The 57671-nt window shown below is 65.5% G+C and carries 46 protein-coding genes, 1 tRNA gene and 1 pseudogene (2 of these 48 cut by a window edge); 14 read left to right on the forward strand and 34 right to left on the reverse strand.

Annotation, left to right across the window (positions count from 1 at the left end; all coding sequences use genetic code 11):
- Positions 1-1108, reverse strand: partial view of a sensor histidine kinase gene (locus AC1DOP_RS12980; protein ID WP_477251584.1) — the 5' portion only. 116 nt of this gene lie to the left of the window's left edge; only the first 1108 of its 1224 coding nucleotides appear in the window; the start codon lies at positions 1106-1108; its stop codon lies beyond the left edge, outside the window.
- Positions 1109-1266: 158 nt separating this feature from the next.
- Positions 1267-1947, reverse strand: a complete 681-nt coding sequence (trmB, locus tag AC1DOP_RS12985; RefSeq protein ID WP_442122883.1) for a tRNA (guanosine(46)-N7)-methyltransferase TrmB — start codon at positions 1945-1947, stop codon at positions 1267-1269.
- Between the two features lie 147 nt (positions 1948-2094).
- Between trmB and AC1DOP_RS12990 the strand changes: the two genes are divergently transcribed.
- Positions 2095-3225 (forward strand): succinylglutamate desuccinylase/aspartoacylase family protein, encoded by a 1131-nt coding sequence (locus AC1DOP_RS12990; RefSeq protein ID WP_477251586.1) that lies wholly within the window; start codon positions 2095-2097, stop codon positions 3223-3225.
- A gap of 63 nt (positions 3226-3288) precedes the next feature.
- Here AC1DOP_RS12990 and AC1DOP_RS12995 read toward each other — a convergent pair whose 3' ends face one another.
- The 5 genes and pseudogenes from AC1DOP_RS12995 to AC1DOP_RS13015 form a co-directional block, all read right to left on the reverse strand.
- Entirely contained in the window at positions 3289-6000 is a 2712-nt protein-coding gene (locus AC1DOP_RS12995; RefSeq protein WP_477251588.1) for a bifunctional diguanylate cyclase/phosphodiesterase, read from the reverse strand.
- Between the two features lie 43 nt (positions 6001-6043).
- Positions 6044-8104 (reverse strand): hybrid sensor histidine kinase/response regulator, encoded by a 2061-nt coding sequence (locus AC1DOP_RS13000; protein ID WP_477251590.1) that lies wholly within the window; start codon positions 8102-8104, stop codon positions 6044-6046.
- 96 nt (positions 8105-8200) lie between these two features.
- A tRNA-Gly gene (locus AC1DOP_RS13005) sits at positions 8201-8274 on the reverse strand.
- Positions 8275-8362: 88 nt separating this feature from the next.
- Positions 8363-9286, reverse strand: a pseudogene (locus AC1DOP_RS13010) (IS5 family transposase).
- Positions 9287-9417: 131 nt separating this feature from the next.
- Complete coding sequence (locus AC1DOP_RS13015; protein ID WP_477251592.1) at positions 9418-10368, reverse strand: PEP-CTERM sorting domain-containing protein; 951 nt, start codon at positions 10366-10368, stop codon at positions 9418-9420.
- A 668-nt stretch (positions 10369-11036) separates the two neighbouring features.
- On the opposite strand from AC1DOP_RS13015, the gene epsC reads away from it, so the two are divergent.
- The gene (gene epsC, locus AC1DOP_RS13020) at positions 11037-11969 is read left to right on the forward strand and encodes a serine O-acetyltransferase EpsC (RefSeq protein ID WP_477251594.1); all 933 of its coding nucleotides are present in this window, start codon (positions 11037-11039) and stop codon (positions 11967-11969) included.
- A 3-nt stretch (positions 11970-11972) separates the two neighbouring features.
- Here the strand turns inward: epsC and AC1DOP_RS13025 are convergent, their stop codons facing one another.
- The 3 genes from AC1DOP_RS13025 to AC1DOP_RS13035 all read right to left on the reverse strand — a co-directional run bounded on the left by AC1DOP_RS13025 (position 11973) and on the right by AC1DOP_RS13035 (position 15827).
- On the reverse strand, positions 11973-12992 hold the full coding sequence (locus AC1DOP_RS13025) for a TraB/GumN family protein (protein WP_477251596.1): 1020 nt from the start codon (positions 12990-12992) through the stop codon (positions 11973-11975).
- Between the two features lie 94 nt (positions 12993-13086).
- Positions 13087-14601 carry a UdgX family uracil-DNA binding protein gene (locus tag AC1DOP_RS13030; RefSeq protein ID WP_477251598.1) on the reverse strand — a complete coding sequence of 505 codons (1515 nt, stop codon included), beginning with the start codon at positions 14599-14601 and terminating at the stop codon, positions 13087-13089.
- Entirely contained in the window at positions 14598-15827 is a 1230-nt protein-coding gene (locus AC1DOP_RS13035) for a putative DNA modification/repair radical SAM protein (RefSeq protein WP_477251600.1), read from the reverse strand. The genes AC1DOP_RS13030 and AC1DOP_RS13035 overlap by 4 nt, the downstream gene beginning before the upstream one ends.
- Positions 15828-15981: 154 nt before the next feature.
- Between AC1DOP_RS13035 and AC1DOP_RS13040 the strand changes: the two genes are divergently transcribed.
- Positions 15982-16782, forward strand: a complete 801-nt coding sequence (locus AC1DOP_RS13040) for an alpha/beta fold hydrolase (RefSeq protein WP_477251602.1) — start codon at positions 15982-15984, stop codon at positions 16780-16782.
- Between the two features lie 4 nt (positions 16783-16786).
- Here AC1DOP_RS13040 and AC1DOP_RS13045 read toward each other — a convergent pair whose 3' ends face one another.
- The 15 genes from AC1DOP_RS13045 to AC1DOP_RS13115 all read right to left on the reverse strand — a co-directional run bounded on the left by AC1DOP_RS13045 (position 16787) and on the right by AC1DOP_RS13115 (position 37221).
- On the reverse strand, positions 16787-19573 hold the full coding sequence (locus AC1DOP_RS13045; protein WP_477251604.1) for a M16 family metallopeptidase: 2787 nt from the start codon (positions 19571-19573) through the stop codon (positions 16787-16789).
- A 57-nt stretch (positions 19574-19630) separates the two neighbouring features.
- The gene (locus tag AC1DOP_RS13050) at positions 19631-21166 is read right to left on the reverse strand and encodes an SEL1-like repeat protein (RefSeq protein ID WP_477251606.1); all 1536 of its coding nucleotides are present in this window, start codon (positions 21164-21166) and stop codon (positions 19631-19633) included.
- A 15-nt stretch (positions 21167-21181) separates the two neighbouring features.
- Positions 21182-23419, reverse strand: a complete 2238-nt coding sequence (locus tag AC1DOP_RS13055; protein ID WP_442122817.1) for a putative bifunctional diguanylate cyclase/phosphodiesterase — start codon at positions 23417-23419, stop codon at positions 21182-21184.
- A gap of 7 nt (positions 23420-23426) precedes the next feature.
- Positions 23427-25544 (reverse strand): HDOD domain-containing protein, encoded by a 2118-nt coding sequence (locus tag AC1DOP_RS13060; RefSeq protein WP_442122882.1) that lies wholly within the window; start codon positions 25542-25544, stop codon positions 23427-23429.
- A gap of 362 nt (positions 25545-25906) precedes the next feature.
- Positions 25907-27181, reverse strand: coding sequence for a multidrug effflux MFS transporter (locus AC1DOP_RS13065; RefSeq protein WP_477251608.1), 1275 nt, complete (start codon positions 27179-27181; stop codon positions 25907-25909).
- Between the two features lie 3 nt (positions 27182-27184).
- Positions 27185-28408: a THUMP domain-containing class I SAM-dependent RNA methyltransferase gene (locus AC1DOP_RS13070; RefSeq protein ID WP_477251610.1), complete on the reverse strand. Its 1224-nt coding sequence runs from the start codon at positions 28406-28408 to the stop codon at positions 27185-27187.
- A 231-nt stretch (positions 28409-28639) separates the two neighbouring features.
- Positions 28640-29242, reverse strand: a complete 603-nt coding sequence (locus AC1DOP_RS13075) for a DsbA family protein (protein ID WP_477251612.1) — start codon at positions 29240-29242, stop codon at positions 28640-28642.
- A gap of 9 nt (positions 29243-29251) precedes the next feature.
- Positions 29252-29665, reverse strand: coding sequence for a CopD family protein (locus tag AC1DOP_RS13080; protein ID WP_442122813.1), 414 nt, complete (start codon positions 29663-29665; stop codon positions 29252-29254).
- Positions 29666-29710: 45 nt separating this feature from the next.
- The gene (locus AC1DOP_RS13085; RefSeq protein ID WP_477251615.1) at positions 29711-30976 is read right to left on the reverse strand and encodes a glutamate-5-semialdehyde dehydrogenase; all 1266 of its coding nucleotides are present in this window, start codon (positions 30974-30976) and stop codon (positions 29711-29713) included.
- 44 nt (positions 30977-31020) lie between these two features.
- Positions 31021-32034, reverse strand: coding sequence for a DNA polymerase III subunit delta (holA, locus tag AC1DOP_RS13090; RefSeq protein ID WP_442122811.1), 1014 nt, complete (start codon positions 32032-32034; stop codon positions 31021-31023).
- 12 nt (positions 32035-32046) lie between these two features.
- The gene (locus AC1DOP_RS13095) at positions 32047-32571 is read right to left on the reverse strand and encodes an LPS-assembly lipoprotein LptE (RefSeq protein ID WP_477251617.1); all 525 of its coding nucleotides are present in this window, start codon (positions 32569-32571) and stop codon (positions 32047-32049) included.
- Between the two features lie 3 nt (positions 32572-32574).
- The gene (gene leuS, locus AC1DOP_RS13100) at positions 32575-35232 is read right to left on the reverse strand and encodes a leucine--tRNA ligase (RefSeq protein WP_477251619.1); all 2658 of its coding nucleotides are present in this window, start codon (positions 35230-35232) and stop codon (positions 32575-32577) included.
- A 75-nt stretch (positions 35233-35307) separates the two neighbouring features.
- Entirely contained in the window at positions 35308-35634 is a 327-nt protein-coding gene (locus AC1DOP_RS13105; RefSeq protein ID WP_230026254.1) for a barstar family protein, read from the reverse strand.
- A 151-nt stretch (positions 35635-35785) separates the two neighbouring features.
- On the reverse strand, positions 35786-36598 hold the full coding sequence (gene dapB, locus AC1DOP_RS13110; protein ID WP_442122808.1) for a 4-hydroxy-tetrahydrodipicolinate reductase: 813 nt from the start codon (positions 36596-36598) through the stop codon (positions 35786-35788).
- Between the two features lie 5 nt (positions 36599-36603).
- Complete coding sequence (locus AC1DOP_RS13115; RefSeq protein ID WP_442122807.1) at positions 36604-37221, reverse strand: outer membrane protein assembly factor BamE; 618 nt, start codon at positions 37219-37221, stop codon at positions 36604-36606.
- A gap of 90 nt (positions 37222-37311) precedes the next feature.
- Between AC1DOP_RS13115 and fur the strand changes: the two genes are divergently transcribed.
- A complete protein-coding gene (gene fur / locus AC1DOP_RS13120; protein ID WP_230026249.1) occupies positions 37312-37743 on the forward strand; it encodes a ferric iron uptake transcriptional regulator in 432 nt (143 codons plus the stop codon).
- A 68-nt stretch (positions 37744-37811) separates the two neighbouring features.
- On the opposite strand, the gene AC1DOP_RS13125 is transcribed toward fur, so the two are convergent.
- The 3 genes from AC1DOP_RS13125 to AC1DOP_RS13135 form a co-directional block, all read right to left on the reverse strand.
- Positions 37812-38678 carry an alpha/beta fold hydrolase gene (locus tag AC1DOP_RS13125; protein WP_442122806.1) on the reverse strand — a complete coding sequence of 289 codons (867 nt, stop codon included), beginning with the start codon at positions 38676-38678 and terminating at the stop codon, positions 37812-37814.
- A gap of 82 nt (positions 38679-38760) precedes the next feature.
- Positions 38761-39774 (reverse strand): heat-inducible transcriptional repressor HrcA, encoded by a 1014-nt coding sequence (hrcA, locus tag AC1DOP_RS13130; RefSeq protein ID WP_442122805.1) that lies wholly within the window; start codon positions 39772-39774, stop codon positions 38761-38763.
- 60 nt (positions 39775-39834) lie between these two features.
- Complete coding sequence (locus AC1DOP_RS13135; RefSeq protein WP_442122804.1) at positions 39835-40548, reverse strand: HAD family hydrolase; 714 nt, start codon at positions 40546-40548, stop codon at positions 39835-39837.
- 195 nt (positions 40549-40743) lie between these two features.
- Here AC1DOP_RS13135 and AC1DOP_RS13140 point away from each other — a divergent pair, with 195 nt between their 5' ends.
- Together AC1DOP_RS13140 and AC1DOP_RS13145 are read left to right on the forward strand one after the other, a co-directional pair.
- Positions 40744-41352 (forward strand): hypothetical protein, encoded by a 609-nt coding sequence (locus AC1DOP_RS13140; protein WP_477251624.1) that lies wholly within the window; start codon positions 40744-40746, stop codon positions 41350-41352.
- A 22-nt stretch (positions 41353-41374) separates the two neighbouring features.
- Positions 41375-42070: a hypothetical protein gene (locus tag AC1DOP_RS13145; protein WP_477251626.1), complete on the forward strand. Its 696-nt coding sequence runs from the start codon at positions 41375-41377 to the stop codon at positions 42068-42070.
- A 223-nt stretch (positions 42071-42293) separates the two neighbouring features.
- On the opposite strand, the gene AC1DOP_RS13150 is transcribed toward AC1DOP_RS13145, so the two are convergent.
- Entirely contained in the window at positions 42294-42488 is a 195-nt protein-coding gene (locus AC1DOP_RS13150; protein WP_442122801.1) for a hypothetical protein, read from the reverse strand.
- A 248-nt stretch (positions 42489-42736) separates the two neighbouring features.
- On the opposite strand from AC1DOP_RS13150, the gene AC1DOP_RS13155 reads away from it, so the two are divergent.
- Positions 42737-43549 carry a DUF6851 domain-containing protein gene (locus AC1DOP_RS13155; RefSeq protein WP_477251628.1) on the forward strand — a complete coding sequence of 271 codons (813 nt, stop codon included), beginning with the start codon at positions 42737-42739 and terminating at the stop codon, positions 43547-43549.
- Here AC1DOP_RS13155 and rsmA read toward each other — a convergent pair.
- The 4 genes from rsmA to AC1DOP_RS13175 are packed head-to-tail and all read right to left on the reverse strand — an operon-like array spanning position 43544 to position 49163.
- Positions 43544-44332 carry a 16S rRNA (adenine(1518)-N(6)/adenine(1519)-N(6))-dimethyltransferase RsmA gene (gene rsmA / locus AC1DOP_RS13160; protein WP_477251630.1) on the reverse strand — a complete coding sequence of 263 codons (789 nt, stop codon included), beginning with the start codon at positions 44330-44332 and terminating at the stop codon, positions 43544-43546. The two genes, AC1DOP_RS13155 and rsmA, sit on opposite strands and share 6 nt — an antisense overlap.
- 7 nt (positions 44333-44339) lie before the next feature.
- Positions 44340-45383, reverse strand: a complete 1044-nt coding sequence (gene pdxA / locus AC1DOP_RS13165) for a 4-hydroxythreonine-4-phosphate dehydrogenase PdxA (RefSeq protein ID WP_477251632.1) — start codon at positions 45381-45383, stop codon at positions 44340-44342.
- 3 nt (positions 45384-45386) lie between these two features.
- A complete protein-coding gene (locus AC1DOP_RS13170) occupies positions 45387-46820 on the reverse strand; it encodes a peptidylprolyl isomerase (RefSeq protein ID WP_477251634.1) in 1434 nt (477 codons plus the stop codon).
- A 51-nt stretch (positions 46821-46871) separates the two neighbouring features.
- A complete protein-coding gene (locus AC1DOP_RS13175; RefSeq protein WP_477251636.1) occupies positions 46872-49163 on the reverse strand; it encodes an LPS-assembly protein LptD in 2292 nt (763 codons plus the stop codon).
- A 95-nt stretch (positions 49164-49258) separates the two neighbouring features.
- Between AC1DOP_RS13175 and AC1DOP_RS13180 the strand changes: the two genes are divergently transcribed.
- The 4 genes from AC1DOP_RS13180 to AC1DOP_RS13195 are packed head-to-tail and all read left to right on the forward strand — an operon-like array spanning position 49259 to position 53568.
- On the forward strand, positions 49259-50317 hold the full coding sequence (locus AC1DOP_RS13180) for an aminoglycoside phosphotransferase family protein (RefSeq protein ID WP_442122795.1): 1059 nt from the start codon (positions 49259-49261) through the stop codon (positions 50315-50317).
- A gap of 19 nt (positions 50318-50336) precedes the next feature.
- Complete coding sequence (gene murU, locus AC1DOP_RS13185) at positions 50337-51068, forward strand: N-acetylmuramate alpha-1-phosphate uridylyltransferase MurU (RefSeq protein ID WP_442122794.1); 732 nt, start codon at positions 50337-50339, stop codon at positions 51066-51068.
- Positions 51065-52399, forward strand: a complete 1335-nt coding sequence (gene pepP, locus AC1DOP_RS13190) for a Xaa-Pro aminopeptidase (protein ID WP_442122793.1) — start codon at positions 51065-51067, stop codon at positions 52397-52399. The genes murU and pepP overlap by 4 nt, the downstream gene beginning before the upstream one ends.
- Positions 52396-53568, forward strand: a complete 1173-nt coding sequence (locus AC1DOP_RS13195) for a UbiH/UbiF/VisC/COQ6 family ubiquinone biosynthesis hydroxylase (RefSeq protein ID WP_477251639.1) — start codon at positions 52396-52398, stop codon at positions 53566-53568. The genes pepP and AC1DOP_RS13195 overlap by 4 nt, the downstream gene beginning before the upstream one ends.
- Here AC1DOP_RS13195 and AC1DOP_RS13200 read toward each other — a convergent pair.
- Positions 53565-54467: a LysR family transcriptional regulator gene (locus tag AC1DOP_RS13200; protein WP_442122791.1), complete on the reverse strand. Its 903-nt coding sequence runs from the start codon at positions 54465-54467 to the stop codon at positions 53565-53567. The two genes, AC1DOP_RS13195 and AC1DOP_RS13200, sit on opposite strands and share 4 nt — an antisense overlap.
- A gap of 290 nt (positions 54468-54757) precedes the next feature.
- On the opposite strand from AC1DOP_RS13200, the gene AC1DOP_RS13205 reads away from it, so the two are divergent.
- The 3 genes from AC1DOP_RS13205 to AC1DOP_RS13215 form a co-directional block, all read left to right on the forward strand.
- Positions 54758-55804: a hypothetical protein gene (locus AC1DOP_RS13205; RefSeq protein ID WP_442122790.1), complete on the forward strand. Its 1047-nt coding sequence runs from the start codon at positions 54758-54760 to the stop codon at positions 55802-55804.
- A gap of 309 nt (positions 55805-56113) precedes the next feature.
- Positions 56114-56974, forward strand: coding sequence for an HTD2 family dehydratase (locus AC1DOP_RS13210; protein WP_477251728.1), 861 nt, complete (start codon positions 56114-56116; stop codon positions 56972-56974).
- 27 nt (positions 56975-57001) lie between these two features.
- Positions 57002-57671, forward strand: the 5' portion of a protein-coding gene (locus AC1DOP_RS13215; protein WP_477251642.1) for an acyl-CoA dehydrogenase family protein. It continues 494 nt past the right edge of the window; 670 of the gene's 1164 nt are visible here — the first part of the coding sequence; its start codon is at positions 57002-57004; its stop codon lies off the right edge, out of view.

Here is a 57671-nt window from a genome sequence, read left to right on the forward strand (position 1 = left end):
GGCCGGTGCCGCCGCCCTCGTCCTGCTCCGGGATCGTGCTCATGCCGACGCCGCCATCCCGCACGCGGATCCGCACCTTGCCGTCGACCAGCTCGGCCGAGACCGTGACCTCGCCGCCGCGCAAGGCCGGTTCGATGCCGTGCTTGATCGCGTTCTCGACCAGGGTCAGGAGGATCATGCTGGGCAGCCGCACCTGTTCCAGCGCGCGCGGCAGTTGCAGGGAGAAGCGCAGGCGCTCGCCCAGCCGCACCTGCATCACTTTCAGGTAAGACTCGACCAGGCCGAACTCCGCGGCCAGGCAGACCTGCTCGCTGCGCATGTCGCGCATGCTGGAGCGCAGGAAGTCGATCAGGTTAGCGGTCAATTCGGCGGCGCGCGGCGCGCCATGCTGGGCCAGCTGCTGCACCGCGCCCAAGGTATTGAACAGGAAGTGCGGCTCGATCTGGGCGCGCAGCAGGCGTAACTGGGATTCGGACAGTTCACGCGCCAGGCGCGCCTGCTCGGCTTCGCGCTGCAGCTGCACGTTGAGGGCCTCGTAATGACGGTTGCGAAGGATGCTGATCAGGAGCACCGGCGCCAGGATAGCCAGCGAACCGGCCAGGACACCGCCCGTGAAATGCGACACCCTCTCCATCGTATGCGCCAGCGGCTGGCCTTGCAGCCACATGGTCATGAGGGTCGAACCCACGGCGGCGAAGACGGCAAACCCCACCACTGCCAGCAGCAGCTTCAGCTTTTCCTGCGAAAACTGGCGATAGTTGAACCAGGCGCCGATGAGGGCAAAGGCCAGCGCAATGCCGCAGGCGTTGGCGCTGACGATTGCCGCGACCCAGCCGATATCTGGAGAGTGCAGGTGCAGGGCCGCACCGCACAGCGTGAAGACGGCCAACAAGCCGCAGGTCCAGACCCTGCCGCGCCAGCCCTTCATGGCAAGCGAGAAAGCGCGCATCTGCTGGCGCTCCACCGGCGAGCGTTCGGCCAGTTTCCGGCAGATGAGTCGGAGGCTGGGGTCTTCCGTACTGGACGCCAGTTCCGGCCGCTCGAGCACGGCAATATGCTTGTCGACGTTTGCGATCGCCCGATACTGGTCCAAAAACTTGCGCCACATGATGCCTCCTTCGCAATCGTTAATATATAGCAACGATTACAGTCTAGGCAGGCCAGTCGGCGCCGGAAAGCAAAAAGGGACGAGCGACGAATCCGGGTGGATGAACGACGACCCCGCCTCCGCGGAAGGGCATTTCCGGCAATGCCGGGAATGACAAATTATTTTTTAGTGAACACCAGGTCCCACACGCCATGGCCCAGCTTCAGGCCGCGGTTCTCGAACTTGGTCAACGGGCGGTAGGACGGCTTCTCGGCATAGCCCTCGGCGGTATTGGCGAGCTGCGGTTCGGCGCCCAGCACTTCCAGCATCTGCACCGCGTAGTCTTCCCAATCGGTGGCGCAGTGAATGTAGCCTCCCGGCGCCAGCTTGTCGCACAGGAGCTTGACGAAAGGCGGCTGGATCAGGCGGCGCTTGTTGTGGCGCGCCTTGTGCCATGGGTCCGGGAAGAAGATGTGGACGCCGGCCAGCGAGCCGTCGGCGATCATGTTGTTCAGCACCTCGACCGCGTCGTGCTGGATCAGGCGCAGGTTTTCGATGCCCTGCTCGCCGATCTGCTTGAGCAGGCTGCCCACGCCCGGCGTGTGCACTTCGACGCCGACGAAGTCCGTGCCCGGCATCGCCTTGGCGATATGGGCCGTGGTGTCGCCCATGCCGAAGCCAATCTCCAGCACCAGCGGCGCGTTGCGGCCGAAGGGCGCGTGGAAGTCGAAGGTCTCCTTGCGGTACTCGATCAGGAATTTCGGCCCGAATTCCTCGAGCGCGCGCGCCTGCCCGGTCGACAGCCGTCCCGCACGGGTAACGAAGCTGCGGATGCGGTGATCAAGCGGGTCGTAGAGCATCGGACGGCCTTGGCTGTTGGTGGGCGTATCGGAAGACATGATCGATCGGAGACAAGAGAAAAGGGTCGACATTATATCCCCAACGGGACGGAGCCAGCCGCCATTCTCGGACATAATGGCGCTTCCACGAATGGAAAGAGAGCCGTGATGCAGTCCTTCTCCCACCCGATCGCGACCGAAGACAACGTCGCCAACTTCCAGCTGACCTCATACAGCTTCGGCAAAATGCGCGGCAATCCCGGCGCCGGCAAGAAGGTCTATATCCAGGCCTCGCTGCACGCCGACGAGGTGCCGGCCATGCTGGTCGCCCACGTGCTGCGGCGCGAGCTGGAGCGCCTGGACGCCGAGGGACGGATCGAGGGCGAGATCATCCTGGTGCCGGCCGCCAATCCGATCGGGCTGTCGCAGGTCGTCCACGGCGCCCCTTTCGGCCGCTACGACCTCTCCAGCGGCATCAACTTCAACCGCTCCTACAAGCACGTCGCCGCGGAGCTGAAGGCATCGCTGAAGGGCCAGTTGGGCACCGACGCGCAAGCCAACGCCGCCCTGGTCCGCGAACACGCGCGCCGCGCCGTCGCCAACTGGCGGACCGACAGCCCGACCCAGGACCTCAAGAAACTCCTGCTGGGGATGGCGATCGACGCCGACATCATGCTCGACCTGCATTGCGATAACGAGGCGGTGCTGCACCTGTACACCGGCACCCCGCTGGCCGACCAGGTCAAGCCGCTGGCGGCCCTGCTGGGCGCGCACGCGACCCTGCTGGCGCGCGAGTCCGGCGGCGAACCCTTCGACGAAGCCTGCAGCCGCCTGTGGTGGGAACTGGCCGACCACTTCGGGCCTTCGATGCCGATCCCGATGGGCTGCATCGGCGTGACCGTCGAGCTGCGCGGCGAGATGGACGTGCGCTACGAGCTGGCCGAGAAGGATGCGCAAGGGCTGCTGCAGTACCTGGCTTACCAGGGCGTGCTCGACATCGAACGCGAGCCGCTGCCGCCCCTGGTGGCCGAGCCGACCCCGCTGGAAGGCGTGGAACCGCTCGCCGCCCCGCACTCGGGCGTGCTGGTCTTCCTCAAGCGCCTGGGCGACCGCGTGGCCAAGAACGAAGCGGTGGCCGACATCGTCAACCCGGTCAGCGGCAAGACGACCACCTTGCGCGCGACGCGGGCCGGGATCCTGTTCGCCAGCACGGCGCACCGGCATCTGCTGCGCGGGATGCATGTTTGTAAGATTGCGGGGGATTCGGCTTTTCGGAGTGGGAGCCTGCTGGGCAGCTGACCATAACCGTCGTTCCCGCCACCTGCCCGTCGTTCCCGCTTTCGCGGAACGACGGTACAAAGCTTAGGCAGCCAGCCTGTCATCGAACAGGTAGCGCCGCGCCAGCAGCGACGCCATCGCCTCCGCCGGCATCGGCCGCGCCACCAGGTAGCCCTGCACCTCGTTGCAGCCCAGCGTACGCAGGATCGCCAGCTGTTCCTCGTTCTCGACGCCCTCCGCCACCACTTCCATGCCGAGCGCGTGCGCCATCGAGACGATCGCCTGGAAGAACACGGTCCCCTCCTTCGAGCGTCCCAGCTCGGCGGTGAAGGAGCGGTCGACCTTCAGCACGTCCATCTTCATGCGCTGCAGCTGCGACAGCGAAGAGTAGCCGGTGCCGAAATCGTCGACGTGCAGCTTGACGCCGAGCGTGCGGATCGCCGCCAGCTCGGCCAGGATCTCGTCCTGGTCGCCCATCATGGCCGACTCGGTGATCTCGACTTCCAGCAGCCGCGGCGCGACCGCGTGGCGGGACAGGGCCTCGCCCAGCTGGCGCGCCACGCCGCCGCGCAGGAACTGCTTGGGCGAGACGTTGATCGAGACCGGCGCCACCGGGCCTTTGTCCGCGGACCAGGCGGCCAGCTGGGCGCAGGCCTGGTCGATCACGATGGCGCCGATCGGCACGATCAGGCCGCTCGATTCGGCCAGCGGAATGAATTCGTCGGGGCGGATCATGCCCAGTTGCGGATGCTCCCAGCGCAGCAGTGCCTCCATGCTGAGCAGTTCGCCGCTGCGGGTGTCCACGCGCGGCTGGTAGTGCAGCACGAACTGGCGCTTGTCGATTGCTTCGAGCAGGCGCTGGCGCAGCTGGGCGCGGGTCTTCAGGGTGCTCGACTGGGCCGGATCGAAGAAGCGGTACTGGCCCTTGCCCTCGTTCTTGCCGGCGTACATGGCGATGTCGCTGTGGCGGATCAGGGTGGCGGCATCCTGGCCGTCGCGCGGGAACACGCTGATGCCGACCGAGGCGCCGATCACGTGCTGCTCCTCGGCAATCTGGAAGGGTTTGCTGAAGGCCTGGATGATGCGCTGCGCCACCATGCCGATCTGCTCGTCGCTGTCGAAGGGGCTGAGCAGGACGATGAATTCGTCGCCGCCGAAGCGCGCCACGCGGTCGCTCGGACGCAGCTGCGACAGCAGGCGCGTGGCCGCCGCCTTCAGCAGGCGGTCGCCGACGGCGTGGCCGTGCGAGTCGTTGACCTGCTTGAATTCGTCGAGGTCGATGAACAGCAGCGCCACGCCCTGGCCGCTGGCCTCGGCATGCGCCAGCGCGGACGGCACGAAGTGCAGGAACCAGTGGCGGTTCGGCAGGCCGGTCAGGCTGTCCTCGTTGGCCAGGCGCGCCAGCTGGGACTCGTGTTCCTTGCGCTCGCTGATGTCCTGCAGGGTCACGGCCAGGCCGTCGCCGACCCGCACCACGCGCCGGTGGCCCCAGCGGATGTTCAATCGGTTATCGTCCGGCATGCGGCGGTCTTCATGATAGAAGCCGGTCGCCATCGCATGGCGGTAGTTGGCGAGCAGCTCGGCCGCACCGAGCCCGCGGTGGAGCTCGGAGATCAGGCTGCCGACCAGGCTGGCGCGCGTCAGCCCGTAGAAAAAGGCGCCGCGCTCATTGCAGTCGACGATGCGGAAGTCCACGATCTGGCCCTTGCGGTCGCGCAGCGGCGCGACCATGTAGAAGCCGTCGTTGCCGCTCTCGGTGGCGGTGCGGTAGGCGCGCGCCACTGCGTCCTGCTCGCGCGCCCGCGCCGCCGCGCGCAGGGACAGCATGCTGGCGATGCCGGCCAACAGCAGCAGCACCGCGGTGGCCATCGAGGTATAGGCGCGGCTGTCGCGCCAGTAGGCCTGGGCGCCCGCCAGCGCCGCCTCGTGAGACAGCGCCACCAGCGCCACCACCGGGTAGGCGCTGGAACGGCGCCAGCCCAGCACGCGCGCGCGGCCGTCGCCGAAGCCGGCCTGCTCCGCGCGGCCGGGCCCCCGGACCGCGTCGACCAGCTGCACGCCGCGGGCCACCGGCCAACGCTCCGCATTCGCCGGCAGCAGCGAGCCGCGCGCACCGAGGCGCACGGCGCCGCTGCTGTCCTGTTCGAGCCGCAGATTGCCCTCGCTGCCGACCAGCGCCAGCAGGCTGTTCTCGCCCAGCGTGGGCGAGCTGACGAAGGAGGTGAAGTAGGCGGCGTCGACCGCCATCAGCAGCACGCCGGCGAATTCGTCGTCCGCCGTGTCGAGGCGGCGCGTGAACAGCACCGCGCCGCGCAGCGCGCCCAGTTCCGGCGGCGGCATGCCGATCCGCAGCGCGGTCGAGTTGCTGTCGCGGTGCTGGACGAAGAAGGCGGCGGACGACAGGTCGGCGTCCTGGCCGGCGTGCAGGCCGCGCGACGAAGCCAGCTTGCCGTCGCGCCCGATCACGCTCACCGCGAGGAAGGCGCTGTCGGTGAACATGCCGTCGCGCCGCATGTCCTCGACCAGGGCGCGGTTGCGCGAATGCTCCCAGCTGTGCTTGAGCTGCATGGTGATCTGGTCCATCTGGGCCAGCGAACGGGTGACGTACTGCTCGTAGGCCTCGGCGTAGGCGTCGGCTTCCTTGAAGGCCTGGTCCTCGGCGCGGCGGTGCTCGGCGTTCGCGCGCAGCATGGCGGCGCTCCACAGCGCGGCGCAAGCCAGCAGGGCCAGCGCCGGCCACAGCAGCGCAAAGAATCGGTGGGTGCGGGGGACGGTGTGCGCGCTGGGCTTGCTCATGCGGCAAGTCTAGCCAGCGCAGGTTACCGTTTGATGACAGCCCTCAGCGGCCGCGTTCCCGGGCCGCCTCGGCCAACACCTCGTTGACCTGGTCCATGTCCGCCGGCTTGACGAGGTAGTGGTCGAAGCCGGCCTCTTCGGCCTCCTTGCGGTCCTGGCTCTGGCCGTAGCCGGTCAGCGCGACCAGGGTGGCGCGCGCGCCGCCGGCCTGGCTGCGCAGGCAGCGCGCCAGCTCGTAGCCGTCCATGTCGGGCAGGCCGATATCGAGCAGCAGCACGTCCGGTCGTTCGCGCTGGGCGCGTTCGAGTGCGCCCCTGGCGTCGTACTCGACGCTGACGGCATGGCCCTGTACCTCCAGCAGCGCGGCCAGCATCTGCGCGGCGTCGACATTGTCGTCCACCACCATCACGCGCAGCGCGCCAGGCGCCCGCATGCCGGCGGCGGCGACCTCGTCCTCCGCCGCCCCGCCGAGGCTCGCCAGGCGCGGCAGGCAGATGCAGAACTCGCTGCCCTGTCCCAGTCCCCCGCTCTTCGCGGACACGGTGCCGCCATGCAGGGTGACCAGGCTCTTGACCAGGGCCAGGCCGATCCCGAGTCCGCCCTGGGAGCGGTCCGGGGTGCGCTCGGCCTGGGTGAACAGGTCGAAGATGTAGGGCAGGATGTCGGGCACGATGCCGACGCCGTTGTCGCGCACGGCCACGTGCACGCGCTCCTCGTCGACCGTCACCGACAGCGTGATCCTGCCGCCCGGCGCGGTGTACTTGGCGGCGTTGTTGAGGATGTTCGAGATCACCTGCACCAGACGGGTGCGGTCACCGATCACATGGGCGCTGCGGCCGGACAGCTGCAGCGTGAGCGAGTGGCGGCGCGCGTCGATCAGCGGCCGCACCTGCTCCACCGCGGCGGACACGATCACGTTCAGGTCGAGCTCTTCCTTCTCGAGCGTGACCAGGCCGCGCGTCACGCGCGAGACGTCCAGCAGGTCGTTCACCAGGTCGGTCATGTGGGACGCCTGGCGCACGATGATCTCGCTGGCGTTGGCGATGTTCCTGCTATCGAGGCTGCCGATCTTCAGCAGCTGGGCCGCGGTCATGATCGGCGCCAGCGGGTTGCGCAGTTCATGGGCCAGCATGGCGAGGAACTGGTCCTTCTGACGGTTCGCCGCGCGCAGCTCGTCCTCGATCTGCTTGCGCGCGGAGACGTCGCTGCCCTCGACGAAGATGCCGGAGACGGCACCGCTGGCGTCGCGGATCGGCTGGTAGACGAAGTCGATGTAGCGCTCTTCCAGCGGGCCGTCCGGCTCGCGCTGCAGGCGTACCGGCAGCGCGTGACCGACAAAGGGTTCGCCGGTGGAATAGACCCGGTCGAGCAGTTCGAAAAAGCCCTGCCCCACCACTTCCGGCAGCGCCTCGCGCGCGGCCTTGCCGACGATCTGGCGATGGCCGATCAGCTGCAGGTAGGACTGGTTGGTCAGCTCGAACACGTGTTCGGGACCGCGCAGCACGGCAATGATGCCGGGCGCCTGTTCGAACAGGGTGCGGAAGCGCTCGTTTTCTTCGTCGCGGTATTTTTCGGACAGCACCTGGTCTGTGACCTCGACGCAGGCGCAGTGCATGCCGCGGATGATGCCATCCTCGTCGCGCACCGGCGAATACGAAAAGGTGAACCAGGTGGGCTCGTCGTAGCCGTGACGGTTCATGACCAGCAGCAGGCGGTCGACGTAGGTGGCCTCGCCCTTCAGCGCGCGGTCGATCAGGGGCCAGATGTCGTCCCAGATCTCGGCCCAGATGTCGTGGAAGCGCCGGCCCATCGCGCGCGGATGCTTGTCGCCGAGGATCTCGCGATAGGGATCGTTGTACAGGAAGCCCAGCCCCTCGCCCCAGGCGACGAACATCGGGAATCCCGAATTGAGCATCAGCCCGACCAGGGTGCGCAGGGCCTGCGGCCAGGTACGCGGATGACCGAGGGGCGATTCGCTCCAGTCCTGCCTGCGCATCAGCGCCCCGGCTTCGCCGCCGCCGCTCAGGAACATGAGCGAGCCGGCAAGGCTGTCGGCATCGTGCGATGGTTGATCGGGCCGTGGAGCGTGTTGTCGCATGGTCATGGCTGGTCGGATGAAGACCCGAGTTTGCCATAACTTCAAGAGACAAGCCGCACGGCGAGGCAGGGGCTAGGCGGGCGGAAGCGTTTCGGGGAAGGCTGGAGCGGGTGAAGGGAATCGAACCCTCGTCGTAAGCTTGGGAAGCTTCTGCTCTACCATTGAGCTACACCCGCGTTGCCCGCATTCTACGCGGGTTTTAACGTTGTTGAGGCTCTGTTGCACAAATAAGGAAAAGGCGAGTGTGCCTTTCTGTCGACACATTTATCGCATAGAGACCGTAACGGGCGCGCCGAGGCGCGTGAAGCGGTTCAGCACTGCAGCGCGCACTTGCAGCTCGGCGACCTGACGATCGAAGTCCCGCGCCATGATGCGTTCGCCGAGCAGCGTAAAGCAGCGCATTTTGGTTTCGACAAGGCTACGTCAGTGGTAGCCGCTCCACCTCTCCCATATTGCTCGTCCGAGGCCGCGGCGTTGCTCGCAGAATCTCGTTTTGCGCCTCGGCACCCTGACGATTCGTCTTCCAGGGTTTAGCATTCTTCCTGGTCGGGATGACTGCCTGGGCCTGGCGTAGAGCGATGGCTTCATGACGGGCCTTGGTGTCGTAAGCCCCATCACCGCTGACGGCAGAGATCTGCTCGTCGAGAGGAATCTGGCTCAATAGATCCGGCAGCACAGGCGCATCGCCAATACCGTTGTCGGTCACTTCCATGGCCCGGATTTCGAGTGTGGCGGCATCGATGCCAAGGTACACCTTGCGCCGTTGCCGTCGATATTCAAAACCATGCTTCTTTGTCTTCCATTCGCCTTCGCCCAGCATCTTGATGCCCGTGCAGATGCAAGCCTGTCGTGGTGGGTGCAACTTCAACGGTTACCTGCAGCGGCCTTTGACGCCGGCTTACCGCGCTGTAGTCCGGCACAGGTCAGTCCAGCCCAGCCCTGCCAGATGCAAAAGGCTCTCGGCCATTCCATGGCCTGGCGCAAGGGTAAGTTGAACAAACACTTGATGCTCAGACAGAATTGAATGGCCTGGTCACTGAAGGTCGGACTGCGTCCACGCTTGTCACTTGCCTGGCCGTGCCAGTTCATCGTTGGGTCGAGCCAGATGAGCAGTGAGCCGCGCGACTTGAGCGCCGCGTTGTATGCCTTCCAGTTCGTCGTTCGGTATTTCTGGGGAGGGGGTTTCATGCACAAAGGCTACCTGAGCTGCAGACGACATGCCGTCCGGCTGGATTTATGCAACAGAGCCTCATGGGCATTTACACAACGCCGGCACCTTGCTCGGTGTCGGCGCTTGTACGTTCAAAGAAGATCACATCTCACACTGATCTTTTACGCGATAAGGCCCCAACCAGAGACAGGCCTAGAACGATTAAAACTCCAGTGCCGGGTTCTGGGACGCTCACAATCGGGGCCGCGCCTGCAGGGAGGTCAATGATCGCTGTGATTGCACTGAGGGCGTCATTAAATCCTGCATCCAAAGTTATATGGAGGGAATTGGGCCCTAATGTTAAGAAGGGCGTAATATCAAAACTAACTATATCGAACAAGTTACCGTTGCCAATGGATGGCCCCGGTAGGCTGGCGCCTTGAAAGAGACCACCGCTCGCCAAGGCTACTCCGTTGATCCGCAAGGTACCATCGTCGTTCGGCCCGAAATTCTGACCATCAGATACGAACAATCTCAGGAAAGCCGAGCCTCCGGTATAGTTGATACCTGCAAGGTTGATGTCCCAACCCGCAGTATCGTAGGCGGAGGCGAAATTCGAATCATTACCGTCGAAAACCACCACGTCCCTATTATTTGCTGAGTTACCATCATTGAACAACACCAGCGTTGCAGCACCGTTAACCTCAACTCCAGGCTTATTAAAGTTGGTAAGATTATAAGCACCATTGGCGTTGATAACGCTTGTGGTGTTTGCTCGATATGCTTGGCTGTTAGCGAAACCCCAGAAGTTATTATCGGAAAACCCTATGTTCGTTCCGGTAACTCCATTTCCATTCACGTTGACATTTGCATTTGCATTTGGGTCCATGGAATTTGTTGGGCCATGCCAGTAGAGCAGGGAGTTTGTGACCGTGCCGGTCACGCCGCTCACATTGATCGTTCCGGTACCAGTACCTCGCAAACCACCTGTGCCAGCGGTGGTCAGATCGGTATTAAAAAACGTCGTGTAAGGCGTTAGGGCCCCAGCGTGAGCGGGAGAAATGAGTATAGAACAAAAGCTTAGAAGGCCCAGAAATGCCTGCGTCGATCTCATTTTCATGACATTAACCTTTTCGTTAAATGATTTTATTAACAAGGGACTGCGAACACTGGATAGCATAAACCGTGCCAACAGGATTCACCCGTTATAAATCAGCGACTTAGAATTTTGTTCTATAATATTTTTCATTGTCCTTGTAAATTTTCTCGACAGTCTTCGTTCCAGTTACTCGTATCACATATCCCAATCTCTCAAGTCCATCGTTAAAATGATACTGCTTCGGCTTAACGTTGGGAGTGCCTTATCACAGCACCAGCCTATGAGAACTGATCGGATAATATGACATCTCTTCATTCATCGAATAAAATCAAATCCTGCGCCAGTCAATAAAACCCATAAAAATCAATCACTTAAGTTTGCATTAAATTAATATTGCAATAATTCATGAAAAAAATTTAAAATATAGACTTTTATTTTTAGATTTCAATTTAAAAATATTTATTTACTGATGGAATTTCTATTGAAATGCAGGCAGCTTGACCAAGCCCGAAGCCGCTGTCCCGACCTGACCTAAGATGCCCAGTACAGGCGACTGCGCAAGCCGCTAGAAACGTTCCGCATGAGCTAGCATTTTTATATTCATTGGAATCCGCAAACCGGCCCGATATATTGGAAGCGCGGCGCGCACGCCCTGGCGCCCAGCGCTTATTTCACTCGAGGAACAACTGATGGCTCACTTCGACATTGGCGCGATCGTGCGCGACCTGCACGACGCCCGCCAGCAATGGCGCCAGGCCCACCGTCCCGCCGGCGAGGTGCGCGGCATCGAATTTCCTTCGCGCGATGCGCTGGCGGACATCGTCGGCCAGCTCAAGGGCGTGCTGTTTCCCATGCGCCTGGGGCCGCCCGGCCTGCGCCGGGAAAGCGAAGACTTCCACGTCGCCCACGCCCTCGATTCCGCCCTGCACGCCCTGCTGCGCCAGGTCCAGATCGAGCTGCACTACAGCGCCGCGCTGGAGCAGCGCACCGACGGCGACATCGCCAGCCAGGCCATCGACGCCACCCGCGCCTTCGGCGCCGCCCTGCCGCAGGTCCGCATGGAAATCGACAGCGACGTGCTGGCCGCCTACCAGGGAGACCCGGCCGCGCGCAGCGTCGACGAAGTGCTGCTGTGCTATCCCGGCGTGCTGGCGATGATCCACTACCGCCTGGCACACCGCCTGTACGAACTCGGGCTGCCGCTGCTGGCGCGCATCATCTCGGAACTGGCGCATGCCGCCACCGGCATCGACATCCACCCGGGCGCGAAGATCGGTACCGGTTTCTTCATCGACCACGGCACCGGCGTCGTGATCGGCGAGACCGCCGTGATCGGCCAGCGCGTGCGCCTGTACCAGGCCGTCACCCTGGGCGCCAAGCGCTTCCCGACGAATGCCGACGGCAGCCTGCAGAAGGGCCTGCCGCGCCATCCGATCCTGGAAGACGACGTCGTGATCTACGCCGGCGCCACCGTGCTGGGCCGCATCACGATCGGCAAGGGCGCGGTCATCGGCGGAAACGTCTGGCTGACCCACGACGTGGCGCCAGGCGCGCGTGTGGCCCAGGCCGCTTCGCGCGAAGAAGTGTTCGAGACCCTGGGTTTGCCTGGCGATCCGGGCTGATCGTTATTTGGGGTTCTCGACCGTATAACCCTTGGCCTGCAACTCGGCCAGGTAGCTCTTCGGACCGAGCACCTGGCTCATCGACAGCAGCGCGAAGGTGCTCGCATTCTTCGCGAGCGCCCGTTCCGCCGTCTTCATCCATGCCACCCGGCCGCGTTCGCGCATGTCCTGGAAGGCCGGATTAGTCCGCGCGAACGAACCGTTCATCATGGCGTCGTTGCAGGTATCTTCGCGCTCGGCATAATCGAGCTTGCCGATCTCGGCGATGTTGCCGTTGGCCCAGGCATTCGCGCGCAATTTCATCGCATCGATATCGCCTTCGAAACTCTCCAGGGTCTTGGTGAAGCAGGCCACGTCTTCCATCTGCGACTTCTTGAAGTCCTTCAGCGCCTCGCGCGGATGCTCGAGCGTGACCGAGACACCGGTGCTGGTGAGCTTCACGTCGTGCTTCCTGGCGATCTTCTCGATCTGATCGGCGACTTCCCCGCCTTTCGACAGCCCGCTTTTCTTCAGCCCCGCATCCAGCAACTCCTCGGCGGCGAAGAAGGGACGGTAACGCTCGACGCCGTCGTCGCCGCCGATGTATTTCTGCTTCAGCACAGTCCAGCGTCCATAGACATCGGCCGGCAGCAGGTCGTGCAACTCGGCGCCGTCCGGGTTCTTCTTCAGGCCGATCAGCGAAGGCAGCATGCTCAGTCCGCTCATCCAGCCGACCGTGACGCTGACCCCGGGACGCAGCAGCACCTCCTGCGATTGCGCCACCAGGCGTTCGACCCGTACCGAATCCCATTCCATCTTTTGCGGCAGCGGCGAATGCATGGCGAACACCCACATCACGTGGCCATCCTTCGAGACTTTCCAGAGGCCGGGACCAGGACGCTTGCCCGAGACCACGACCGTGGCGGGCGCCGCGTCGAGCTCCTGCCCGGCGGGCGCGGATGCGGGCGGCGGATCGGTCTGCGCCAGCGCGGCGGCGCCGAGCAGGCCCAGGGACAAGACACAGGCAAAGCGTGCGGCAAGCATCGGAGAACCCCTTATTGTTGTGTTGCCAAAGCTTAGCTAACTGGCATCAAGAGGGCTACTCGCGTAACAGCTTGTCACAAAGCATGCATATCTGTCAGTCGGCAGCGGGCGGCTCTTCCGGCTGCCGGTCCAGCAGGCCGTGGGCCAGCTTCAAGCCCTCCACCATGGCCTGGAAGGCTTCGCGCTTGGCGTCCTCGCCCGGCACCCGCAGCACGTAGGAGGGGTGATAGGTGGTGACGATCCAGTGGCCTTCGTGGAAGACCGGCTTGCCCATCGCGTTCTTCAGCGTCACGTTGGCGCTGCGCATGACCGACTTCAGGGCGGTCGCGCCCAGCGCCACGATCACGGCCGGTCTTACCTGGGCCAGTTCCTTGTCGAGCCAGTAGTGGCAAGCCTCGATTTCCTTCTGCGCCGGGGTTTTATGGAGGCGCCGCTTGCCGCGCGGTTCCCACTTGAAGTGCTTGACGGCGTTGGTCACGTAGATGGTCTCGCGGTCGACGCCGGCCGCCTCGCACACGCGGTCGAGCAGCTTGCCGGCGGGCCCGACGAAAGGCTGGCCGGCCAGGTCCTCCTGGTCGCCCGGCTGCTCGCCGACGAACATGATCTTCGCCTTCTTCGGCCCTTCGCCGCCGACGGCCTGGGTGGCGAACTGCCACAACTCGCAGCGCCGGCATTCGTCCAGCTTGGAAGGCTGCTGGCGCTCCGGCTGGGCATCCTCGGGGGCGATCGGGATGGTCGTGCCCTTGCGCTGGCCCACCGCCTCGTACTGGCCGATCTTGCGCGCGCCCATCGCTGCCTCGGAAATCATGTGCGGCACGATTTTGCCTTCTGGCAAATTTTTCCAGCGGTCCGAAGTGATGTGCTGGCGCATCACCTCGACGTTCAGGCGCGCCGGATTGAACACGCTGCGGTAGTAGGTCAGCCACAAGGCTTCCCCTGTGTCTTCGAGGTCGTCGGAGTTCTTCACCAGCGGGCCGGTATTGTGCAGGGTCTGGCCATCCCACAGCACGCTGGCCTCGGGCGTGGCGATCATCCAGCTGACCTTGCCCATGCGGGAAATAAAATGCTCGGCGACCTGGGGCAGCACGTCGTGGCGCGGCTCGTACCAGGCGACGAAGCGCGGTGGCCCGGCCTCAGGCGGACGTTCGCGGAATCGGATATAGGCATGCATGTCGTGTTCCTCGCGGTGCACGGCCTTCACCATCGCATGCAGGCGCGCGCCGTCTTCGTCGGCCGGCGACTGCACCTCGTGCTCGCCCTGCTGCCAGCGCCAGATCACGCGATAGAGAAAGGCCCAGCGGTCCGGCACGCGGCAGCAGGCGGCGCTTTGCAGCATGTCCATCAGCGAGCGCGGAATGCTCGGCGCGCCGTGTTTCGGCCCGTAGCGCGCTTGGTCCGATGCGGGCGGCGGCAAGTCGGAAGGATTATGCGGCTGCTCGGCCGTGGGCGGCGCACCCGAGAACAGGTCGCCGCCGGCGTAGGGCGTGCTCCAGGTAAGCAGCTCCGGCGGCACGTCGTGGACCAGCAGCTCGCGCGCCGCCTCGCGCCATTCGGCGAAGGTCTCGACCAGCAGCGGCTGGCCCGCACGCTGTCGGTCGATCGCGCTCATGCCGCCTGCAGCTCCGGCCACAGCTTCATCTGCTGCGGGGCGTCGGCCATGTTCCGCCGCAGCAGTTCGGAGGACGCCGCGTCTTGCGCCGGCTTGTAGTCGGCGGTGACCACGAAGGGCGCCAGCTTCTTCAGGCTGCAGCGCAGGCGCGACAGATCCTCCCAGCGGATCCGGCGCAGGCGGCGCAGGTCGATGAGCCGTTTGGCCGAACGCAGGCCGATGCCGGGTACGCGCGCGATCATGGCTTCGTCGGCGCGGTTCAGGTCGAGCGGGAAGCGCTCGCGGTTGCCGAGCGCCCAGGCCAGCTTGGGGTCGATGTCGAGCGCCAGGTTGCCCGCCTGCGGCATCAGTTCGCCGGCCGTGAAGCCATAGCCGCGCAACAGGAAATCGGCCTGGTAGAGGCGGTGCTCGCGCAACAGCGGCGGCGGCGCGGACGGCACGCTGGACGGGCTCTGCGGGATCGGGCTGAAGGCCGAGTAGTAGACCCGCTTGAGCTTGTAGCTGCCGTACAGGGTCTGGGCCGTGTTCAGGATGGTCTGGTCGTCGCTGGCGTCGGCGCCGACGATCATCTGGGTGCTCTGCCCGGCCGGCGCGAAGACTGGCGCCTTCGGGTGCTCGTCCTTCTCGTCGAGCCTGGTGCGGATGGCGCCCATCGCCAGCTTGATCGTGTGGACGTTCTTTTCCGGCGCCAGGCGGGAGACGCTGTCCTGGGTCGGCAGCTCGATGTTGACCGACAGCCGGTCGGCGTACTTGCCGGCCAGCTCGATCAGGCGCGGGTCGGCATCCGGAATCGTCTTCAGGTGGATGTAGCCGCGGAACTTGTGCTCCTCGCGCAGACGCCGCGCGACCTCGACCAGCTGCTCCATCGTGTAGTCGCTGGACTGGATGATGCCCGAGCTGAGGAACAGCCCGTCGATGTAGTTGCGGAGGTAAAAATCCTGGGTCAGCTTGACCACTTCGTCGACCGCGAAGCGGGCCCGCGGCACGTTCGAGCTGCGGCGATTCACGCAATACTGGCAGTCGTAGATGCAGAAGTTGGTCAGCAGGATCTTCAGCAGCGATACGCAGCGTCCGTCCGGCGTGTAGCTGTGGCAGATACCCATGCCGTTGGTGGCGCCCAGGCCGTCCTTGTCGGCCGAATCCCGCTTGGGCGCGCCGCTGCTGGCGCAGGAGGCGTCGTATTTGGCGGCATCGGCCAGGATCTCGAGCTTGTCTTTGAGTTCCATTGTGCAGTAAATACTGTATGGATGAACAGTATACCGCAGTTCATGCCGGTGCGGCGGTGCGTGGACGCACGCTTGCCACGGGCGCGTCTTCATCGGTTTGCAACATGATCAAACTATGATAGTTTGCAATTGTTTTTGACGAATCTGATTATTGATGTCTGTCCAATTCCGCAATAACGTCCACGTCGCCGGCGCCGGCCACGCGACCCTGGTGTTCGCCCACGGCTTCGGCTGCGACCAGACCATGTGGCGCTTCCTCGTCCCCGCCTATGAAGGGCGATTCCGCACCATCCTGTATGACCTGACCGGCAGCGGCGATTCCGACCGCACGGCCTATGACCGAGCAAGGCATGGAAGCCTGCATGGCCATGCCGACGATTTGCTGGAAATACTGACCGCCTGCGCGGCCGGGCCGGTGGTCTTCGTCGGCCATTCGGTCAGCGCCACGATCGGCATGCTGGCGGCGATCAAGGCGCCGGAGCGCTTCGCTGCGCAAGTCATGGTGGGACCGTCGCCCTGCTACATCAACGACGGCGATTATGTGGGCGGCTTCAGCCGCGAGGATATGGACAACCTGCTGGCGTCGATGGACGACGATTTCCCGAGCTGGTCACGGCGCATGGCGCCCATGCTGATCGGGGCGAAGCGGCCGGCGCTGACCGCGGAGCTGATGGCCAGCTTCATGCGCAACGACCAGGGCATTGCCCGCCATTTCGCCCGCGTGACCTTCCTGTCCGACCACCGCGCCGACCTGGCTCGTTCGACCGTGCCGTCGCTGATCCTGGAATGCAGCGACGATCCGCTCGTCCCGCGTGAGGTCGGCCACTATCTGCTGCGCCACCTGCCGAACAGCAGCCTGGACGTCATCGACGACGAAGGCCACTGTCCGCACATCAGCGAGCCGACCGCCAGTTCCCGGGCGATCGATGCCTTCCTGGCGCGGACGCTCGGCTGAGCGCTCAGCGGACCGGCTTGCCGTCCGCGTCCAGCACGGTCACCTCGCCCCAGCCCAGCTTGCGGATACCCGGCTCGACCTTGCGCAGGTCGCCGATCACCAGCCACACGACTTCGTCCGGATGCACGTAGCGCGCGCCGGCGCCGGCCAGCTGCTTGTCGCTCAGCGAGCGCATGCCGCCGGCGTAGCGGTTCCAGTAATCGTCCGGCAGGCCGAGGTTGATGCTGGTGATGGCCGCGCCTTCGAGCGCATCCAGGGTGGCGAAGCGGCCCGGCAGGCGCGAGGTCACGTTGCGCATCACGCTGTCGAATTCCTCGCCGGCGATCGGACGCTGGCCGGCGATGTCGCGGATCTCCTTCGACACTTCCTGCATCGCCTCGACCGTCTTGTCGGTCTGCACCGGCGCGATCGTCAGGAAGCTGCGCTGGCCGCGCATGTCGATCATGCGGGCGGTGGTGCCGTAGCTCCAGTGCTTGTCGAGGCGCAGGTTGCGGTTCAGGCGCGAGGTCGCCATGCCGCCGAAGTCGTGCATGACGGCCTGGATCGCCAGTTCGTCCGGCTGGCCGGACGGCAGCGAGACGTGGGCGGCGACGATGGTCGACTGCGGCGCCTCCGGCTTGTCGATCAGGTAGATGCGCTTGCCCGCGGTGGCCGGCACGCTCGGCACCTGCTTGGCGGGGGCGCTGCCGGCCTGCCATTTGCCGAAGCTCGACTCCAGCGCCGGCATCAACTTTTCGAGGGTGGTGTCGCCGGCCACGACCAGGGTCGCGCTGCCCGGACGGAACCAGGCGTCATGCCAGCGCGCGACGTCGTCGCGGCTGATGGTCCGGGTGCTGGCTTCGGTGCCGGAAGCCGGACGGCCGTAGGCATGGCCCGCGCCGTACAGGATGCCCGGGATCACGCGCACCGCGAGGGCGCTCGGCTGGGCCTTCTCCTGCCCCACCTGGGCCAGGCGGCGCTGCTTGGCCAGCTCGACCTGGTCCTGCGGGAAGGTGGCGCCGAGGGCGGCGTCGGCCATCAGCGCCAGCGACGGCGCCAGGTTGGCGCTGGTCGCCTTCAGGCGCACCACCGACTGGTCCTGGGAGGTGCCGGTGCTGATGTCGGCGCCCAGCGATTCCAATGCGTCGGATAACTGGAACGCGTTGCGCGCCTTGGTCCCCTTGTCGATCAGGCCGAGGCTCAGCGACGCCAGGCCTTCCTTGCCGACCGGGTCGGCGGCGGCGCCGGCATCCAGCACCAGCGCGGCGTTGACGATCGGCGCGCCATGGCGCTCCAGCAGCACGACCTTCAGGCCGTTCTTGAGCTGGGCGCGCTGCATGGCCGGGAAGCTGACGTCGGGCGCCTGGCCGAGGGCCGGCAACTGCTTGCGGTCGAAGCCGGATTTGACGGCCGCCAGTTTCGGATAAGGCTTGACCGTCATCGTGTAATGATGCCCGCTGAGCCAGCGCTTGCCGGCCGCCTTCACGTCCGCCGGGGTGGCGCTGGCCATCTGCTCCAGGCGGGTCAGGTAGGCGTCCGGGCTGCCGCCATAGGTCATGCTCTCGGCCAGCACGTCGGCGCGGCCGCCGAAGCCGCCCAGGCGCTCCAGGCTGCGCGAGAAGTCGGCCAGCTCGCGGGTCTTCACGCGCGCCAGTTCCTCGCTCGTCGGGCCCTTTTCCAGCAGTTCGCCCACGATGCGGTCGATTTCGCGTTCCGCATCGAGCTGGTCGGCGCCGTTCTTGAGCGTGACCGTGATGCCGAAGGTGCCGCCCAGTTCACTGTCCTGCATGCCGGCCGACACGCCGGTGGCGATGCCCTTCTCGTACACCAGGCGCTTGTCCAGGCGCGCGCTCTTCGAGCCGGCCAGCACGTCGGCCAGCAGTTGCAGGCGCGCCACATCCGCATCCTTCCAGGCGGCGGCGTGCCAGCGGCGGTAGACCCGCACCTGCGGCACCTGGTCTTCCATCTCGTCGCGGATGTCGCGGTCGAGCACAGGGATCCAGGCTTCAAGGCGCGGCAGCGGCGGTCCCGGCGGCAGCGCGCCGAAGTACTTGTTCACCAGCTCGAGCGCGCGCTCGGGCGTGATGTCGCCGGCCAGCGACAGCACCGCGTTGTTCGGGCCGTAGTAGGTGCGGTACCACTCGCGGATGTCTTCCAGCGAAGCGGCGTTGAGGTCGTCCATGCTGCCGATCGTGGTCCACGAATACGGGTGCGAGTACGGGTACATCTTGGCCGCGAATTCGTAGCGCACCTTGCCGTAGGGCTGGTTGTCGCCTTGTCTCTTCTCGTTCTGCACCACGCCGCGCTCGCGCTCGAGCATGGCCTGCGAGATGTAATTGCCGAGGAAGCCCATGCGGTCCGATTCCAGGAACAGCGTGCGCTCCAGTGCCGAGGTCGGGACGTCCTCGAAGAAGTTGGTGCGGTCGGTGTTGGTGGTGCCGTTGCGGTTGTTGGCGCCGAGGTCGTCCATCGCCTCGCGGAAGCCGTGCGGGTAGTTCTCGGAACCGTTGAAGAAGAAGTGCTCGAACAGGTGGGCGAAGCCGGTCTTGCCGCGCTTCTCGTTGCGCGAGCCGACGTGGTACCAGACGTTTACGCTCACCACCGGCACGCTGTGGTCTTCATGCACCAGCAGGGTCAGGCCGTTCGGCAGCACAAACTTCTTGTAGGCGATGCTGTAGGCCTTGCGGTCGAAGCCCGAGGGCGCGGATTTGGAAGCGGTGGCGGTGGCGGTGGCGGTGGCATTGGCGGCGAGTGCCGGCGCGGAAGCAAGCGCGGCCAGGCCGAGCGCGAGCACGATCTGTTTTAATTTCATCAGCTTTATGTTCTCGTTATGAATAAAAGTTGTGGACCCGCGGCGTCACGGGGACCATCACGCAGCGCCGAGGTAGCCTTGGGCTTGCGCTAGCAGGTGGGGTTCCATGCGTGCGGCGATGCGCTGGATGTAGCTGGTGGCGGGTTGAACGCCGGCGGCACCGGCGCGGTGCAGCCAGGCATAGGCTTCGACCAGGTCCTTCTGCACGCCCTGGCCGCTGGCGTACATGACCCCGAGGTTGAACTGGGCGCGCGCATGGCCCTGGCGCGCGGCGCACAGGTACCAGAAGTGGGCGGCTTCGTAGTCGCGTTCGACGCCGTGGCCGCTGTCGTAGCGCAGGCCGAGCGCGAACTGGGCGAGGGCGTGGCCCTGGTCGGCCGCCTTGCGGTACCACTCGTAGGCCTGGCGCGGGTCGATGGTGCCGCTGTCGTCCTGGTCGAGCAGCTGGCCCAGCATGTACTGGGCCGGCGCGTAGTCCTGGTCGGCCGCCTTGCGGTACCAGTGCATGGCCTCGTCCTCGATGCGCAGGGCGAGGTCGAACTGGGCGCGCAGGTGGCCTTGGCTTGCGGCCTTGCGGTACCAGTCGAGCGCCTGCCCGGCATCCTGTTCGACGCCATGGCCGGCGTCGAGCAGCTGGCCGAGGTGGTACTGGGCGCCGGCGGAACCCTGCTCGGCGGCCTTGCGGTACCAGTGCGCGGCCAGTCCGTAATCCTGATCCACGCCCTGGCCGTGCTCGTAGCGCAGGCCGAGATTGTCCTGGGCGCCGGCATGGCCCTGCTCGGCCGCCTTGCGGAACCAGTGCAGCGCCAGGTCGGGATCGCGGGCTACCCCGTGGCCGCTGTCGTGGATGAGGGCCAGGTTGAACTGCGAGCTGGCATGGCCCTGCTCGCCGGCGCGGCCGTACCACAGGATCGCCTTTTCGCTGTCCTGCGGCAGGTCCTGTCCCTTGTCATAGCGCAGGCCGAGGTTGAACTGGGCCGGCGCATAGCCCTGCTCGGCCGCCTTGCGGAACCAGTGGATGGCCTGCTGCACGTCGCGGTCCACACCCTGGCCGCTGTCGTAGCGGAGCGCCAGGTTGAACTGCGCGCGCGCGTAGTTCTGGTCGGCGGCGCGGCGATACCATTCGATGGCGCGGCCGATGTCCTGGGCCACGCCCTTGCCGCCTTCGTACATCATGCCGAGGTTGTGCTGGGCGCCGGCGTCGCCCTGTTCGGCCGCCTGGCTGAACCAGTGCATGGCCTGCTGCACGTCGGCCGGCACGCCCTGGCCCTTGGCGTACAGCCAGCCCAGGTTGTACTGGGCCGCGGCATATCCCTGCTCGGCCGCCTGGGTGTACCAGTAGATCGCCTGCGCCAGGTCCTGGGCCACGCCCTGGCCCTTCTGGTACATCACGCCGAGGTTGTACTGGGCCTGTTCGAGGCCGGCGCTGGCCGCCATCCGGTACCAGGCCACCGCCAGCTCGTCGTTCTTCGGCACGCCGTGGCCGTTCACGTACATGAAGCCCAGGCTGTGCTGGGCACTGGCGACGCCGCGCTCGGCCAGCGCTTTTACGCGCAGGAACTCAGCGGTGTGATGAGCGACGGTATCAGGCATGGCAAGGCGGCTTCCTTACGCCTGGAACGCGAGCACGTTGCCCGCGCCGGCCGGCAGGCCCTGGCCGCGCAGCACGTCGACGAAGCGGCCCAGCGGCATCGGCCGGTGATACAGGTAGCCCTGCATCGTCATGCAGCCGTTGGCGCGCAGGTAGCGTGCCTGCGGCTCGGTCTCGACCCCTTCCGCGATCAGGTTCAGGCCCAGGCCGCGCGCGATCGAGATGATCGCCAGCACCACCGGATAGTGGCCGTACTCGTCGTGGATCTCCTTGACGAAGGACTGGTCGATCTTGATCGTGTGGACCGGGAAGCGGTGCAGGTAGGCCAGCGAGGAATAGCCGGTACCGAAGTCGTCGATCGCCACCGAGACGCCGAGCTGGCCCAGCTTGTTGAGCTGCTCGATCGCATGCTGCGGGTTGCGGATGCAGATGTTCTCGGTGATCTCGACTTCGATCTGGCTCGGCGCGATCCCGTAGCGCAGCAGGGCGCCGCGCATCTTCTCGAAGAAGTCGCCGCGGTCCAGGTATTGCGGGGACAGGTTCAGCGACAGCCGCACCTGGTTGGCGCAGATGCCCTTCCACTGCAGCATGTCGCGGCACAGTGCGCCGATCATCCAGTCCGAGATAGGGATCATCAGGCCGTTCTCTTCGGCGAAGGGCAGGAACTCGCCCGGCGTGACGATGCCGCGGGTCGGGTGGTTCCAGCGCATCAGCGCCTCGGCGCCGACGATGCGGCCGCTGGCGGCGTCGATCTGCGGCTGGTAGTACATCTCCAGCTCATCGTTCTCCAGCGCACGCCGCAGGCTCTGGCCGAGCGCGATCTTCTGGTGCGAGATGTCCTGCATCGAGGCGTCGTAGAAGGCGTGGCCGTTCTTGCCCTGCCCCTTGACCTGGTACATGGCGATGTCGGCGTGGCGCAGCAGCTCGTCGATCGACTCGCCGTGGCCCGGATAGATCGCGATGCCAATCGAGGCCGAGATGTGGACCTGGTGGCCGTCCAGGTCGAACGGCAGCTGCAGGCACTCGAGGAATTTGTCGGCGACGCTGCGCGCGTCGTCGCGGTCGCGCAGCTCGGGCAGCACGATGGTGAATTCGTCGCCGCCCTGGCGCGCCAGGGTGTCGCCCTTGCGCAGGCAATCCTTCAGGCGCACCGCAACCTGCTGCAGCAGCTCGTCGCCCTTCACGTGGCCGAGGGTGTCGTTGACCAGCTTGAAGCGGTCGAGGTCGATGAACATCACCGCGAGCTCGGTCTGCTTGCGCTTCGCCTGGATGACGGCCAGGCCAAGCCGGTCCTTGAACAGGATGCGGTTCGGCAGGTCGGTCAGGATGTCGTGGTAGGCCTGGTAGGAGATGACTTCTTCCGCGCGCTTGCGGTCGGTGATGTCGCGCGCCACGCCGTAGGTGCCGAAGAATTCCAGCTTCTTCACTTCCTGGTCGGGCACGTGCATGCCGATCGCGTTCAGCGAGATCGTCATCAGGGTGTTGTTGAAGGTGCGTTCCTGGTTCGAGCCGGCATGGCACTTCAGGCGCAGCTCGACGTTGCGCGAAGCGCGTTCGTCGACGCGGCGCTCGTTGAAGGCGTAGCGGGCGCGCTCCAGGTCTTCTTCGTGCACCAGGATCGAGTAGTGCTGGCCGATCAGCTCTTCGCGGCGGTAGCCGAGCAGCTGGTAGGCGCGGTCGTTCACGAACGTGAATTTTCCCTCGTGGTTCAGGGTATAGATGATGTCCGGCGAGGAGTCCACCAGGTAGCGGTACATCTTCTCCGAGTTTTCCAGCTGGGTCGCGATGCGGCTGTTGGTTTCCTCGAGGCGGCGCGCCTTGAGCGCGTTGGCCACGGTCGTCAGGAGCTCTTCGCGGCTGTAGGGCTTGCGCAGGTAGTCGTAGGCGCCGCGTTTCAGGGCGCCGATCGCGGCCTCGATGCCGACCTCGCCACTCATCACGATGACGTCGGCGTCGATGCCCTTCGCGTTGATGAAGTCCATGATCTCGTGGCCGCCGATGTCGGGCAGGCGCAGGTCGAGCAGGACCAGGTCGAAGCGCAGTTTCCCTAGGTGGGCCAGGGCTTCGCTGCCGGTGGCGGCGGTGACCAGCTGGTAGCCGCGGCCCTGCAGCAGTTCGTACAGCGAGGACAGCAGGCGGGGTTCGTCGTCGACCAGCAGCAGGCGCGGCTGCTCCATCGTGGACGGGAATGCGGCTTGCGGGGCAAGCGCGTCATGGGGTGCGGTTGACGGGGCGCTGTCGGAGATGGGATTCATTGTTACCTTATACTGATCCGAGCGCGCGCATCGGCGTTCCAGCCGGGGCGCTTGCGCCGGCATGCGCCGGCAGCAGAATTTCGAAACTGGTGCCGGTCTTGCCGCTGCGGCAGGCGATATGCCCGTTCAGCTTCTTGACCAGGCTGTGCACGATCGACAGGCCGAGCCCATGGTGCGGGCCTTCCTTCGTGCTCTTCACGGCGGAGAACAGATTGGCCAGCACCTCGCGCGACAGGCCCGGGCCGGTGTCGGAGACGACCAGCTCCAGGTACAGCCTGCGCTCGCGGTTGACGTGGCCGCGGTTGGCGATCTCGATGCGGCCGCCGGTGGCGGACAGCGCCTCGATCGCATTCTTGATCAGGTTGACCAGGATCTGCTTGAGGATGTCGGGATCGCCCTCGACGCGCGCCGCTTCGCTGGACATGCTGACCACGATCTCGACGTTGGGCGGCACGAAGTCGGTGGCGCGGAACAGGCGCAGCACGTCCTCCACCACCTTGGCCACGTTTGCGCTGACGCCGCCGTCCAAGGAGGAGGAAACTGCGGGCTGCACCTCGGTCAGGCTGTTGACCAGCTGGCCGACGCGGTCGATCTCCTCGTTCAGGATCGACAGCTCGCCGGCCACCGGCTCCTGGCGTTCCAGCTTACTGTCGAGGACCGACAGATAATTCTTGATGATCGACAGCGGGTTATTCACTTCGTGCACCACGCGGCGCGACGCTTCCCTGTACTCCTCGGCCACATGGGCCAGCTGTCGGCGCGCATGGCCGCGCTCAAGCATCGCGTTCTCCAGCGCGGTCGCGGCCTGGGCGCCGAAGGACTGCATGAAGCGCTCGCGCTTCTGGCAGGCCGGCACCTGCCAGCTGGCGATGCCGCCGATCAGGACGCCGATGCAGCGCGCCCCGCTCACCAGCGGCACGCAGACCAGGGATTCGGTGCCGAGCATGCGCAGCAGCTGTTCCTCGGGCAGGCCGAGCGGCGCGCCGTCGCGGCGCACGAAGGCCAGGCGGCGTTCCAGCGCGGCCTTGGCCACCGCCCCGCCCTTCGACAGCGGGATCGAGAATTCCGAGATGCGCTGCTGGTTGGCGGTGGGCGCGCCCACCAGCGCGTGGCCGGTCGGGTTCTCCAGCATCACGGCGGCGTTCTCGAAGTCGAACAGCACGCGCGCCGAACGCGCCACCGATTCCAGCAGCCCGCTCTCGCCGCCCTTGCCCTGCTGGCGCGCGAAGGCCTGGCCGATCTCCGAGACCAGCACCAGGTTGCGCATCTCCTCGGTCAGGCGCTGCTGCACAGGATCGACGGGCGGCGGCGGCGCGAAGGCCGGCAGGGCGGGAATGTCGTCGGCGCCGGCCAGGTCGATACCGAGATGGACCGCGGCGCGCTCGACCTGGCGCGCGGCCTGGGCCAGCAGCTCATCGGCGGCTTCCGGTTCGAGGTCGCACAGCTTGGCCGCCTCGACCACCAGGTTCGGGTCGTCGGCATGGGCGGACAGCAGGTGGGCGGCGCGCACGATGCGGATCAGGGGATGGGCGCCCTCCAGGCGCTCGCCCGGCTCGTGGTGGTAGAGCACCGAGTCGGCCAGGAAGGAGTCGAGCTGCCAGCGTTCGATCAGCCAGGCGCCGGCTTCGGCGTGGGTGATCTGGAGCGTGCGCTGCTCGACCGCGCACAGGTCTTCGTCGTCGCGCGCGGTGAAGTTGTAGCCGTATTCCTTCGGGGCGGTGGCCAGCAGGGCCAGGCGGCCGACGTTGTGCAGCAGCCCGGCCAGGTAGGCTTCCTCGGGCTGGGAATAATTCAGGTGGCGGGCCAGGTCGCGCGCCAGCACGGCGGCGGTGAGCGAGTTCTTCCAGAATGCGCGCAAGTCGGTCGCGCCGGAATTCGGGAAGCTGTTGAAGGTCTGGAATACCGAGTCGCTGATCACCAGGGTCTTGATCATGTCGGTGCCCAGCGCCACCATGGCCTGCTCGAGGTTGGGCAGGCGGCCGCCGCGATGATAGGCCGAGCTGTTGGCGACGCTCAGGATTTTGCCCGTCATGCCGGCGTCCTTGGCCACCAGCGCAGCCAGTTCCGGCATGCCGAGATCGTCCGCCTGCAGGTGGGCCAGCAGCTTGATGAGTATCTGCGGCATGGCCGGCAGCCGCGCGATCAGCAGGCGATTGCGGATATCCTGGTCTGGTAGGTAGTTGGTCTCAAGCACGGCCGCCACTGCTGTTCTGGATGGTTGGTGGCGGCCCTCCCCGGCTCAAGCTGCCACGATAATTCTTCTTGTAATCCCCGGAATAAAACTGGTTTTTTGGCATTGTTCCGGATGTAAAAAACTTATCTTAGCATATATACATTTCTGACCGGGAACAACATTTTCCGGTAAAAGTGATGTGTTTTAGAGTCAGAACTCAGCTGCACGTCTTGACGCGCCTCATATTCCCGTAGGGTGGGCAGGTAAATCAGTCCCCCGGACTGATTTACTCAGTCCCCGGACTGATTTCCCCCCTACGCCAGGGCTTGCTTGCGCCGATAGTGGCGCGACACCATCCAGCAAGCCAGCGACGCCAGCGCAAACGCAGCCTGGCCGAGCGCCATCGCCAGCACCGAGTAGGTCAGCGCCGGCGCGATGATGCCCGCCACGATCGCGCCCATCAGCGTGGTAACGAAGGATTGGCAGGACGCCACCGTGCCGCGGATGTGCGGGAACAGGTCGAGCGTCAGCAGGGTCGCGCTGGGGTTGATGATCGAGCTGCCGAAGTTATAGAAGAACATCGGCAGCACGGTCCACGGCAAGGCCGGCGGCAGGAAGGAGTGGTATAGCACGCTGCCGGTCACCGCGGCCAGCATCAAGGCATAGCCGATGCCGATCTGGCGCCCGTAATGCATCTTGCCGGCCAGGCGGTTGGCGGCCAGGGCACCCAGGAAGATGCCGGCCACCGCCGGCACGAACAGCCAGGCGAAGTCCGAGGGTCCCAGGTGCAGGTGCACCGGCAACAGCACCGGTGCGCCGGCGATGAACAGGAACATGCCGCCGAAGTTGAAGGCGACCACCGCCGACTTCATCTGGAACAGCACGGAGCTGAAGATGTCCCAGTAGCTGCGCGCCAGGAAGCGCGGATTGAAGGGCTGGCGGCGCTCTTTCGGCATGGTCTCCGGCAGGTGCTGCCAGCAGACCCACCACAGCCCCACGCTGAACACCAGCAGGCCGAGGAAGATCGCGCGCCAGTCCAGCAGGGTCACGATCCAGCCGCCCAGCACCGGCGCCACCGCCGGCGCGATCGAGAAGATCATCGTCACCATCGACAGCAGGCGCGCGGCCGGCGCGCCCGAGTACAGGTCGCGGATGATCGCCCGCCCCACCACCACCCCGGCCCCGGCCGAGATGCCCTGCATGATGCGGAAGATCCACAGGTAGTGCACCGAATGCGCCGAGGCGCAGCCGAGGGTGCCGACCGCGAACACGATCAGGCCAACCAGCACCACGTTGCGGCGCCCGAAGGCGTCCGCCAGCGCGCCATGCCACAGCGACATGACGGCGAAGGACAACATGTAGGCCGTCAGGGTCTGCTGGACTTCCAGCGGGGTCGCATGCAGGGTCTCCTGGATGCGCGGAAAGGCCGGCAGGTAGGCATCGACCGAGAACGGCCCCAGCATCGACAGCGCGGCCAGCAGCGAAGCCAGGCCGCCGGCCGACAGCATGGTGACCTTGTGCGGTTCCGGCAGCGGGACCGGAATGACTGGGTCCCTGGGCAGGTTGTCTGGTTCGGGTTCGGGCAGCATCGATTACTCTTGTTGCGGGCGGGCCGCGTCCGGCTTCGCGGCATCGCGGCGGTTGAAGCCGGCGACCATGTCGAAGCGGAACAGGCGGCATTCGAGCGCGCCGTTGAAGAACGGGGTCTTGCGCGATTCCTTCAGGCGCAGCATCTTCGGCAGCGAAAGGTCGGCGGTGAACAGGTAGACGGTCCAGCCGGCGAAGCGCTGCTTGAGCGTGCCGGACAGGGTCTGGTAGAAGCCGACGGCCATCTCGTCCTGCGGGATGGTGGAGTCGCCGCGCACGCCGATACGCTCGCCGTAGGGCGGGTTGGTCAGCAGGATGCCCGGCTGGCTGGTGGGCGGCTGCACCTGCTGCGCCTCGATCTGCTTGAGCGGCACCTCGAACAGGACGCCGGCCACGCGCAGGTTATGGCGGGTCATCGCCACCATGTCGCCGGAGATGTCGGAACCGAAGATGGTGGGAGTGTCCGGCAGCGGGTTCGGCTTGATCGCCGTTTTCATCTCCTGCCAGGCCTTGCTGTCGAAGTTACGGAATTTTTCGAAGGCGAAGCGGCGGCGCGCGCCTGGCGGAATACCCTGCACCATCTGGGCCGCCTCGATCAGGATCGTGCCCGAGCCGCACATCGGATCGAACAGCGGCACGCCCGGCTTCCAGCCGGCCACGCGCAGCAGGCCGGCTGCCAGGTTCTCGCGCAGCGGCGCGTCGCCGGTTTCTTCACGCCAGCCGCGCTTGAACAGCGCCTCGCCCGAGGTGTCGAGGTAGACCGTGAAGTTGTGCTTGTCGAGGAAGCCGAGGATGCGCATGTCCGGCTCGCGCGTGTTGACCGAGGGGCGCTTGCCGAACTGGTCGCGGAAGCGGTCGCAGACGGCGTCCTTGATCTTCAGCGTGGTGAACTCCAGGCTCTTCAGCGGCGATTTGACGGCCGTGATGTCGACCCGGATCGTGTGATCGACGCCGAACCAGTCTTCCCAGGGCTGCTCGAGCACCAGGTCGTAGATGTCGTTCTCGTTGGTGTAGGTCTTGTTCGCCATGCGCATCAGCACGCGCGAAGCGATGCGCGAATGCAGGTTGATGCGATAGGCATCCTGCATGCTGCCCGAGGCGTGCACGCCGCCCGGCACCTGCTGGTGGACCTTCAGCGTGGGGCTGTTGGTGTTCTGCGCGATTTCAGCGAGTTCTTCGGCGAGTGCCGCTTCCATGCCGCGCGGGCATGGGCAAAAGTAGGAGGCCATCAGGTGTACCCTTTATCCGTTGTGGTGGGGGACCTCGCAAACCTGCTGCGCGTTGCAGCTTCGGCCTGCGATGCTCGCCGTACCGTAAGTACGGCTGCGCTTCTCGGCCAAATCTGCTGCCGCTCGCGACGGTTTGCGAGGCCCCTGTTAAGTTGATTATTAAATAAAAAACGCCAACGGCCGGGACCAACCCGGCCGCTGTACATCACAGGCCGTAGCCTGCTCAATCCATTAACCCTGCAGCAGCCGCTCGACAAAATCGAGCCGGTCCTGGCCCCAGAAGCCCTGGCCGTCGACGACATACCAGGGCGCGCCGAACACGCCGGCATCCAGCGCTTCTTTCGTGAATCCTTCGTACTTCTGCCGGACTTCCGGCGTACCCGATGCCGCCAGCAGGGCTGCGCCGTCGAAACCGGCGTCGCCGGCGAGCTGCTCGAGCGTGGCCTGGTCCGCGATATTCCTTTCCTCGGCCCACACCGCGCGCGTGATGGCGGTGGCCAGTTCGAGGGCCTGGTCGGCTCCGCCCTGTTCGCGGGCGGCGATCAGCAGCAGCGATGCCGGCGTCTGGTCGACCGGGAAGAACTTCGGATGCAGGTTCATCGGCAGGCCGAGATGCTTCGACCAGCGTTCGAGTTCCTGCAGGCGGTAAGCCTGGCGCTGCGGCGCGCGCTTGGCCAGCGGCAGGCCGCCGCTTTCGGCGAACACCGCGCCGATGTCGAAGGGTTTGGGTTCGATCATCGCGCCGTACTGGGCGGCCAGCTTGAGCAGGCGTTCATGCCCGAGGTAGACGTAGGGCGACTGCGGTGCGAAGAAATACTGGATGGTTTTGCTCATCGGATGCCTTCAAAAAGGTTTGACGACGACCAGGATGACGATCGCAATCAGCAGCAGCACAGGGACTTCGTTAAACACGCGGAACCATTTATGGCTGCGCGTATTCGCCCCGCGTTCGAACTTCTTCAGCAGCGATCCACAGGCGTGATGGTAGCCGATCACGAGGATGACCAGCGCCAGCTTTGCATGCAGCCATCCGCCGCGGATGCCGAAGCCCAGCCATAGCCAAAGTCCCAGCACCAGGGCCGGGATCATCAGCATCGTGGTGAAGCGGTAGAGGCGGCGTCCCATGCCCAGCAGGCGCTCGATCGTGGCGGGATTGGTTTCCTGCGCCAGGTTCACGAAGATGCGAGGCAGGTAGAACAGGCCGGCGAACCAGGAGGCGATGAAGACGATGTGGAAGGCTTTGATCCAGAGGTACATTTTTTTCCTAAATGGGTCCCCGCCTCCGCGGGGACGACGGAGAAATTATTGGCGGATCTCGCCGTGGCCGAACACCACGTACTTCAGCGAAGTCAGCCCCTCCAGCCCCACCGGCCCGCGCGCATGCAGCTTGTCGTTCGAGATGCCGATCTCGGCGCCCAGGCCGTACTCGAAACCGTCGGCGAAGCGCGTCGAGGCGTTTACCATCACCGAGGCCGAATCGACTTCGCGCAGGAAGCGCATGGCGTCGGTGTAATCCTCGGTGACGATGGCGTCGGTATGCTTCGACGACCAGGTGTTGATGTGTTCCATCGCTTCGTCGATGCCTTCGACGATCTTCACCGCCAGGATCGGCGCCAGGTATTCAGTGCTCCAGTCTTCCTCGGTTGCCGGCGCCAGGTGCGGATAGCCCTGCAGGATCGCCAGCGCTTCCGGATCGGCGCGCAGTTCGACTTCCTTGGTCGCGTACAGCTCGGCCAGCTGCGGCAGGATCGTCGGCGCGATGGCGCGCGCCACCAGCAGGGTTTCCATCGTGTTGCAGGTGCCGTAGCGGTGGGTCTTGGCGTTCATCGCGATCGGCAGCGCCTTGGCGATATCGGCCTTGGCGTCGATGTAGACGTGGCAGATGCCGTCCAGGTGCTTGATCATCGGGACCGTCGCTTCCTGCATCAGGCGCGCGATCAGGCCCTTGCCGCCGCGCGGCACGATCACGTCCACGTATTCCGGCATGGTGATAAGAAAGCCGACGGCGGCGCGGTCGGTGGTCTCGACCACCTGCACGCCCTGTTCCGGCAGACCGGCGCCGCGCAGCCCTTCCGCCACCAGCTCGGCCAGGGCGCGGTTGCAATGGATGGCTTCCGAACCGCCGCGCAGGATGGCGGCATTGCCGCTCTTGATGCACAGCCCGGCCGCGTCCACCGTCACGTTCGGGCGCGCTTCGTAGATGATGCCGATGACGCCCAGCGGCACGCGCATCTGGCCGACCTGGATGCCGCTTGGGCGGAACTTCATGTTCGAGATTTCGCCGATCGGATCCGGCAGCGCGACGATCTGGCGCAGGCCGTCGACCATGGTGGCGATCGCCTTGTCGGACAGCGCCAGGCGGTCCAGCAGGGCCGGCGCCAGGCCGGCGGCGCGGGCGGCATCGAGGTCGCGCGCATTGGCGTCGCGCAGGCAGGCGGCGTCGCGCTCGATGGCGTCGGCGATCAGGAGCAGCGCCTTGTTGCGGGCGGCACTGTCGGCGCGCGCCATCGCGCGCGAGGCCGCGCGCGCCTGGCGGCCGATGGTTTGCATGTATTCGTTGATGTCCATTTGCGTCGTCCGTATATAGGGTGGGCACCCATGCCCACCCTACGTCATGAGGCTACTCTCAATGCCAGCTGCAGCATCGCATCCCAGGCATCGCCCGCGAACTGCTTCGCACGCAGACCCTTGACCATGCGGTCGACCTGAGCCGCCTCCTGCATGGCCGCTTCCAGGGTCGGCAGCGAGATGCGGCGCAGCGCCGGTTCCATCATGCGCTCGCGCGGGCCCCAGATCCGGTATTCCTTCAGCAGCGCGCCCAGCGGGCGTCCCTGCGCCATCCCTGCCTTCAATTTTAGCAGCGTGCGGATTTCCTCCGACACCGCCCACAGCACCAACGGCAGCGCCTCGCCCTCGCCTTTCAGGCCTTCCAGCATGCGCACCAGGCGCGCCGGATCGCCGGCCAGCATCGCTTCGGACAGCTTGAACACGTCGTAGCGCGCCACGTTCAGCACGGCGTCCTGGACTTGCTCGAAACTCAGCTTGCCGGGCTCGTACAGCAGTCCCAGCTTCTGGATTTCCTGGTGCGCCGCCAGCAGGTTGCCCTCGACGCGATCGGCGATGAAGTCCAGGCTCTGGCGGTCTGCGCTCTGCTGCTGCGCCGAGAGACGCATGCCGATCCAGGCCGGCAATGCGGGCCGTTCCACGTTCGGGATCTCGACGTAGACCGCGGCCTGCTGCAGGTTCGCCACCCAGGCCGCCTTCGCCGTCTGCCAGTCCAGCTTGGGCAGGGTGATCAGGGTCAGGTTGTCCGGGTTCAGGTCTTTCGCGTAGTTCTGCAGGGCCGCGCTGCCGTCCTTGCCGGGCTTGCCGCCGGGGATGCGCAGCTCGATCAGCTTCTTGTCGCCGAACAGCGACATCGCCTGGTTGGCGGCCAGCAGCTCGCCCCACTTGAAGTTGCGCTCGACCGTGAGCACGTCGCGCTCGGAATAGCCTTGCGCACGCGCGGCGCGGCGGATCTTGTCCGCCGCTTCCAGCGCCAGCAGGTGCTCGTCGCTGGTGATCACGTACAGGGGCGCCAGCCCCTTGGCGAGCTGCCCGTCGAGCGCCTCAGGCCGCAACTGCATAGTCTCTCTTCCTTACTTGGCCGGCGCTGGCCGGAGCGCGGCCAGGCGGCGCATGATCTGCTGCACCAGGTCGGCCTGCATGTCGCGGTACAGCAGCGCTTCCTCGGATTCCTTGGCCAGCACCTGGGTCTCGTCGAAGGCCATGTTCCGGCGCAGCGTGATCTCGGTGGCCGGCAGCAGCTCGACGCCCTTGCTGTCGCGGACCGCGAAGGTCAGCGTATAGGTCAGCAGGTATTCGCGCACCCGGCCCAGGCTGTTCAGCGACAGGATCGACTTGCCGCGGTTCTCGCTCAGCACCACGAACTGCGCTTCCGCCTGGTCCGGCTTGTCGGCGATCTCGACGTCGCCCGCGCGCAGGTTGCGCTTGAGCTCAGTCCCGAGCGGCGAGGTGTCCGGGAAGGTCAGGAACAGGCTGTGGAAGGGCATCGTGTAGCTGCCGTTCGAGCCGCGCAACTGGAAGCCGCAGGCCGCCAGCGACGCTGCTACTACCAGCGCCGCGACGGAACGCACCACTACTTTCTTATAGGAGGCCGGCATCGATTACACCACGATGTTGATCAACTTGCCGGGGACGACGATGACCTTCTTCGGCGTACCTTCGACGAATTTCTGGGCCGCTTCCGAGGCCAGTGCCGCGGCTTCGATGGCGGCCTTGTCGGCGCCCTTCGGCACCTTGACGGAACCGCGCAGCTTGCCGTTCACCTGGATCATCAGCTCGATCTCGGACTGCTCCAGCGCGGCAGGGTCGACTTCCGGCCACTGCACGTTCAGGATGTCGCCGTACACGCCGGCGTAGCCCAGTTCCTGCCACAGCGCGTGGGTGATGTGCGGCGCCACCGGGTTCAGCATGCGCAGGAAGATCGACAGGCCTTCGGTAATGACGGCGTCGCTCGCCGTACCCTCGGCCAGCTTGGCCGACTCCAGGGTATTCAGCATCTTCATGCAGGCCGAGACGACCGTGTTGTACTGGATGCGCTTGAAGTCGTAATCGGCCTGCTGCAGGATCTTGTGCACTTCGCGGCGCAGTGTTTTCTGGTCGTCGTCCAGGGTGCCTTGCTGCTGGCCGGCCGGCGCCGCGCTTAGTGCTGCCGATACGCGCTCACGCTGCGCATGGGCGAAGGCCCAGACGCGGCGCAGGAAGCGGCTCGCGCCTTCCACGCCCGACTCCGACCACTCCAGGGTCTGCTCCGGCGGCGCCGCGAACATGGTGAACAGGCGGGCGGTGTCGGCACCGTACTGCTCGATCTGGGCTTGCGGGTCGATGCCGTTGTTCTTCGACTTCGACATCTTCTCGGTGCCGCCGATGATGACCGGTGCGCCGTCCAGCTTCGATGCCGCCGCCTGCGGGCGGCCGCGGTCGTCGAGTACGAGGTCGACGTCGGCCGGGTTGAACCAGGTCTTCTTGCCGGATTCGTCTTCGCGGTAGTAGGTCTCGTTCAGCACCATGCCTTGCGTGAGCAGGTTGACGAAGGGCTCGTCGAACTTCACCAGGCCGAAGTCGCGCATCACCTTGGTCCAGAAGCGCGCGTACAGCAGGTGCAGCACGGCGTGCTCGATGCCGCCGATGTACTGGTCCATCGGCATCCAGTAATCGTTGCGGGCCGGGTCGACCATCTGGTCGTTCGAACCCGGCGAGGTATAGCGCATGTAGTACCAGCACGAGTCGACGAAGGTGTCCATGGTGTCGGTCTCGCGGCGGGCGGGCGCGCCGCAGCACGGGCAGTCGACCTTCAGGAAGGCTTCGTGCTTCTTGAGCGGGTTGCCGGTGCCGTCCGGGACGCAGTCTTCCGGCAGCACGACCGGCAGGTCCTTTTCCGGAACCGGCACCGTGCCGCACTTCTCGCAGTGGATCATCGGGATCGGCGTGCCCCAGTAGCGCTGGCGCGAGATGCCCCAGTCGCGCAGGCGGAAGGTGACCTTCTTGTCGCCCAGGTCCTTCTCGGCCAGGTCGCCGGCCACGGCGTTCACGGCGGCGGTGTAATCGAGGCCGTCGTACTTGCCGGAGTCGATCAGCACGCCCTTCTCTTTATCGCCGTACCACTCCTGCCAGCCGTCCAGCGAGAAGGTCTCGCCTTCCACCGCGACGACCTGCTTGATCGGCAGCTCGTATTTTTTGGCGAACGCGAAGTCGCGCTCGTCGTGCGCCGGCACGCCCATCACGGCGCCGTCGCCGTAGGTCATCAGCACATAGTTGCCGACCCAGACCGGCACCTGCTCGCCGGTGATCGGGTGCATGACGGACAGGCCGGTTGGCATGCCCTTCTTTTCCATCGTCGCCATGTCGGCTTCGATCACGGAACCCTGCTTGCACTCGGCGATGAAGGCCTGCAGCTCCGGCTTGTCCCTGGCCGCCTGGGTGGCCAGCGGGTGCTCGGCGGCGACCGCGCAGAAGGTCACGCCCATGATGGTGTCGGCGCGGGTGGTGAAGACGTAGAGCTTGCCTTCGTTGATCAGCTCACCCTGCTCGTCCATGATCACGTGCGGGAAGGCGAAACGCACGCCGGTCGACTTGCCGATCCAGTTGGCCTGCATGATGCGCACGCGCTCCGGCCAGCCCGGCAGTTTATTGTCGACGTAGTCCAGCAGCTCCTCGGCGTAGTCCGTGATGCGCACGTAGTACATCGGGATCTCGCGCTTTTCGACCAGCGCGCCCGAACGCCAGCCGCGGCCGTCGACGACCTGCTCGTTGGCCAGCACGGTCTGGTCGACCGGGTCCCAGTTCACGGTGCCGGTCTTCTGGTAGATGATGCCCTTCTCGAGCATCTTCAGGAACATCCACTGGTTCCACTTGTAGTAGTCCGGCTTGCAGGCGGTCATTTCGCGCGACCAGTCGATGGCCAGGCCCATCGACTCCATCTGGCCGCGCATGTGGGCGATGTTCGAATAAGTCCATTCGGCCGGCGGCACGTTGTTCGCCATTGCCGCGTTCTCGGCCGGCATGCCGAAGGCGTCCCAGCCCATCGGCATCAGCACGTTGTAGCCGTTCATCCGCAGGTAGCGGTACATCACGTCGTTGATCGTATAGTTGCGCACGTGACCCATGTGCAGCTTACCGGACGGGTAAGGCAGCATCGAGCAGGCGTAATACTTGCCTTTTGGGAAACGCGGGTCATTTTCGACCGCTTTATAGGCGTCGATCGACTTCCAGTAGGCCTGGGCGGCCTGTTCGACTTCGGCTGGACTATATTTATCTTGCATGATGTTCTGCGGACTAATGGAGGTGAGCAGAACATTATACTGGTTGATTCACCTAGCGGGCTCGGAGAGCCCGCCCTACCGCAGCTCGAGCTCCAGGGCCGGCTTTTCGCCGTAGTCCTCGTAGCGCTCGTTGATGCCGATGATGCAGAAGGCCATTTCCTCCAGCACGTCCTCGGCACGTTCGCGCATGGCGTCGGAATGCAGCACGACGATGTGCAGGGTCTCGTCCGGACCGAGGCGGATGCTGCTCATGCCGTCCTCGTCGCGCAGGTAGCTGAGGCAGTCGACCCAGGAATCCATGGTGTGCGGATAGGAGTCCGGGAAGCCGAAGGCGCGCTGGCTCTCGGCGTGGAAGCTTTCGGTGTCGACGATTGCGGCGCCGTTCAGTTCGACGGTGGCCATAGGGATTCTCCGATTCATCGTCGTTCCCGTGGAGGCGGGAATGACGGTATTTATACGTTCGCGGGATAAAAAACGCCCGCCGTCCCGGCCAGTATGCCAGCAGATCGCTGACAAAGCCGTCCAGTTCGGCGGGCGTGCAGATAACGCGGGCTCAGGTGGTTTTCAGGCCCAGCACATCCTGCATGTCGTACAGACCGGTCGGCTTGTCGGCCAGGAAGCGTGCGGCGCGCAGGGCGCCCTGGGCGTAGCTGACGCGGCTGCTCGATTTGTGGCTGATCTCGATGCGCTCGCCGATGCCGGCGAACAGCACGGTGTGGTCGCCGACGATGTCGCCGCCGCGCACGGTGGCGAAGCCGATGGTCGAGGGGTCGCGTTCGCCGGTCACGCCTTCGCGGCCGTAGACGGCGCACTGTTGCAGGTCGCGGCCGAGGGCGTCGGCGATGACCTCGCCCATCTTCAGCGCGGTGCCGGACGGGGCGTCGACCTTGTGGCGGTGGTGGGCTTCGATGATCTCGATGTCATAGCCCTGCGAGAAGTTCTTCGCCGCCATTTCCAGCAGCTTCAGGGTGACGTTCACGCCGATGCTCATGTTCGGCGCGAACACGATCGCGGTCTTTTCGGCGGCGGCGCGGATCGCGGCCTTGCCGGCTTCATCGAAGCCGGTGGTGCCGATGATCAGCTTGATGCCGTGGGCGGCGCAGTATTCCAGGTGCTCCAGCGTGCCTTCCGGGCGAGTGAAGTCGATCAGGTACTGGGCGCCGGCCAGGCCTTGCTCCAGGCTTGATCGGATCGTCACGCCGGTCAGCTGGCCCGAAAAGGCGCCCGCATCCGAACCGATGAAGGGACTGCCTGCGCGATCGAGTGCACCGGCCAGGGTGGCGTCGTCGGCTGCCGCGATGGTCTCGATCAGCATGCGGCCCATGCGGCCGCTGGCGCCGGCGACGGCAATATTCAATTGCGTCATGACTCTTACTCCCCGCCGCGCTTGGCCGCGTCTTCGCGCTTGCGCTTCAGTTCGTCCAGCGATTCCTGTTCGGTCTTGGTCTCGTACTTCGAGATGCCGATCAGGCGCGAGATGTATTCACGCTCGCTCGGCAGGTTGCCGCCGTCGATCTTGGCCAGCAGGTTGTCCTTGAAGTAGACAGTGACGCGGCTGGTGGTCAGCTCGCCGTTGCCGCGCGCGAGGTAGAAGGGATAGTCCCAGCGGTCGGCGTGGAAGGCGTCCGTCAGCAACGGGGTGCCGAGGATGAACTTGACCTGGTCGCGGGTCTGCCCGACCTTCAGCTGGGTCAGCATTTCCTGGGACACGAAGTTACCCTGCTGGATGTCCGGACGATACGGCGAGAACACCCACAGGAATTTCTGCAGCTTGGTGACGGTGGTCGTCTGCGCGCCCGAATTCGCGATTGCCGCGGACTTGTCGGCATCGGCGGCGACCGCGGCCGGGGCGGTGCTCACCGGCGCTGCCGGCTTGGTCTGGTTACGCCAGGATGCGCAGCCGGAGACCGTCAGCGCCGTGACGGCAAGGCCGGCCACGAGCGCGGCCCGGGCGTGGGAACGATGGAAAACGGCATTCATGACGCGCATATCTAACCTTAAAAACGATTGAGCGAGATTCTAGAAACGCTATATCATAAAGCACTACGCCTATCTCGGCCCATCTAAGAGTAACAAAACATGAGCAACAACCCAACCGACCTGAAGGCCAGCGGCCTCAAAGCGACACTGCCGCGGCTCAAAATCCTGGAGATCTTCCAGAACAGCACGGTACGGCACCTGACGGCGGAAGACGTATACAAGACCCTGCTGAACGAGAACATGGACGTCGGCCTGGCGACGGTGTACCGCGTGCTGACCCAGTTCGAACAGGCCGGTCTCCTGAACCGCAATCACTTTGAAACCGGCAAAGCCATCTATGAGCTGAACGCCGGTTCGCACCACGACCACCTGGTCTGCCTCGACTGCGGCCACGTCGAGGAGTTCTACGACGAAGAGATCGAAAGCCGCCAGCAGAAGATCGCCCTCGAGCGCGGTTTCAAGATCGCCGAACACGCCCTCGCCATCTACGGCAACTGCCAGAAGACGGATTGCCCGCACCGGCACCGTTAAGAACCTATCCCAGTAGGCCGGAGTCGCTCCTGACGCGCCTACTGGATAGGTTCTAAGCTGCGCGTCTCCTACAGCTTGTCCTGCGCCGCGCGCCGGCTGGCCGCGGCGATGACCTTGTTCACCGCCGCGATCACCAGTTCCGGCTCTTCCTTCTGAATGTTGTGCCCGCTTTTCAGGGTCAGCACCTGGGAGCCTTCGCTGAACTGGCGCAGGAAATCGGCGTGCAGGTCGCGCTTCAGGGCGACCGCCTCCACGCTCTGCAGGAAGAATTCCGGCTTGTCGAACTGCTGCACCGAGGTCAGGACGACCACCGGCACGTCCGGCAGCTTGCCGTCCAGCGGCGGCGGCAGCGCCCCCTGGTCGAGGACCGGCTTCAGCGCGTCGTACTCCGCCCTGAACCTGGCCGGCACGAGGGCGTCGAACTGCCGGTCGTCGTCCGCCGCGCGCCTTGCATCGAGCCTGCGCAGGCCCGGATTGAAGCGTTCGTCGGCCGGGTCGACCAGCACCAGGCCGGCCACCTGGCCGGGATGACGCAGCGCGAAGGCGCGCGCCAGCAAGCCGCCGTAGGAATGGCCGACCAGGATGAAGGGCGGCTTCAGCCCCGCCGCGGCCACCAGCTGGTCGAGCTCCCGGCTGCTTTGGAGGATGCTGCGCGGTTCGGGGCGCGGGTCGGAGCTGCCATGGCCGGCGCGCGAATAGCTCATGACGTGCGCCGACTTCGACAGCTCCGGCGCCACCTTGCGCCAGGTATCCAGGCCGGTGCCGAAGCCGGATTCGAAGATGACGGTATAGCGTCCGCTGCCCTGCTCCGCCGCCTGCACCTGCCAGGCGCCCACGGCGATGCGCTCCTCCGGCGCGGAGGCGCCGGTGCGTGCGACGGCGCCGCACACCAGCACGATGGCGGCGAGAATAAGGGGACGTCTGAATCGGTTCACGGCAATTCCTTGGCGGATGGCGCGCGCGGCGCAATGAACCGACTATATCCGCCGGGGGTTCCTGCCGAAACTGTAAGAAACCTCAGGAGTGGCTGAGCGCGTTCGAGAGGAGCTTGGCCGTGATATCGACGATCGGGATCACCCGCTCATAGGCCATGCGGGTCGGGCCGATCACGCCGAGGGTGCCGACGATCTTGCCATTCACCTCGTAGGGCGCGGTGACCACGCTCATCTCGTCCATCGGCACCAGCTTGGATTCGCCGCCGATGAAGATCTGCACGCCACCGGCCTTGCTGGAGACGTCCAGCAGCTGCATCAGGCCGGTCTTCTGCTCGAACATCTCGAACATCTGGCGCAGCGAGCTCATATTCGACGAGAGGTCGGCCACCGACAGCAGGTTGCGCTCGCCCGAAATGATCATGTCGTCGGTTTCCTGCAGGGCTTCGCTGCCCGCATCCACCGCGGACTGCATCAGGCGCGCCATGTCGTCGCTCAGCTTGCGCAATTCTCCGGTCAGGCGCGCACGCACCTGGTCGAAGGACAGGCCGGCGAAATTCTGGTTCAGGTAGTTGGCCGATTGCGTCAGCTCGGAGGGGCTGTAGTCGACGTCGGTCAGCAGCAGGCGGTTCTGGACGTCGCCGCGCGGGTCGACGATCACCAGCAGGATGCGTTTTTCCGACAGGCGCAGGAATTCGATCTGCTGGAACGCCGATTCGCGCCGCGGGCTCTGCACCACGCCGGCGAACTGCGACAGCGAGGACAGCATCTGGGCCGCGTTGGCGATCACCTTCTGCGGCTGGTGCGCGGGCAGGCGCATGCCGGCTTCGACGGCGTTCTCGTCGATCTGCCGCACGGTGAGCAGGGTGTCGACGAAGATGCGGTAGCCGCGCGGCGTCGGGATCCGGCCGGCCGAGGTGTGGGGGCTGGCGACATAGCCCATCTCCTCGAGGTCGGCCATGATGTTGCGGATCGTGGCCGGCGACAGGTCGAGGCCGGAAATCTTCGACAGCGCGCGCGAGCCGACCGGCTGGCCGTCGGCGATATAGCGCTCGACCAGGGCTTTCAGCAGGGTTTGTGCACGGTTATCGAGTTGCATGGTTCACATTATGCCTGTTCGCTCGCCGCGTGTGCAGTCATGCGTGCCGTCAACCACGCTTCAGGCATGGTTGCGCTCGAGCCAGTCCAGCAGTTCGTCGACATCGCGCACGATCGCGTCCGGCTCGACGCCGTGTTCGATATGCTTGCGGCTGCCGTTGCGGTTCATCCAGACCCCGCGCAGGCCGGCGCGCTGGGCGCCCTGGACGTCGAGCAGCACGTCGTCGCCCACATAGACGGCGTCAAGCGGGGCCACGCCCAGTTCGCGGCAGCCGGCCAGGAAGATCGCCGGATCCGGCTTGGCCACGCCGAACGCGGGCGCCGATACCGACGCCCGGAAATGGTGGGCCAGGCCGATGGTCCGCAGGTCGGCATTGCCGTTCGTGATCGCGCCGAGCAGCACCTTGTTCTTCAGGCGCAGCAATCCCGGCACCACGTCGTCGTAAGGCACCACGGCATTGCGCGCGGCAAAGAACTCGGCCATCGCCAGCTCCACCTTGGCGGCGTCCTCGCCGGCCTGTTCGAAGGCGGCGAGCAGGCCGGCGCGGCGCAGCTTGCCCAGGTCGAGCTGGAACTCCGGCTTCTGCGCCAGCAGTTCCAGGCGCGCCTGGCGCAGGCTGTCGATGGTGAAGCGCTGGGCCACGCGCGGCGCGTGCTCGCGCAGCCAGGCGAACAGGATCTCTTCGGCTTGCAGGATCACCGGGGCGATCGGCCACAGCGTGTCGTCCAGGTCAAAAAGGAGGGCCTTGGGCCAGGCGCGTGGGGTCGTCGTCATGCTCGGGGGTCGGAGGGAGGGCGGGTCAAGGATAGCGAGGCCGGCCTTGAAAATCAACGGCATGCAGATGTCGTTACACCGTGATACAAAGGCAAATGAGGCTGCGGCTTGGCAAATGCTCTAAAATGTCGGGCAATATTCTACTCAGCGGTGCCGCCGGTCCTGCCGTGCGCCATCCCGTCCAACGGAGATTCTATGAAGAGTTCGATCCTGTATGCCGGCGCTGCGCTGGCATGCGCGCTTGGCCTGTCCGCCTGCGGCGGCGGCAGCGGTGACCTGCCCCTGACCGTAACCATCGCCGGCGGCGTGACCAAGGAAGGCCTGGTACTGGTCAACCAGAGCAACGGCGACGAGATCGCGGTTCCGGCCGGCGCTAGCACCGTCCAGTTCAAGAAATACCTGTCGACCGACGACGAGTTCAACATCTCGTACAAGTCCCTGCCGTCGAACGTCAGCGCTTGCACCTTCAGCAACAACAAGGCGCGCGCCAACTACTATACGGTCTACACCACGGTGCCGACGGTGTTCTGCACGATCAAGACCCATACCCTGTCGGTCACGGTGACCGGCCTGACCGGCACCGGCCTGGAACTCGTCAACGGTTCCAACCGCAAAGTGGTGACGGCGGCCGATGCAAGCCAACCGGTGCCCATCGGCGACATTCCGGAAGACGGCGCGTACGGCGTGACCATCCTGAACCAGCCGGATACGCAGACCTGCACGATCAGCGGCGGCACCGGCACCATGACCGCCACCGGCCCGGGCACCACGCCTGTGGTCACCTGCGGTCCCAAGACCCAATAATCTGGAAACTGGAGAGTAAAGTATGAAGTTCCACCTCGTGCGCCCGGCCCTGATCCTGGCTTCATCCGTGGTCCTGGCGTCCTGCGGCGGCGGCGGCAAGGAGACCTACCCGGTCAAGGTGACGGTCTCCAACGTCCAGTATCCGGGTCTGATCCTGACCACCAACGGCCAGGAACTGGCCGTTCCGGTGCCCGCCAAGGCCGGCGACACCCAGGTCCTGTATTTCGCGAACGGTCTCGACTACGGTACCTACTACAACGTGGTGCCGAAAGGCGGCACCGCCGCGCTCGGCGGCGGCTCGCAGCCGGCGCACCAGAACTGCATCAGCGGCGGCATCCCGCGCGAGTATGGGACGGCGGGCCAGAGCGCCTCGCTCGAATCGGCACGCACGCCGGCGATCGAGGTGTTCTACAACTGCTCCATCCTGTCGTACTCGCTGAGCGGCACCATCACCGGCCTGCCCTCCGCCGACGTGAGCGTGACCCTGACCAACGGCAGCAACAGCACCGTCACCATCGCCGGCAGCAGCACCGACGCGTCGGTTCCGTTCGCGTTGAGCGCAGTGCCTTATGGCACGAGCTTCGGTATCACGGTACTGACCCAGCCGACCGGCTACACCTGCACCGTGTCCAGCAACGGCACCGGCGTGATGCTGGATGCCCAGGAAAAGAACGGCGGCGTCAAGGACGTGGCTGTCACCTGCGTCAAGAACAGCTGATCGACGCCAGGAGGAGGTGGTTGCGGAGGAGATATTTTCGTTGCGAATATCAAATATTCCAAACGAAAATTGGACGAATATGCTGTAACGCAGCATACTGCTTCCTGTCTCCTCCAACTCTCCTCAGAAAAGAATTGGATTTAAGCCCGCCCTCAAAAGCGGGCTTTTTTTTCGCCTTTTTCCGGGCTGTCTCTTTCAGGAAGCAGTCTCTTGCAGGAAGCAATTAGATGGCTGCTTTCTCTGCTGCGCTCAAGCGCTTCGCCGTCACCGTCACCACTGCCATCTGCTTGCCTTCGATCGACACCTGGGCGTTGTAGCGTTCGTGCGCATTGGCGCTGGCGGCGCTGGCTGCGCTGGTGACACCGGCCAGGACGACGGCTGCCAGGAAGATCGCTTCCATGTTTTTCATGACGTTCATTTCGGTTCTCCTTCGGGTGAAGTGCGTTGCGTTTTGTCTTTCGATGGTGTCACTGTAGGCGTCCGCGCCCCCTCCTTCCAGCGGACTGCGACGAACTGCAAAAAACGCGGGATGGACGCCCAAAAACCGGGGCTATGCGTTGCGCCGGCTGCCTTTTACGCCTGAGAACGCTCAACAGCCTGCGCGCCTGTGCTCGCCATACTCGACGGCGGCACAAATGCGGAGGCGACATGAGGCGGGAAAACTTCTTGAAACTCGATCCGGGTGCGGCGGCCGGCATGGCCGGCACCGTGGCCGGCTGGAACCGGCTGGCCCTGCAGGCGATCCGCGCGGCGCAGCCCGGCCCGCCGGCAGCGGCGCGCTCGCTGGCGATCCTGCACACCTGCATGTACAACGCCTGGGCCGCCTACGACGGCGCCGCCCGCCAGACCGCGCACGGGGTAAGGGTGCGGCTACCCTGCGCCGAACGCAGCGCCGCCAGCAAGGCCTGCGCCATGAGCCATGCGGCCTGGTTCGCGCTCGGCAAGCGCTTCCCGGGCCAGCAAGCCATGTTCGACGCCTGGATGGCCGGCCTGGAACTGGATCGGGCGGCGCCCGGCGGACAGCTGAGCCCGGCCGGCATCGGCCGCATCCAGGCCGTCAGCATGCTCGACTTCTGTCACCGCGCCGGCACCCCGGCCGCCACGGCGACGCCTGCCGAACCGGCGCCCGGCCGCTGGTGCCTGGCGGCGCACCGGCTGTCCGAACGCGAGGGCCAGGACGACGACCAGGACGTGCGCCTGTTCTTCGCGCTCGCCAATGCCCTGGCCGACGCCAGCATCGCCGGCTGGGGCGACGCGCAAGAGCGGGAGACGGCCGGGCCGGCCGCAATCCACGGCAGCGCCGGCGCGGCGGCGAACGAAGTGATCAGGCGCTTCGAGAACGAGATGCGGAGCGGGATGCGGGGCCGGACGCGGGCCGACACGCATGTCGGCGCCGGCTCGGCCGGGCAGGAACTGGGCAGGCAGGTGGGCGCGCGCGCATTCGACGATGCGCGCCGCCATTGGGAAGGAAGATTATGAAGCCGGTGACACCGGCTTGAGCAGGTTGGCCAGCGCCACGTACTGCTCCAGCCCCACCGCTTCCGGACGCGCGCCCGGATCGATGCCGGCCTCGACCAGCTGCTGCTCGGTGAACATGCCGGCCACACAATTACGGATGACCTTGCGGCGCTGCGAGAAGGCCTTGGCCACCACCGCTTCCAGGGTGGCGGCATCGGCCGGCAACTGGCGGCGCGTCGGCACCATGCGCACGATCGCCGAATCCACCCGCGGCGGCGGATCGAAGGCGGTGGGCGGCACCACGAACAGCATCGACATGTCGTAGCGCCACTGCAGCATCACCGACAGGCGGCTGTAGGCCTTGGTGCCGGGCTCGGCCACCATGCGCTCGACGACTTCCTTCTGCAGCATGAAGTGCTGGTCCTCGACCAGGTGGGCGAAGTCGGCCAGGTGGAACAGCAGCGGGCTCGAGATGTTGTACGGCAGGTTGCCGACCACGCGCAGCTTCTTCCCTTCCGGCACCGGAATCGAGCCGAAATCGAACTTCAGGGCGTCGCCCGAATGGACGGTCAGGCGCTCGCGCGGATAGGCCTTCTCCAGGCGCGTCACCAGGTCGCGGTCCAGTTCGACCACGTGCATGTGGTCGAGTTCCTTGAGCAGCAGCGAAGTCATCGCCGCCAGGCCGGGGCCGATTTCGACCATGGTGTCGCCTTTGCGCGGACCGATCGAATCGATGATGTCGTGGAGGACGTGGGCATCGGTCAGGAAGTTCTGGCCGAAGCGCTTGCGGGCTACGTGTTTCATGGGATTCTTAAGTTGTTGCTCGGGCGCGGACCATGGACAGGGCGATGCGGATCGCCTCCTCCATGCTGCCGCAATCGGCCAGGCCGAGGCCTTGCGCGGCCAGGTCGAGGGCCGTGCCGTGGTCGACCGAGGTGCGGATCAGGGGCAGGCCCAGCGTGATGTTCACGCCGCGCCCGAAAGTGGCGTGCTTGAGCACGGGCAGGCCCTGGTCGTGGTACATCGCCAACACGGCGTCGGCGTCCTGAAGGTACTTCGGCTGGAACAGGGTATCGGCCGGATACGGGCCGCGCGCGTCGATCCCGCGCCCGCGCGCCGCGGCCAGGGCCGGTTCGATGACGTCGATTTCTTCGCGGCCCAGGTAGCCATTCTCGCCGGCGTGCGGATTCAGGCCGGTGACCAGGATGCGCGGCGCTTTGAGCCCGAACTTGCCGCGCAGGTCGGCGTGCAGGATGTCCAGCACCTGGTCCAGCGTCTCGCGCGTGATCGCGGCCGGCACGTCTTTCAGGGGAAGGTGGGTGGTGGCCAGCGCCACCCGCAGGTAGGGCTGGTCCCGTCCGGGCGAGCCCGCCAGCATCATGACGACCCGCGGCGTGCCGGTCTTCTCGGCCAGGTATTCGGTATGGCCGGAGAAGACGATGCCGGCATCGTTGATGGTGCTCTTCTGCAGCGGCGCGGTGACGATGGCGTCGAACCAGCCCGCCTTGCAGCCTTCGATCGCCAGGTCGAGCGTGGCCAGCACCGCGCGGCCGTTGGCGGCGTCGAGCTGGCCCGGCACCACGTGGGCCTCGAGCGGCACGTCGATGACGGGAATCGTGCCCGGGCCGAAATGCGGCAGCCCGCTATGGCGCAGCGCCATCGTCGACAGCGCCGACAGGCGGATGTCCGGGTCGATCAGGCTGGCGGTCAGCGAGAGGAAGGCGGCATCGCCGACCAGCACGCACCTGGCCTGCTCGCGCAGGGCCCAGGCGGCGCGGATCGCGATTTCCGGACCGATCCCGGCCGGCTCGCCGACGGTGACGGCCAGCGTGGGACGTGCGCCCGGGATCGCCATGGCTTACTGCTCCTCGCGGAACTCGACGTAGGCGCGGTCGCGCACCTGGCGCGCCCAGTCTTCCATCGCTTCCTGGCGCTTGCGCTCGGTGAGCACCTGGCGCGCCGTGGCGCGTTCCTTGTCCTTCGAGGTGTCTTCGGTCTTGCGCTCGACGACCTGCACGATGTGCATGCCGAACGGGGTCTTGACCGGATCCGAGATCTGGCCCGGCTGCAGCGCGTGCATCGCGGTCGCCAGTTCATCCGGGATGTCGCCGGCTTCGACCCAGCCCAGGTCGCCGCCCTTCGAGGCCAGGCTGTCCTGCGAATTCTGGCGCGCCAGGTCTTCGAACGTCGCCTGCTTGCCCTCGATCTTCGCCTTCAGTTCGAGCAGCTTCTTGCGGTCCTCTTCCTCGCTCTGGGTCGGGGTGATCTTCAGCAGGATGTGGCGGGCGTGGACCTGCTGCACGTTGGCGGCGGCCTGCTCCTGCTGCTGCTGCTGGGCTTCCGGCTTGCGCACATTGTTGACCTTCAGGATGTGGAAGCCGACGTTGGTGCGCATCACCGGCGTCACCTGGCCGGCCTTCATCTTCACCAGCTCGGCCGCGAACACCGGCGGCAGGCGGTTCGGATCGCGCCAGCCGACCGCGCCGCCCTGCAGGGCGTCCGGCGAATCGGAATAGGTGGCCGCCATCTTGGCGAAGTCGGCGCCGGTGCGCAGCTGGCGCGCGACCTCGTCGGCACGCGCCTTGCGCGCCGCGATCTGCTCGGGCGAGGCGTTTTCCGGGATCCGCACCAGGATCTGCGAGATGTCGACTTCGATGCGGTCGGCGGCGGCGGCCTTCTCGGCGGCCAGGTAGGTGTCGATCTCCGCTTCCGACACCTGGATCTTGGCATCGACTTCGTGGTCGATCAGGCGCTGCATGACGATCTCGTTGCGGATCTGCTCGCGGAACTGGGCGAAGGTCATGCCCTCCTTCTCCATCTGGTTGCGCATCTCCTGCACGCTCATCTTCTGGGACTCGGCGATGCGGCCGATGGCGCGGTCCAGCTCGATGTCGGACACGCGGATGCCGTATTCCTTGCCCAGCTGGAGCTGGGCGCGCTCGGTGATCATGGCCTCGACCACCTGGCGGCGCAGGTCTTCCGGATTGGGCAGCTGCGCGTTCTGGGCGCGCAGGCGCGCGGTGATTTCGTTGACGCGGTTGTCGACTTCACGCTTGGTGATGACCTCGTCGTTGACGATGACGTACACGGAATCGATGACCTTGGCGCTGCTCGACGCCGGCGGCAGGAAACCGGTGGACTGCGCCGGCTTTGCGGCAGGGGCGGCCGGCGTACCGGCGGCCGGCGTACCGGCGGCCGGCGTACCGGCGGCTTGGGCCAGGACGTCGCCGGCAGCGAGGGCACACAGCAGCACTGCGGCCAGCTTGACTTGATGCAAACGGGTAGTACGCATATTCAGGGAAGCACTCATTTCAGGGTTTCTAGTTGTCCATGGCCCGACCGCTCAGGGGCGGCCGACGTTGGTATTCAGCCGGGTGTAACCCGGGATGCTCTTGTTAAAGGTTTCCAGCGGATTGCCGAAGCCCAGGCGCGACAGGCCGTTCAGCTCCAGTTGGAAGAAGATCGGCGTCGAGGTGGTCTGCAGGGCGGTCACGAAACGCTGCGCGCCAAGGCGGAACACCCAGCAATCGGCCTTGTACTCGAGCCCCAGGAGGCCCTCGAGCAGCTTGCGGTCGCGCAGCGAGTAGCTGGCCCGCGCCACGCCATACCAGCGCCGCGACAAGGGCCACTGGCCCGACACGTCGGCATTCCGGAAACCGCTGGCGGCGCCGATGGTGTCACGTTGATAGCGGTATTCGAAATTCAGCACCTTCATCGGCGCCGGATTCCACTGCACCCCGTAGTTCTTGCTGTACAGGCTGCGGCTCTGCGCGTCGTATTGTACGCCGCTGTCGAAGGTCCAGTTCTCGGAAATGCGGCCGGAGGCGGCCAGCAGGGCGTCCGAGCGGGTGACTTCGGCCTTGTCGGCGCTGTTCAGGCGCACGCGCGGGTTCACCTGCGGATCGCTGAAATAGTAGCGGCTGCCGGCCACCAGGCGCAGGCGCTCGGCGCCATTGGCCTCGATGAAGCGCGACACCACCGCCGCCGTCAGCTGGTTGGCGTCCGACACCCGGTCGGCGCCGACGAAGCGGTTTTCCGTGAACAGCTGGGCGTAGTTGAAGCCGGCCACCGCGGTGTCGAAGTTCGGGATCTCGCTCTGGTCCTTGTACGGGGTGCGCACGTAGAACAGGCGCGGCTCCAGGGTCTGGGTCGAATTCTCGCCGAACAGCGAGCTCTGGCGCTCGAAGATCAGGCCGCTGTCCAGCGACACGGTCGGCAGCACGCGCGAGATCCGGTTGTGCGCCACCTTGGTCACCGGGTCGACGTTGTTGTCGAGGTCGTACTGGGTCGCGTGCAGCATGACCTTGGGCGTGAAGAACCAGCCCGGCCGCACGATCGGGTAGCTGACCTGGCTCACCAGGTTGGCGCGGTTGCCCTGTACGAAGGTCTTTTCCGGGTGCGAGAAGCGCACCAGCTCGGCGTCCACCGCCCAGTCGAAGCCGCCCAGCACGTCGTAGCGGCCGGCGTGGAAATTAATCTGCGGCAGGCGGTCGTAGGGACGCGCCACCTGCAGCGCGGCGGCGTTCGGATTGTTCGGATCGAGGGCGGCCGGATCCTGCAGCACCTGGTAGCTCTGGATGCGCGTGTTCACGCTCCAGTAATGGCCCGAGTAGTCGGTACGCAGCTCGCGCAGCAGCTGGCGCTCGGCGCTGGCCGCCACCGTGCGCGAGAAGTCGGATGGATATTCGTTGTCGGAGGCGGCGTGCGCGTTCCAGCCGAAGGTCCAGCCCGGCGCCAGGGCCTGGCTGTGCAGGGTATCGATCCACCAGCGGTCGCGTTTCGCCACGCGGTCGTTCGGCAGTACCTCGAGGTGGGTCTCGCCGCTGTAGGGGCCGCGCGCGGTCTCGCCGATGTAGCGGCCGGTCAGGCCCATCTGCAGGCCGCGGTTGAAGATATAGCGCGGATACAGCGTCAGGTCGCGGTTCGGCGCAATATTGACGTAGTACGGCACCATGATCTCGGCGGCGCCCTTGGAGCCGGTGCCGATCGACGGCGGCAGCCAGCCCGAGCGGCGCGCGCCGGACAGCGAGAACGACAGCGCCGGCGTGCCGAGGATGGGCACGTCCTTGAAGTAGATGACGGTCTTGCCGGCGGTGCCGACGTCGCGCCCGCTGTCCAGGTTCAGGGTGCTGGATTTCAGGTACCAGTCCGGATCCGGGCCTTCGCAGGTGCTGTAGGTGCCGTCCACCACCACGGCCTGGTTCTCGCCCAGGAAATCGATGCGCGCAGCCTTGCCCTGGCCGTTATTCATCTGCAAATGGTAGGCCGGGTTCAGCACCCAGCCCTTGCCGGTCTCGAGGTTCAGCTGCAGCGCGTCGCCCTTGTAGCGGTCGCCGAAGCGCCACATCGTGATATGGCCCTGGGCCGTCACTTCGTCCTCGACCTGGCGGAAGCAGGCGGTGTCGGCGGTGATGCCGGTGGCGCCGCGCGTCACTTCGACGTTGCGGTACAGGTTCAGCTCGCGGTCGGGACGGCCGGCGAACTCCTCGGCGCGCATGGTCGTCGGCTGGTCGTCGTCGCTACGCGAGCCCGCCGGCGCGGTCTGCGCGTACAAGGGCCCCGTGGCCACGGCGACGAGGGCGGACAAGGCAGCGGCACGCCGCGGCGGGAAAGGAAGGGCCGTAATCCAGCTCATGAAAGATCGCGTTGCACCATAGAGGGCGATTTTTTGGATTGAATCCCTTATTATATGGGAATATTCATCACCAACCGGATTCACCGGGACGCTTCATGTCTTCTCTGTCTCAACACTCCCCCGCGGCCTTCGACAAGGATGCCCGGCTGGCCCAACTGACCGCATGGCTGGGCACCCTGGACCTGGTCGACGTCGGGAGCCTGCGCCCCGCCTCGGCCGATGCCAGCTTCCGCCGCTACTTCCGTCTCGATGTTGTGCCCGCGCTACGCGCCAAGCTGGGGGACACCCTGGTCGCGATGGACGCCCCGCCCGAGCGCGAGAACGTGCCGGCCTTCATCCACGTCGACGGCCTGCTGTTCGACGCCGGCGTGACCGTGCCGGCCATCGTCGCCCGCAAGGTCGAGGACGGCTTCCTGCTGCTGTCCGACCTCGGCACCACCACCTATCTGCAGCGCCTCGACGTCGACAACGCGCCCTACATGTACTCGGACGCCGTCGACGCCCTGATCAAGTTCCAGCTGACCAGCCAGCCCGGCGTGCTGCCGGAGTTCGACCGCGCCTTCGTGCTGCGCGAGATGAACCTGTTCCCGGAATGGTTCATCGGCCGCCACCTGGGCATCGAGATGAACGACATCCAGAAGGCCCAGCTGGAAAAGGTGTTCGAAGCCATCACCGCCAACGTGCTGGCCCAGCAGCAGGTGTTCATGCACCGCGATTTCCACTCCCGCAACCTGATGTTCCTCGACCAGGGCAACCCGGGCGTGCTGGACTTCCAGGACGCCGTGTACGGCCCCATCAGCTACGACCTGGCCTCGCTGCTGCGCGACGCCTACGTCCAGTGGGACGAGGAATTCGTGCTCGACTGGGTGGTGCGCTACTGGCAAAGCGCGAAGCAGGTTGGCCTGCCGGTCAATCCGGACATCGACGCCTTCTACCGCGACTTCGAATACATGGCCCTGCAGCGTCACCTGAAGATCCTCGGCATCTTCTGCCGCCTGAACTACCGCGACGGCAAGCCGCACTACATGGGCGACCTGCCGACCGTGATGGACTACGTGCGCAAGACCGCCAACCGCTACACCGAACTGAAACCGCTGCTGCGCCTGCTCGATGCCTTCGAGGACAAGGCGCCGGCGGTCGGCTACACCTTCTGATTCCAGGTAAATCTCGCCGATGAAAGCCATGATCTTCGCCGCCGGCCGCGGCGAGCGGATGCGTCCGCTGACGGACTCCTGCCCGAAACCCCTCCTCAAGGTGCGCGGGCGCCCGCTCATCACCTACCATGTGATCAACCTGGTGCGCGCTGGCATCAAGGACATCGTCATCAACCATTCCCACCTCGGCCACATGATCGAGGAGGAACTGGGCGACGGCAGCCGCTACGGTGCACGCATCGTCTACTCCCACGAGCCGACGCCGCTGGAAACCGCCGGCGGCATCGCCAACGCCCTGCACCTGCTGGGCGACGAACCCTTCCTGGCCGTGTCGGGCGACATTTACGCGCCCTACTTCGACTTCGAACAGGTGCTGGACGCGCTGCCGGATAACGACGCGGTCGGCCGGCCGATCCCCGTGGACAAGCGCGACATCGCCTGGCTGTACCTGACGCCGAACCCCTGGCACAACCCGGACGGCGACTTCGGCCTGACCATGTACACGCTGTCGAACGAAGGCTCGCCGAAGTGGAATTTCGCCGGCATCGGCGTCTACCGTCCCGAAATGTTCGACGGCATCAAGGCCGGCGAGTTCCTGAAATTCGGCCCGCTCATGCGCAAGTTCATCGATGAGAAGCGGGTCGGCGGCGAGATCTACGACGGCGAATGGGTCAACGTCGGCACCATGCGCCAGCTCGAGGAGCTCAACGCCCCCTATACCGCAACTGCCTCGGCCAGAGCGAAGCCATGACCGATTACGCAGCACGCCGTGCGCGCCTGGCCGCGCAGATGCTGCCGGGCGCGGTGGCCGTGCTGCCCACCGCCCCGGAAGTCCCGCGCAACGGCGACAGCGACTACCCCTACCGGCACGACAGCTATTTCTATTACCTGAGCGGCTTCACCGAGCCGGAAAGCGTGCTGGTACTCGTCGCCGCCCGCGGCGAGCGGCCGGCCCGCGCCATCCTGTTCTGCCGCGAGAAGAACCTGGAACGCGAGATCTGGGACGGCTACCGCTACGGCCCCGAAGCCGCGCGCTCAGCCTTCGGCGTAGACGAAGCCTGGCCCATCGCCGAACTCGACACCCGCCTGCCCGACCTGCTGGCCGACGCCCCGGCGCTGTACTACGCCACCGCCTCGAACGCGGCACTGGATGCGCAGGTAGCGGGATGGATCAGGACCGTACGCGCGCGTTCGCGCAGCGGCGTGACGGCCCCCGCCGCCTTCCATGACCTGCTGCCGCTGCTGGACGAGATGCGCCTCATCAAGGACGCGGACGAACAGGCGATCATGCTGCGCGCCGGCGAGATTTCCGGCAATGCCCACGCGCGCGCGATGCGCGCCGCCCGCCCCGGCCTGCACGAATACGCGCTGGAAGCCGAGCTGCTGTACGAATTCCGCCGCAACGGCGCCCAGTTCCCGGCCTACACCCCGATCGTCGCCTCCGGCCCCAACGCCTGCGTCCTGCACTACAGCGCCAACGACCGCCCGATGCAGGACGGCGAGCTGGTGCTGATCGACGCCGGCTGCGAACTCGATGGCTATGCCTCGGACATCACCCGCACCTTCCCCGTCAGCGGCCGCTTCACGCCTGTCCAGCGCAGGCTGTACGAACTGGTGCTGGCGGCCCAGGAGGCGGCCTTCGCGGCGATCGCCCCCGGCCGCCCCTACAGCGCCTTCCACGAAGCGGCCCTGCGGGTGCTCACCCAGGGCATGCTGGACCTCGGCCTGATCGCGCCGGGCAAGTTCGGCAGCGTGGAGGACGCCATTGCCGCGAAGGCCCATGTGCCCTTCTACATGCACGGCACCGGCCACTGGCTGGGCATGGACGTGCACGACGTCGGCGCCTACCGCGACCTGACGCAGGCCGACAAGCCTTCGCGCCAGCTGAAACCCGGCATGGCGCTGACCGTGGAACCGGGCATCTACGTGCGCCCGGCGGAGGGCGTGCCGGAGGAATACTGGCACATCGGCATCCGCATCGAGGACGACGTGGTCGTCACCGAGGACGGCTACCGCATCCTGACGGCGAGCGCACCGAAGACGGTGGAAGAGATCGAGGCTCTGGTTGGAAAGGGACTATGACGGAACAAGCAAGGACTGAGGAAACACTGCGGGCCGACGTCGCCATCTGCGGCGCCGGCCCGGTCGGCATGGCGCTGGCCGCCATGCTGGCGCGGCGCGGCATCGACGGCAAACGCATCGCCCTCATCGACGGCAAGGCGCTGGGCCAGGCGATCTCGGACCCGCGTTCGATCGCGCTGGCCTGGGGCAGCCGCCTGCTGCTGGAAGACGTCGGCGCCTGGCCCGGGGTTGCGGCATCGAGCACGCCGATCCACCAGATCCATGTCTCGCGCCGCGGCCACCTCGGCCGCAGCATGATGGACCGTGAAGAGCACGGCCTCGAAGCCCTGGGCTATGTGGCGCGCTATGGCGACGTGGTCGACGCCCTCGCCCGCGCCTGCGAGCGCGCCGGCGTGCAGGTGCTGCGTCCGCTGCGCGTGAACGCCATCGACGAGCGCGCCGACGGCGTCCTGCTGCAGCTGGACGACGGCCGCACCCTCCATGCGCAAGTCGCGGTGCAGGCCGAGGGCGGCGTGTTCGGCGAGCAGGCCGATAAATCCAGCACCCGCGACTACGGCCAGACCGCCGTGATCGCGCGCGTCTCCACGAGCAGCCCGGCGGCTCACCGCGCCTTCGAGCGCTTCACCGACGAAGGCCCGCTGGCCCTGCTGCCGCAAGGCGGCGCCGACGGCCACCAGTACGCCCTGGTCTGGTGCGTCCAGCCGGAACGCGCCCGGCGCCTGCTGGACCTGGGCGAAGAAGCGTTTCTTTCGGCGCTGGGCGACGCCTTCGGCGAACGCCTCGGCCGCTTCACCGGCGTCTCGCCGCGCATCGCCTTCCCGCTCGGGCTGAACGCGGACCCGCGCGCGAGCGCCCGCACGGTCGCCATCGGCAACGCGGCCCAGACCCTGCATCCGGTGGCCGGACAGGGACTCAACCTGGGCCTGCGCGATGCGGCGGTACTGGCGCGCCTGCTGGCGCGCGAGATGAGCCCAAGCGCGCTCGACCGCTTCAAGAACGAACGCGAAGGCGACCGCAAGATGGTGATCCGCGCCACCGACACCATGGCGCGCGTGTTCGCGGACAAAGGCCCGCTGCAGCCGCTGTTCGGGCTGGCGCTGGCCGCGCTCGATACCGTCAAGCCGGCGCGCATGCTGCTCGCCGAGCTGATGATGTTCGGGCGGCGTTAAGGGTTCTGACGGCCCGCTTCCGTGCGGATCAGCTCCACCAGTTCGCGCGCATAGGCGGGCAGGCCCTCCAGGTCCTGCACCAGCACGCTGCGTTCGCGCACCGCCCACAGGTCGGTCAATTCCACCAGCGCCAGCCGCATATTGCGGCTGTGGCGCAGCGCCGACGACTGCGGCAGGATGCCGATGCCGACGTCCGCCTCCACCATGCGGCACATCGCCTCGAAGCCGCGCACCTGGATCCGCAAGTGCAGGCGGTCGCCGCTGTCGACCACGACCTTGTTCAGGAAATGCTGCAGGGTGCTGCCTTCGTGCAGGCCGATGTGCGGATAGGCCAGCGTCTCGGCAAAGCTGATGCTGCCCGCCTCGGCCAGCGGATGGCCGAGTGCCGTGGCCAGCACCAGGCGGTCGGTCGAAAAATTGATGATTTCCAGGCCCTGCCCCTGCACCGGACCGGCCGCGATGCCGATGTCCGCCGTGCCCTCCTGCACGCCGCGCACGATGTCGTGGTTGAGCCGCTCTTCCAGCGCCACGTTCACCTGCGGATGCGACGCCAGGAACAGGCCCAGCACCTCCGGCATGAATTCGGTCACCGCCGTGGTGTTCGCGAAGATGCGGATATGGCCCTTGATGCCATTGTTGTACTGCTGCATATCGCTCTTGAGCCGCTCGAGCTGCTGCATGAACTGCTGGGCATGCGCCAGCAGGGTTTCGCCGGCCGGCGACAGCAGCACGCCCTTGTTCTCGCGGTACAGCAGGCGCATGCCGAAGCGCGATTCCAGTTCCTTCATGCGGTTGCTGGCGGCCGCCAATGACAAATGCATGCGCTCGGCCGCGCGGGTCAGGCTTTTCAGTTCCGCGACCAGGATGAAGAGGCGCAGGTCGGTCAGATCGAACAGCATGGGTGGGTTCCTTGTCTCATGCGGGAATTCTAGCCGAAGGGCCTTGGCAGGACCTACCAAGGACCGCCTTCATTGCCTTGCAGGTCGAGGCGGGCCTTTTTGAGCGGCAGATACCGACGCGAAGGCTCAAGAAGCTAAAACCGAGCGTGATTTTCTAAACGCATCTGAGTGTCCGCTTTTGGTTATACGAAGAAGTGATGTTCGGCTGCCTGGAAAGCCAGAAATGCATTGCTCGGTAGTGAGCTGAGCCTTAAACTGGGCAGCTTTTATTTGCGCACGCTGGCAAGGTCATGCCGACATTACTTCATATCACGTATTTCGAACGCACACGCGATGCCGCTGGCTTGCCCGTCGATATGGTCATCGGCGAAGAAGCCTATGACAACATCCACGAAGCGTTGATGCCAGCGGACCATGCGCATTCGGTGTATGTCACCAAGCGTTTTAGTCATGACAGCAACACTCGATGGCATGTGGAGGAGTCTTGTTGTACTGGGACAGACGGCAGCGTGCCGATGACCTACCGGGTGGTGTTGAGCAAGGTGAACAACCCACCCGAGATCTATCTGGACCAGTCGCTGGTAGCGAGCAGTCACAAGATCCACCAAGTGCTTACTGTAGGAGCGCTGGTCGAAGTTGATTACGGATTTGTGCAAACGGTCGCACATGTACAAGCACCTGCTCAGGGGGATGTGCCTTCAAACCGCGAGTATAAAGACACGATTCAGCATGGCGAGATGCATAAGCGACGTCTGGCTATCGTCGTCAAATTCCGCGCGACACAGGTACAGGTAGTTCCATTGAGTTCTGTACCTCCTGGTGCCCATGACAAGACGGCGTTTCCTATACATCCCGCCACGTTAGCGAACCTGCATTTTTATGGAACAAGCGGTAAGCAAACGTGGGGAATCTGTGGCATGACGCAAACCGTCTCGCCCAGTCGACTGTTACCCCCGCTGAGTTGGTACACGAATAAAAGCGGCACACGCAAACTTGCAAGGAACACAAAGTATCAGGATCACATCAGTGCATCGGAGTTGGACGCAATGCGTACCGCCTTGATACATGCGATTGGCGTAACCGATTACGAGAAGCTGAGGACAAAGGCGCAAGAGGCTAAGGACGCGGCCACCGACATAGCTACCAAACAAAGTCAGATTGTCCTGCAACAACAACAGATCGCCCAGCTACAACGGCAGGTTGCTGCTCAGAACGCTGTCGCAGCCCGGCATGAAGCGGTAGAGGAGTTGGCGACACACTGGGCAAAGGAGATGGGCATCGATTTCGAACAACAAGTGCAGGAGCTGATAGAGATGAATGCTCAGCCCACACAATAGGATTTGACTCAGTATCGACTTTACGATAATATCGAGCTCGGTAGAGATGCGGAGGCAGTATCCAAACTCTACGACGGTCCTAGACCATTACTGCACAAAAAATTGCTTATTGAAAACCGCCCTTGAGGCGGTTTTCTCTTTTTGGCGTTCTACACGCAATGGCAATTCTCCTCTAGCCCGTCTCACGCCCACGTTGTCCACACGGTTGCCCCTTCACCAAAACCGTAGCCCCCCTTCCAAAAGCATCGATTGTGCCAAACTGGCATGAGGTCCAGACTGGGCGCTCGTCAATTGAGAGCCCGCACCACCATGACCTCCGATGCCTTCGATGACTCCCTGCTCCAGCAGTGGGTCGGCAAGACCGAAACCGTCGGCGCGCGCGTCAACGCCGTGACCGCCAACGCGCTGGCGGCCACGCTCGACCGTCCGGACCGCTTCGACACGGGCGCCGGCCTGCCGCCGCTCTGGCACTGGGCCTATTTCTGGCACGCCGCGCCGCAGTCCGAGCTCGGTCCCGACGGCCACCCGCAGCGTGGCGGCTTCCTGCCGCCGGTGCCGCTGCCGCGCCGCATGTGGGCCGGCGGCCGCCTGACGTTCAGCCGGCCGCTGCGGGTCGAAGGCGAAGCCACCCGCAGCTCGCAGGTGAAGAGTGTGAGCAGCAAGCATGGCGCCACCGGCCCGCTGGTGTTCGTCACCGTGCGCCACGAGCTGGCGCAGGAGGGCGCCGTGTGCATCACCGAAGAACACGACATCGTCTACCGGGAAATGCCGCAGCCGGGTGCCGCTGCGCCGGCGCCGAAGATGGCGCCGGTGGAAGCCGACTGGGAACGCAGCATCGCCCCCGATCCGGTGCTGCTGTTCCGCTACTCGGCGCTGACCTTCAACGGCCACCGCATCCACTACGACCGCAGCTACGTGACCGAGGTCGAAGGCTATCCCGGCCTGATCGTGCACGGCCCGCTGATCGCGACCCTCCTGGTCGACCTCGTGCAGCGCAACCTGCCTCAGGCACGCATCGCTTCCTTCTCCTTCCGCGCCGTCGGCCCGCTGTTCGACATCGAGCCCTTCACGGTATGCGGCAGCCTTGAACCCGACGGCCGCACCGTGCGCCTGTGGGCGAAGAACATCCGCGGCGAGCTGGCCATGCAGGCCGACGCCGTAATCGCCTGATTGCCTGATTCATACTGGACCACCACCATGTCGATTCAACAGAACCACGATTACCAGGACATCCGCGAAGCTGTGCGCGCCCTGTGCGCCGAATTCCCCGCCGAGTACTTCCGCAAGGTCGACGAGGCGCGCGCCTATCCGGAAGAATTCGTCACCGCGCTGACCCAGGCCGGCTGGCTGGCGGCCCTGATTCCCGAGGAATACGGCGGCTCCGGGCTGGGCCTGACCGAGGCCTCGGTCATCATGGAAGAGATCAACCGCGCCGGCGGCAACTCGGGCGCCTGCCACGGCCAGATGTACAACATGGGCACCCTGCTGCGCCATGGTTCGAAGGCGCAGAAGGAACGCTACCTGCCGAAGATCGCCAGCGGCGAGCTGCGCCTGCAGTCGATGGCGGTGACGGAACCGACCACCGGCACCGACACCACCAAAATCAAGACCACCGCCGTGCGCAAGGGCGACAAGTACGTCATCAACGGCCAGAAGGTGTGGATCTCGCGCATCCAGCACTCCGACCTGATGATCCTGCTGGCGCGCACCACGCCGCTGTCGGAAGTGACGAAGAAATCCGAGGGCATGTCGATCTTCGTGGTCGACCTGCGCGAGGCGATCGGCCGCGGCCTGTCCGTGCAGCCGATCCTCAACATGGTGAACCACGAGACCAACGAGCTGTTCTTCGAGAACCTGGAAATCCCGG

It is taken from the genome of Massilia sp. 01N410 (assembly GCF_056399665.1).

Bases quoted from the DNA above. Each gene is read 5' to 3' on its own strand.
- trmB (WP_442122883.1), bottom strand. From the start codon at position 1,947: ATGCTCTACGACCCGCTTGATCACCGCATCCGCAGCTTCGTTACCCGT.
- AC1DOP_RS12990 (WP_477251586.1), top strand. From the start codon at position 2,095: ATGCAGTCCTTCTCCCACCCGATCGCGACCGAAGACAACGTCGCCAAC.
- AC1DOP_RS12995 (WP_477251588.1), bottom strand. From the start codon at position 6,000: ATGAGCAAGCCCAGCGCGCACACCGTCCCCCGCACCCACCGATTCTTT.
- AC1DOP_RS13000 (WP_477251590.1), bottom strand. From the start codon at position 8,104: ATGACCATGCGACAACACGCTCCACGGCCCGATCAACCATCGCACGAT.
- AC1DOP_RS13015 (WP_477251592.1), bottom strand. From the start codon at position 10,368: ATGAAAATGAGATCGACGCAGGCATTTCTGGGCCTTCTAAGCTTTTGT.
- epsC (WP_477251594.1), top strand. From the start codon at position 11,037: ATGGCTCACTTCGACATTGGCGCGATCGTGCGCGACCTGCACGACGCC.
- AC1DOP_RS13025 (WP_477251596.1), bottom strand. From the start codon at position 12,992: ATGCTTGCCGCACGCTTTGCCTGTGTCTTGTCCCTGGGCCTGCTCGGC.
- AC1DOP_RS13030 (WP_477251598.1), bottom strand. From the start codon at position 14,601: ATGAGCGCGATCGACCGACAGCGTGCGGGCCAGCCGCTGCTGGTCGAG.
- AC1DOP_RS13035 (WP_477251600.1), bottom strand. From the start codon at position 15,827: ATGGAACTCAAAGACAAGCTCGAGATCCTGGCCGATGCCGCCAAATAC.
- AC1DOP_RS13040 (WP_477251602.1), top strand. From the start codon at position 15,982: ATGTCTGTCCAATTCCGCAATAACGTCCACGTCGCCGGCGCCGGCCAC.
- AC1DOP_RS13045 (WP_477251604.1), bottom strand. From the start codon at position 19,573: ATGAAATTAAAACAGATCGTGCTCGCGCTCGGCCTGGCCGCGCTTGCT.
- AC1DOP_RS13050 (WP_477251606.1), bottom strand. From the start codon at position 21,166: ATGCCTGATACCGTCGCTCATCACACCGCTGAGTTCCTGCGCGTAAAA.
- AC1DOP_RS13055 (WP_442122817.1), bottom strand. From the start codon at position 23,419: ATGAATCCCATCTCCGACAGCGCCCCGTCAACCGCACCCCATGACGCG.
- AC1DOP_RS13060 (WP_442122882.1), bottom strand. From the start codon at position 25,544: ATGCCGCAGATACTCATCAAGCTGCTGGCCCACCTGCAGGCGGACGAT.
- AC1DOP_RS13065 (WP_477251608.1), bottom strand. From the start codon at position 27,181: ATGCTGCCCGAACCCGAACCAGACAACCTGCCCAGGGACCCAGTCATT.
- AC1DOP_RS13070 (WP_477251610.1), bottom strand. From the start codon at position 28,408: ATGGCCTCCTACTTTTGCCCATGCCCGCGCGGCATGGAAGCGGCACTC.
- AC1DOP_RS13075 (WP_477251612.1), bottom strand. From the start codon at position 29,242: ATGAGCAAAACCATCCAGTATTTCTTCGCACCGCAGTCGCCCTACGTC.
- AC1DOP_RS13080 (WP_442122813.1), bottom strand. From the start codon at position 29,665: ATGTACCTCTGGATCAAAGCCTTCCACATCGTCTTCATCGCCTCCTGG.
- AC1DOP_RS13085 (WP_477251615.1), bottom strand. From the start codon at position 30,976: ATGGACATCAACGAATACATGCAAACCATCGGCCGCCAGGCGCGCGCG.
- holA (WP_442122811.1), bottom strand. From the start codon at position 32,034: ATGCAGTTGCGGCCTGAGGCGCTCGACGGGCAGCTCGCCAAGGGGCTG.
- AC1DOP_RS13095 (WP_477251617.1), bottom strand. From the start codon at position 32,571: ATGCCGGCCTCCTATAAGAAAGTAGTGGTGCGTTCCGTCGCGGCGCTG.
- leuS (WP_477251619.1), bottom strand. From the start codon at position 35,232: ATGCAAGATAAATATAGTCCAGCCGAAGTCGAACAGGCCGCCCAGGCC.
- AC1DOP_RS13105 (WP_230026254.1), bottom strand. From the start codon at position 35,634: ATGGCCACCGTCGAACTGAACGGCGCCGCAATCGTCGACACCGAAAGC.
- dapB (WP_442122808.1), bottom strand. From the start codon at position 36,598: ATGACGCAATTGAATATTGCCGTCGCCGGCGCCAGCGGCCGCATGGGC.
- AC1DOP_RS13115 (WP_442122807.1), bottom strand. From the start codon at position 37,221: ATGCGCGTCATGAATGCCGTTTTCCATCGTTCCCACGCCCGGGCCGCG.
- fur (WP_230026249.1), top strand. From the start codon at position 37,312: ATGAGCAACAACCCAACCGACCTGAAGGCCAGCGGCCTCAAAGCGACA.
- hrcA (WP_442122805.1), bottom strand. From the start codon at position 39,774: ATGCAACTCGATAACCGTGCACAAACCCTGCTGAAAGCCCTGGTCGAG.
- AC1DOP_RS13135 (WP_442122804.1), bottom strand. From the start codon at position 40,548: ATGACGACGACCCCACGCGCCTGGCCCAAGGCCCTCCTTTTTGACCTG.
- AC1DOP_RS13140 (WP_477251624.1), top strand. From the start codon at position 40,744: ATGAAGAGTTCGATCCTGTATGCCGGCGCTGCGCTGGCATGCGCGCTT.
- AC1DOP_RS13145 (WP_477251626.1), top strand. From the start codon at position 41,375: ATGAAGTTCCACCTCGTGCGCCCGGCCCTGATCCTGGCTTCATCCGTG.
- AC1DOP_RS13150 (WP_442122801.1), bottom strand. From the start codon at position 42,488: ATGAACGTCATGAAAAACATGGAAGCGATCTTCCTGGCAGCCGTCGTC.
- rsmA (WP_477251630.1), bottom strand. From the start codon at position 44,332: ATGAAACACGTAGCCCGCAAGCGCTTCGGCCAGAACTTCCTGACCGAT.
- pdxA (WP_477251632.1), bottom strand. From the start codon at position 45,383: ATGGCGATCCCGGGCGCACGTCCCACGCTGGCCGTCACCGTCGGCGAG.
- AC1DOP_RS13170 (WP_477251634.1), bottom strand. From the start codon at position 46,820: ATGCGTACTACCCGTTTGCATCAAGTCAAGCTGGCCGCAGTGCTGCTG.
- AC1DOP_RS13175 (WP_477251636.1), bottom strand. From the start codon at position 49,163: ATGAGCTGGATTACGGCCCTTCCTTTCCCGCCGCGGCGTGCCGCTGCC.
- AC1DOP_RS13180 (WP_442122795.1), top strand. From the start codon at position 49,259: ATGTCTTCTCTGTCTCAACACTCCCCCGCGGCCTTCGACAAGGATGCC.
- murU (WP_442122794.1), top strand. From the start codon at position 50,337: ATGAAAGCCATGATCTTCGCCGCCGGCCGCGGCGAGCGGATGCGTCCG.
- pepP (WP_442122793.1), top strand. From the start codon at position 51,065: ATGACCGATTACGCAGCACGCCGTGCGCGCCTGGCCGCGCAGATGCTG.
- AC1DOP_RS13195 (WP_477251639.1), top strand. From the start codon at position 52,396: ATGACGGAACAAGCAAGGACTGAGGAAACACTGCGGGCCGACGTCGCC.
- AC1DOP_RS13200 (WP_442122791.1), bottom strand. From the start codon at position 54,467: ATGCTGTTCGATCTGACCGACCTGCGCCTCTTCATCCTGGTCGCGGAA.
- AC1DOP_RS13205 (WP_442122790.1), top strand. From the start codon at position 54,758: ATGCCGACATTACTTCATATCACGTATTTCGAACGCACACGCGATGCC.
- AC1DOP_RS13210 (WP_477251728.1), top strand. From the start codon at position 56,114: ATGACCTCCGATGCCTTCGATGACTCCCTGCTCCAGCAGTGGGTCGGC.